Annotated in this window: 48 protein-coding genes and 1 riboswitch (1 of these 49 only partly in view); of the genes, 26 read left to right on the top strand and 22 right to left on the bottom strand. The window is 75.1% G+C overall.

What is annotated here, in order from left to right:
* Positions 1-537, top strand: partial view of a Clp protease N-terminal domain-containing protein gene (locus ABWU78_RS12465; protein WP_253050878.1) — the 3' portion only. Its footprint begins 39 nt before the window's first position; only the last 537 of its 576 coding nucleotides appear in the window; the start codon falls outside the window, past its left edge; it ends in the stop codon at positions 535-537.
* Positions 538-566: 29 nt separating this feature from the next.
* Here ABWU78_RS12465 and ABWU78_RS12460 read toward each other — a convergent pair whose 3' ends face one another.
* Entirely contained in the window at positions 567-1493 is a 927-nt protein-coding gene (locus ABWU78_RS12460) for a DUF5996 family protein (RefSeq protein ID WP_353707848.1), read from the bottom strand.
* A 107-nt stretch (positions 1494-1600) separates the two neighbouring features.
* Here ABWU78_RS12460 and ABWU78_RS12455 point away from each other — a divergent pair, with 107 nt between their 5' ends.
* Positions 1601-2290, top strand: a complete 690-nt coding sequence (locus ABWU78_RS12455) for a DUF6518 family protein (protein ID WP_439158568.1) — start codon at positions 1601-1603, stop codon at positions 2288-2290.
* A gap of 116 nt (positions 2291-2406) precedes the next feature.
* Here the strand turns inward: ABWU78_RS12455 and pcrA are convergent, their stop codons facing one another.
* A complete protein-coding gene (gene pcrA / locus ABWU78_RS12450; protein ID WP_439158567.1) occupies positions 2407-5178 on the bottom strand; it encodes a DNA helicase PcrA in 2772 nt (923 codons plus the stop codon).
* 121 nt (positions 5179-5299) lie between these two features.
* Between pcrA and ABWU78_RS12445 the strand changes: the two genes are divergently transcribed.
* Entirely contained in the window at positions 5300-5680 is a 381-nt protein-coding gene (locus tag ABWU78_RS12445; protein WP_439158566.1) for a VOC family protein, read from the top strand.
* Positions 5681-5692: 12 nt separating this feature from the next.
* On the opposite strand, the gene ABWU78_RS12440 is transcribed toward ABWU78_RS12445, so the two are convergent.
* The 4 genes from ABWU78_RS12440 to ABWU78_RS12425 all read right to left on the bottom strand — a co-directional run bounded on the left by ABWU78_RS12440 (position 5693) and on the right by ABWU78_RS12425 (position 8035).
* A complete protein-coding gene (locus ABWU78_RS12440) occupies positions 5693-6175 on the bottom strand; it encodes a DUF456 domain-containing protein (RefSeq protein ID WP_253050873.1) in 483 nt (160 codons plus the stop codon).
* A 27-nt stretch (positions 6176-6202) separates the two neighbouring features.
* Positions 6203-7009, bottom strand: a complete 807-nt coding sequence (locus tag ABWU78_RS12435; RefSeq protein WP_439158565.1) for an alpha/beta fold hydrolase — start codon at positions 7007-7009, stop codon at positions 6203-6205.
* Positions 7006-7566 carry a PadR family transcriptional regulator gene (locus ABWU78_RS12430; protein WP_439158564.1) on the bottom strand — a complete coding sequence of 187 codons (561 nt, stop codon included), beginning with the start codon at positions 7564-7566 and terminating at the stop codon, positions 7006-7008. The genes ABWU78_RS12435 and ABWU78_RS12430 overlap by 4 nt, the downstream gene beginning before the upstream one ends.
* A gap of 103 nt (positions 7567-7669) precedes the next feature.
* On the bottom strand, positions 7670-8035 hold the full coding sequence (locus tag ABWU78_RS12425) for a hypothetical protein (protein WP_253050870.1): 366 nt from the start codon (positions 8033-8035) through the stop codon (positions 7670-7672).
* A gap of 439 nt (positions 8036-8474) precedes the next feature.
* Between ABWU78_RS12425 and ABWU78_RS12420 the strand changes: the two genes are divergently transcribed.
* From ABWU78_RS12420 to cobA, 5 genes are all read left to right on the top strand, one after another.
* A complete protein-coding gene (locus ABWU78_RS12420) occupies positions 8475-10229 on the top strand; it encodes a nitrite/sulfite reductase (RefSeq protein WP_253050869.1) in 1755 nt (584 codons plus the stop codon).
* Positions 10230-10405: 176 nt separating this feature from the next.
* A complete protein-coding gene (locus tag ABWU78_RS12415; protein ID WP_353709585.1) occupies positions 10406-11119 on the top strand; it encodes a phosphoadenylyl-sulfate reductase in 714 nt (237 codons plus the stop codon).
* Between the two features lie 8 nt (positions 11120-11127).
* On the top strand, positions 11128-12135 hold the full coding sequence (gene cysD, locus ABWU78_RS12410) for a sulfate adenylyltransferase subunit CysD (RefSeq protein WP_353707843.1): 1008 nt from the start codon (positions 11128-11130) through the stop codon (positions 12133-12135).
* Complete coding sequence (locus tag ABWU78_RS12405; protein ID WP_353707842.1) at positions 12135-13523, top strand: sulfate adenylyltransferase subunit 1; 1389 nt, start codon at positions 12135-12137, stop codon at positions 13521-13523. The genes cysD and ABWU78_RS12405 overlap by 1 nt, the downstream gene beginning before the upstream one ends.
* Before the next feature lie 10 nt (positions 13524-13533).
* Entirely contained in the window at positions 13534-14937 is a 1404-nt protein-coding gene (gene cobA / locus ABWU78_RS12400; protein ID WP_353707841.1) for a uroporphyrinogen-III C-methyltransferase, read from the top strand.
* 8 nt (positions 14938-14945) lie between these two features.
* Here the strand turns inward: cobA and ABWU78_RS12395 are convergent, their stop codons facing one another.
* The 3 genes from ABWU78_RS12395 to ABWU78_RS12385 form a co-directional block, all read right to left on the bottom strand.
* Positions 14946-16484 (bottom strand): hypothetical protein, encoded by a 1539-nt coding sequence (locus ABWU78_RS12395; RefSeq protein WP_439158563.1) that lies wholly within the window; start codon positions 16482-16484, stop codon positions 14946-14948.
* Between the two features lie 59 nt (positions 16485-16543).
* Positions 16544-17161, bottom strand: a complete 618-nt coding sequence (locus ABWU78_RS12390; protein WP_253051426.1) for a LuxR C-terminal-related transcriptional regulator — start codon at positions 17159-17161, stop codon at positions 16544-16546.
* Between the two features lie 77 nt (positions 17162-17238).
* Entirely contained in the window at positions 17239-18657 is a 1419-nt protein-coding gene (locus tag ABWU78_RS12385; RefSeq protein ID WP_439158562.1) for a PspC domain-containing protein, read from the bottom strand.
* A 136-nt stretch (positions 18658-18793) separates the two neighbouring features.
* Between ABWU78_RS12385 and ABWU78_RS12380 the strand changes: the two genes are divergently transcribed.
* The gene (locus ABWU78_RS12380; RefSeq protein WP_439158561.1) at positions 18794-20524 is read left to right on the top strand and encodes a PspC domain-containing protein; all 1731 of its coding nucleotides are present in this window, start codon (positions 18794-18796) and stop codon (positions 20522-20524) included.
* On the top strand, positions 20524-21096 hold the full coding sequence (locus ABWU78_RS12375) for a hypothetical protein (RefSeq protein ID WP_439158560.1): 573 nt from the start codon (positions 20524-20526) through the stop codon (positions 21094-21096). The genes ABWU78_RS12380 and ABWU78_RS12375 overlap by 1 nt, the downstream gene beginning before the upstream one ends.
* A 180-nt stretch (positions 21097-21276) precedes the next feature.
* Here ABWU78_RS12375 and ABWU78_RS12370 read toward each other — a convergent pair whose 3' ends face one another.
* Positions 21277-22050 carry a hypothetical protein gene (locus tag ABWU78_RS12370; protein WP_439158559.1) on the bottom strand — a complete coding sequence of 258 codons (774 nt, stop codon included), beginning with the start codon at positions 22048-22050 and terminating at the stop codon, positions 21277-21279.
* A 180-nt stretch (positions 22051-22230) separates the two neighbouring features.
* Here ABWU78_RS12370 and ABWU78_RS12365 point away from each other — a divergent pair, with 180 nt between their 5' ends.
* The gene (locus ABWU78_RS12365; protein ID WP_439158558.1) at positions 22231-23391 is read left to right on the top strand and encodes a glycosyltransferase family 4 protein; all 1161 of its coding nucleotides are present in this window, start codon (positions 22231-22233) and stop codon (positions 23389-23391) included.
* A gap of 4 nt (positions 23392-23395) precedes the next feature.
* On the opposite strand, the gene guaA is transcribed toward ABWU78_RS12365, so the two are convergent.
* The gene (guaA, locus tag ABWU78_RS12360; protein WP_308202267.1) at positions 23396-25009 is read right to left on the bottom strand and encodes a glutamine-hydrolyzing GMP synthase; all 1614 of its coding nucleotides are present in this window, start codon (positions 25007-25009) and stop codon (positions 23396-23398) included.
* A gap of 43 nt (positions 25010-25052) precedes the next feature.
* Positions 25053-25778, bottom strand: coding sequence for a thiamine phosphate synthase (gene thiE, locus ABWU78_RS12355; protein ID WP_439158557.1), 726 nt, complete (start codon positions 25776-25778; stop codon positions 25053-25055).
* A 51-nt stretch (positions 25779-25829) separates the two neighbouring features.
* A riboswitch (TPP riboswitch) is annotated at positions 25830-25909 on the top strand.
* Between the two features lie 4 nt (positions 25910-25913).
* On the opposite strand from thiE, the gene ABWU78_RS12350 reads away from it, so the two are divergent.
* The 3 genes from ABWU78_RS12350 to ABWU78_RS12340 are packed head-to-tail and all read left to right on the top strand — an operon-like array spanning position 25914 to position 28402.
* On the top strand, positions 25914-27311 hold the full coding sequence (locus ABWU78_RS12350) for an FAD-dependent oxidoreductase (protein WP_439158556.1): 1398 nt from the start codon (positions 25914-25916) through the stop codon (positions 27309-27311).
* Between the two features lie 5 nt (positions 27312-27316).
* On the top strand, positions 27317-27550 hold the full coding sequence (gene thiS / locus ABWU78_RS12345; protein ID WP_308202266.1) for a sulfur carrier protein ThiS: 234 nt from the start codon (positions 27317-27319) through the stop codon (positions 27548-27550).
* Positions 27551-27574: 24 nt separating this feature from the next.
* Positions 27575-28402: a thiazole synthase gene (locus ABWU78_RS12340; protein ID WP_439158573.1), complete on the top strand. Its 828-nt coding sequence runs from the start codon at positions 27575-27577 to the stop codon at positions 28400-28402.
* 86 nt (positions 28403-28488) lie between these two features.
* Here ABWU78_RS12340 and ABWU78_RS12335 read toward each other — a convergent pair whose 3' ends face one another.
* Entirely contained in the window at positions 28489-29754 is a 1266-nt protein-coding gene (locus tag ABWU78_RS12335; protein ID WP_439158555.1) for a ThiF family adenylyltransferase, read from the bottom strand.
* On the bottom strand, positions 29751-30191 hold the full coding sequence (locus ABWU78_RS12330) for a DUF3817 domain-containing protein (protein ID WP_253050859.1): 441 nt from the start codon (positions 30189-30191) through the stop codon (positions 29751-29753). The genes ABWU78_RS12335 and ABWU78_RS12330 overlap by 4 nt, the downstream gene beginning before the upstream one ends.
* A 123-nt stretch (positions 30192-30314) precedes the next feature.
* Between ABWU78_RS12330 and ABWU78_RS12325 the strand changes: the two genes are divergently transcribed.
* From ABWU78_RS12325 to ABWU78_RS12315, 3 genes are all read left to right on the top strand, one after another.
* Positions 30315-32111, top strand: coding sequence for an ABC transporter transmembrane domain-containing protein (locus ABWU78_RS12325; RefSeq protein WP_439158554.1), 1797 nt, complete (start codon positions 30315-30317; stop codon positions 32109-32111).
* Positions 32108-33841, top strand: a complete 1734-nt coding sequence (locus ABWU78_RS12320) for an ABC transporter ATP-binding protein (protein ID WP_253050857.1) — start codon at positions 32108-32110, stop codon at positions 33839-33841. Before ABWU78_RS12325 ends, ABWU78_RS12320 begins: the two co-directional genes overlap by 4 nt.
* A gap of 102 nt (positions 33842-33943) precedes the next feature.
* Positions 33944-35062, top strand: coding sequence for a hypothetical protein (locus ABWU78_RS12315; protein ID WP_439158553.1), 1119 nt, complete (start codon positions 33944-33946; stop codon positions 35060-35062).
* Between the two features lie 70 nt (positions 35063-35132).
* Here the strand turns inward: ABWU78_RS12315 and ABWU78_RS12310 are convergent, their stop codons facing one another.
* On the bottom strand, positions 35133-36026 hold the full coding sequence (locus ABWU78_RS12310; protein WP_439158552.1) for an SURF1 family protein: 894 nt from the start codon (positions 36024-36026) through the stop codon (positions 35133-35135).
* A 244-nt stretch (positions 36027-36270) separates the two neighbouring features.
* Between ABWU78_RS12310 and ABWU78_RS12305 the strand changes: the two genes are divergently transcribed.
* From ABWU78_RS12305 to ABWU78_RS12285, 5 genes are all read left to right on the top strand, one after another.
* Positions 36271-38772, top strand: coding sequence for a phosphoketolase family protein (locus tag ABWU78_RS12305; protein WP_439158551.1), 2502 nt, complete (start codon positions 36271-36273; stop codon positions 38770-38772).
* Positions 38769-40982 (top strand): phosphate acetyltransferase, encoded by a 2214-nt coding sequence (gene pta / locus ABWU78_RS12300; RefSeq protein WP_353707828.1) that lies wholly within the window; start codon positions 38769-38771, stop codon positions 40980-40982. The genes ABWU78_RS12305 and pta overlap by 4 nt, the downstream gene beginning before the upstream one ends.
* Positions 40979-42238, top strand: a complete 1260-nt coding sequence (locus ABWU78_RS12295) for an acetate/propionate family kinase (protein WP_439158550.1) — start codon at positions 40979-40981, stop codon at positions 42236-42238. The genes pta and ABWU78_RS12295 overlap by 4 nt, the downstream gene beginning before the upstream one ends.
* A gap of 16 nt (positions 42239-42254) precedes the next feature.
* Positions 42255-43193, top strand: coding sequence for a DUF4031 domain-containing protein (locus ABWU78_RS12290; protein WP_439158549.1), 939 nt, complete (start codon positions 42255-42257; stop codon positions 43191-43193).
* A gap of 125 nt (positions 43194-43318) precedes the next feature.
* Positions 43319-44014, top strand: coding sequence for a SanA/YdcF family protein (locus tag ABWU78_RS12285; protein ID WP_439158548.1), 696 nt, complete (start codon positions 43319-43321; stop codon positions 44012-44014).
* A 47-nt stretch (positions 44015-44061) separates the two neighbouring features.
* Here the strand turns inward: ABWU78_RS12285 and ABWU78_RS12280 are convergent, their stop codons facing one another.
* From ABWU78_RS12280 to ABWU78_RS12265, 4 genes are read right to left on the bottom strand one after another with little or no spacing between them, the layout of a single operon-like run.
* Positions 44062-45705 carry a succinic semialdehyde dehydrogenase gene (locus ABWU78_RS12280; protein WP_439158547.1) on the bottom strand — a complete coding sequence of 548 codons (1644 nt, stop codon included), beginning with the start codon at positions 45703-45705 and terminating at the stop codon, positions 44062-44064.
* Positions 45706-45714: 9 nt separating this feature from the next.
* The gene (locus tag ABWU78_RS12275) at positions 45715-46776 is read right to left on the bottom strand and encodes a GNAT family N-acetyltransferase (RefSeq protein ID WP_439158546.1); all 1062 of its coding nucleotides are present in this window, start codon (positions 46774-46776) and stop codon (positions 45715-45717) included.
* Entirely contained in the window at positions 46773-47387 is a 615-nt protein-coding gene (locus ABWU78_RS12270; protein ID WP_439158545.1) for a GNAT family N-acetyltransferase, read from the bottom strand. The genes ABWU78_RS12275 and ABWU78_RS12270 overlap by 4 nt, the downstream gene beginning before the upstream one ends.
* 8 nt (positions 47388-47395) lie before the next feature.
* On the bottom strand, positions 47396-48520 hold the full coding sequence (locus tag ABWU78_RS12265) for a GuaB3 family IMP dehydrogenase-related protein (protein ID WP_253050846.1): 1125 nt from the start codon (positions 48518-48520) through the stop codon (positions 47396-47398).
* 145 nt (positions 48521-48665) lie between these two features.
* Here ABWU78_RS12265 and ABWU78_RS12260 point away from each other — a divergent pair, with 145 nt between their 5' ends.
* Positions 48666-49367 carry an exonuclease domain-containing protein gene (locus tag ABWU78_RS12260; protein WP_253050845.1) on the top strand — a complete coding sequence of 234 codons (702 nt, stop codon included), beginning with the start codon at positions 48666-48668 and terminating at the stop codon, positions 49365-49367.
* A gap of 161 nt (positions 49368-49528) precedes the next feature.
* A complete protein-coding gene (locus ABWU78_RS12255; protein WP_253050844.1) occupies positions 49529-51064 on the top strand; it encodes a helix-turn-helix domain-containing protein in 1536 nt (511 codons plus the stop codon).
* Positions 51065-51116: 52 nt separating this feature from the next.
* On the opposite strand, the gene ABWU78_RS12250 is transcribed toward ABWU78_RS12255, so the two are convergent.
* A complete protein-coding gene (locus tag ABWU78_RS12250) occupies positions 51117-51755 on the bottom strand; it encodes a Rid family hydrolase (RefSeq protein ID WP_205207131.1) in 639 nt (212 codons plus the stop codon).
* A 357-nt stretch (positions 51756-52112) separates the two neighbouring features.
* On the opposite strand from ABWU78_RS12250, the gene ABWU78_RS12245 reads away from it, so the two are divergent.
* Positions 52113-53726, top strand: a complete 1614-nt coding sequence (locus tag ABWU78_RS12245; protein WP_353707822.1) for a flavin monoamine oxidase family protein — start codon at positions 52113-52115, stop codon at positions 53724-53726.
* 144 nt (positions 53727-53870) lie between these two features.
* Here the strand turns inward: ABWU78_RS12245 and guaB are convergent, their stop codons facing one another.
* Positions 53871-55400: an IMP dehydrogenase gene (guaB, locus tag ABWU78_RS12240; protein WP_253050842.1), complete on the bottom strand. Its 1530-nt coding sequence runs from the start codon at positions 55398-55400 to the stop codon at positions 53871-53873.
* A gap of 82 nt (positions 55401-55482) precedes the next feature.
* Entirely contained in the window at positions 55483-56616 is a 1134-nt protein-coding gene (locus tag ABWU78_RS12235) for a MerR family transcriptional regulator (RefSeq protein WP_253050841.1), read from the bottom strand.
* 267 nt (positions 56617-56883) lie between these two features.
* Between ABWU78_RS12235 and ABWU78_RS12230 the strand changes: the two genes are divergently transcribed.
* A complete protein-coding gene (locus ABWU78_RS12230) occupies positions 56884-57174 on the top strand; it encodes a WhiB family transcriptional regulator (protein ID WP_031316449.1) in 291 nt (96 codons plus the stop codon).
* Positions 57175-57285: the final 111 nt, after the last annotated feature.

The following is a 57285-nucleotide window of genomic DNA, read 5'->3' as shown; positions in this document are numbered from 1 at the left end:
GTCGGCGCCCAGGAGGTCGCCCGCTCCCGCGGCGACGACGCCATCGACGCCGTGCACCTGCTCCTCGCTCTCGCCCGCCAGGACGGTGGCGCGGGCGCGGTCGCCCTCGCCGCGGTCGGCGTCGACGCCGACGACCTCGAACGCCAGGTCGACTCCGCGCGCAGCCACGACCCGCTCGACGGCCAGGCCCTCGCCGCGCTCGGGATCGACCTCGACGAGATCCGCGCACGCACGGACGCGGCCTTCGGGCCGGGAGCACTCGACCGCGCGGGGGACGACGAGCGCCGCCGCGGGCGGCGGAACCGCCGCTCGCACATCCCGTTCACGCCCGAGGCGAAGAAGTCGCTCGAGCTCTCCCTGCGCGAGGCGGTGCACGCGGGCTCCCGCGCCATCGACTCGGGCCACGTGCTCGCCGCGGTCGCGCGTGCGAAGGGCTCGACGGCGCACCGCGCGCTCGTCGACGCGCTCGCCGCGGCGGGGTCCGACGTCGCGGGCCTGCGCGCCGCGCTCGCCGCAGGGCACCGCAAGGCGTCCTGACCCGATACCGCCGACCGGTCCCCGGGCGCTCAGCCCGGTGGGACCGGCCCGGTGAACGCGGCGAGGTCCCACCCGGCCGCCGTCGCCAGCTCGCGGTAGGAGCGCTCGAAGAACGCGAGCAGGACGGCGTCGGGGTCCGCCGCGTCGCGCAGCACCCCGCACGGGAGCACCACCTCGCGCAGGCCGGGGTCCCAGTACCCGGGCGCCAGGTCGAGGTCGGCCACCCCCGGCGGCTGCGGGTACGCGTACGCGTAGACCTGGTCGGCGTGCGTCGTCGGGTCGCCGGGCCAGTAGCCGACCGCGACGTTCTCCGCGTTCTCCGCGAAGCGGTAGATGGGCTCGACGTCGTCCGGCTGGTGGAAGGGCCGCCCGTTGAACAGCGTGAGCCCCAGGTCGAACGCTCCCCAGTAGAAGCGCGGACCGCTCGACTTGCCGTAGAACCCGGACCGGAACCGCTCCATCACCGCCGCGACCCGCTGCACGGTCGCGAGCCAGGTGCGCGTGAGCTCGCCGTCCCACTCCCCGACCGCGGTGTCCTGCTCGAACGGCACCGGGTCGGGGATCTCGCGCGGCGTCGACCACACCCGCACCGGCACGGCGAGGCGGTCGAGGCACGCGAGGGTGCGCGCGTAGAAGTCGGCGACGGACATCGGCCCCAGCCCGACGGTCTCGGTGCGCCCGTCGGACGTGCGGAACGCGACGTGCTCCGCCACCAGGTCGATCTCGACGTCGAGCGCGCGCTCGCCGACCTGCATCACGGGCGTGACGAACCCGCGCGACGTCACGTGGAACGCGACGTTCCACCAGTGGTTGACGAACGGCGTGAGGTCGAGCACGACCTTGCCGACCACCTGCGTGAACAGGTGGAGCGGCCGGCGCGTCGGCTCCCACCGCCGCACGTCGAGGTCGGGCCAGGGGGCGGGCGCAGGGGCGGGGCGGGCGGCCGGCTGGGTCACGGGAGGCTCCTCGGGGCTCGGTCGTCCTGCCACGGTAGGACGCGTCCCGCTGCCGTGCCCGCCGACGGGGTGACGCCTGGCCGGCGCGGACCGCCTAGCGTCGTGGCGTGCCCGAGACGACCTCGCTCCCCGACCGCGCCGACGACCGCCCGTCGGCACCGGACCGACCCGGCCGGGTCACGACGTCGTCCGGTGGCCCGTGGCGGCGCGGTGCGGTCGTGCTCGTCGCGAGCTTCCTGCTGGGCGGCCTGACGTCGTACGCCCAGGGGTTCCTGCCCGACGCCGCGGCGCCCTTCGCGAACTCGGCGAGCGGCTGGACGCTGCTCACCGCGCTGCTGGTCGCCTGGTCGGCGCGCGCCCCGCGCTCCCGGACGTGGCACGCCGCCGTGCTCGGCGCCGCGAGCTTCGTGCTGCTCACCCTGGGCTACGCCGTCGCAGCCGACCTCCGCGGGTACTTCTACGACCCGACGACGTTCGGGGCCGTCGGCGTCGTCGTCGGCCCGTTCGTCGGGGTCGCGGCGGCCTGGCTGTGGCGGACCGGCACCCCCGCCGCCCTCGGCACCGCGGTGCTCGCGGGCATCGGGGTCGGCGAGTCCGTCTACGGGCTCACGACCGTCGTCGAGACGACGGGCGCCACCTACTGGGTCACGATCGGCGTCGTCGCGCTCGTCCTGCTCGGCGGCATGCTCGCGCGCCGGCTCCGCGGCGCACTGCCGGTCGCGACCGCCGTCGGGGGCACCGCCGTCGTGGCAGCAGCGTTCGTCCTCGCCTACCGCGCCCTGGGCACGATCGGCTGACCCGGCGGTCGAGCCCCCGCACCCCGAGAGAGCGGCCCCCGGCTCAGAGCCCGGTGCACGGCACCCGGTACGTCACTACCTCGGTCAGTGGTCGCCGTCTCGGCGCCGAGGCGCTCTCAGAGCTTGGTCACCGGCGAGTAGCGCAGCAGGAGGCGCTTGGTCCCGTCGGCCCCGAAGTCGATCTTCGCGACCGCGTTCGGGCCAGCGCCCTCGAGCGCGACGACGGTCCCCAGCCCGTAGGCGTCGTGGGTCACCTTGTCCCCGACTGCGAGGTTCGGCACGTCCCCGTCGGCCCGCGGCGTCGCCGACCCGAACTTCGCCCCACCGGACGGCGAGCCGAACGCGGCGCGGGCAGGGGCCGACGACGACGGGTCGTGGCGGGTCTGGCGGGAGCGGCCCGAGGAACGAGGGCCGCGGATGGTAGACCCGTCGTCGTCGGCCCCTGACCGCGCCCCCGACCCGAACCCCGACCGCGAACCGGACCACGACCCCGAGCCGCGGCCCCAGACCGACCCGCCCGCGCGCAGCGTCGCCATCGACGACTCGCGCCGCCGCCAGTCCCACAGCTCCTCGGGGATCTCCTCGAGGAACCGGCTGGGCGGGAACTCGTTCGCCATCCCCCACGCCGACCGCACCGCGGATCGCGACACGTAGAGCCGCTCGCGCGCCCGGGTGATGCCCACGTAGGCGAGGCGGCGCTCCTCGGCGAGCTCGGCGTCGTCGTGCAGCGACCGCATGTGCGGGAACGTGCCGTCCTCCATGCCGGTGAGGAACACGACGGGGAACTCGAGGCCCTTGGCGGTGTGCAGGGTCATGAGGGTGACGACCCCGGGGTCCTCCTTCTCCGCGCCCTCGCTCTCGCCGTCGGCCACGTCCTCCGCGGGGATCTGGTCCGCGTCGGCGACGAGCGAGACGCGCTCCAGGAAGTCGGACAGCGTGCCCTCGGGGTCGAGCTCGGTGAACTCGGTCGCGACGGCGTGAAGCTCGGCGAGGTTCTCGACGCGCGTGGCGTCCTGCGGGTCGTCGCTCGCGCGGAGCTCGGCGAGGTACCCGGTGCGGTCGAGGACGGCGCCGAGGATGTCCGACGGCGTCGCGCCGGAGTCGGCGAGCTCGCGCAGCCCGGTCATGAGCTCGACGAACGCACGCAGGGGGTTGAGCGTGCGGTTGGTCAGGCCGGGGATCTCGTCGATGCGGGCGAGGGCCGCGCCGAACGAGATGCGCTCGCGGTCCGCGAGCGCCGCGACCGCCCCCTCGGCGCGCTCGCCGAGCCCGCGCTTGGGCACGTTGAGCACGCGCCGCAGGTTCACGTCGTCGTCGAGGTTGTCGATCGCGCGCAGGTAGGCCACCGCGTCCTTGACCTCGCGCCGCTCGTAGAAGCGCGTGCCGCCGACGACCTTGTACGGCAGGCCGACGCGGATGAGCACCTCCTCGAGCGCGCGGGACTGGGCGTTGGTCCGGTAGAACACCGCGACGTCGCCGGGGCGCACGCCCTCGGAGTCGCCGAGGCGGTCGATCTCCTCCGCGACGAACCGCGCCTCCTCGTGCTCGTTGTCGGCGACGTAGCCGATGACCTTCGCGCCCGCGCCCGAGTCGGTCCACAGCCGCTTCGGCTTGCGGTCGGGGTTGCGCGAGATGACGGCGTTGGCGGCCGAGAGGATGTTCTGGGTCGAGCGGTAGTTCTGCTCGAGCAGGATGGTCCGGGCGTCCGGGTAGTCGGCCTCGAACTCGAGGATGTTGCGGATCGTGGCGCCGCGGAACGCGTAGATCGACTGGTCCGCGTCGCCGACGACGGTGAGCTCGGCGGGGTCGAGCGCGGGGACCTGCGCCTCGCCGGTGCCGCTCGTCGCGGCGTCGGTCGCGGCGGAGTCCTCGCCCACGCCCGCGAGCTCGCGCACGAGCACGTACTGCGCGTGGTTGGTGTCCTGGTACTCGTCGACGAGCACGTGCCGGAACCGGCGGCGGTAGTGCTCCGCGACGGCGGGGAACGCCTGGAGCAGGTTGACCGTGGTCATGATGATGTCGTCGAAGTCGAGCGCGCTCGCCGCGACGAGCCGCGCCTGGTAGCGCGTGTAGACGTCGGCGAGCACCTGGTCGAACTCGGGGACGCTCGCGCCGTGCGGGCCGCCGCGCGCGGCGAGGCCGTCGTCCGTCGCGTGGGCGCCCGAGTCCCGCGCGTACGTCTCGGGGTCGACGAGCTCGTTCTTGAGGTCGGAGATCTTGTTGGCGAGCGAGCGCGCCGGGTACTTCTTGGGATCGAGGTCCAGCTCGCGCGTCACGAGCGTGATGAGCCGCTGCGAGTCCGCGGCGTCGTAGATGGAGAAGCTCGACCGCAGCCCGAGCGTCTTGGCCTCGCGGCGCAGGATGCGCACGCACGCCGAGTGGAACGTGGAGACCCACATGTTGCGCGCGGCCGGCCCCACGAGCGTCTCGACACGCTCGCGCATCTCGGCCGCGGCCTTGTTGGTGAACGTGATCGCGAGGATCTGCCCGGCGTTGGACCGGCGCGTGGCGAGCAGGTAGGCGATGCGGTGCGTGAGCACGCGCGTCTTGCCCGACCCGGCACCCGCGACGATGAGCAGCGGTCCGCCCGCGTGCACGACCGCCTCGCGCTGCTGCGGGTTGAGCCCGTCGAGCAGGGCCTCGGGGTCGAGGTGGGCGTACCGGCCCCGCCGCTCCCCCGCGCCCGACGCCGCCCCGTCGCCTCCCGGCCCCGGGCCTCCCCGGGTGGCGTCCCCGACGGGCGACCCGGCGCCGTCGGGCACGGCCGGGTCGTCGGTCCAGCGCGGGGCGGTCCGCGGGAGGCGGGACTCGCCGCCGTGGTCGACGCGCGGGCCGTCGAACAGCGTGTCGAGGCCGGGCAGCGGGAGGTTCTCGAAGAGCGAAGCCATAGCCCCTCCAGCCTAGGCGCCCCCGCCCACACCCCGTGCCGACCTCGCCGATGAGTCCGGTCCTCCGCGACGGTCTCCCCCGTCACGACCGCAGCACGTGCCGCACCACGAAGGAGACACCATGACGACGACCCACCTCACCGGCGTGCACACCGTCGCGGTCCCGGTCACCGACCAGGACCGCGCGCTGGCGTACTACACCGGGACGCTCGGGTTCGAGGTCCGCATGGACGGCGAGCTCCAGGAGGGGTTCCGCTGGATCGAGGTCGCTCCCCCGGGCGCCGCGACGTCCGTCGCGCTCGTCGCGGCGGGCGACGGCCTCCCCGCGGGGATCGACACCGGTATCCGGCTCACCACGACCGACGCGGCCGGCGACCACGCGACGCTCACCGCCGCCGGGGCGAGCACCGGCGAGCTCCTGGCCTGGGAGGGCGTGCCGCCGATGTTCTCGCTGCGGGACATCGACGGGAACACGCTCTACGTGATGGAGATCCCCGGCTGATCCGACCGCGCCTCAGGTGAGGGCGAGGCCGACGCCCCAGGTCGCCGCCGCGAGGAGGCCGCCCAGGAGCTGGACGAGGATCGTGATGCCGGTCGCCTGCATCGCGGCGACGGTCGCGCGCCACGCGGCGCGGCGGTCGCGGCGGCGCAGGAGCTCCGCGACGAACACCGCGAGCACGAAGCCGATGAAGAGCCCGATCACGGGGATCACGAAGAACCCGACGACGCCCGCGATCCCGCCCCACACGAGGGTCGACCAGGGGACCTCCGCCCGGCGCATGTGGCGGCCCGCGAGGACGTACTGCGACACCTCGGCGGCGACCACGAGCACGGCGGCGACGGCGAAGACCACCCACGCGGCGGTGCCGCCCGTGACGATCGCCCACACGAGGACCGCGCCGAGCACGAGCACGTTCCCGGGCAGGACCTGCACGACGATCCCGACCAGCCCGACCAGGATCGCCAGCCCGACGAGGACCTCTCCACCGACGCTCACGGGGGAAACCCTCGCACGTCGGGCGCGCTACGCACGCCTCGCGAGCGGCACCAGCCGCGGATGCGCGACGCCGTCGAGCACCCAGGACCGGATCATCGCGCCGAACAGGTCCGGGTCCTCCGCGCTCCACTGGTGGTGCATCCCGGGCGCCACGCGCACGACGGCGCCCGGGACGCGGCGCTCGATCGTCGACAGCGCGCTGCGGGCGGGGCGGAGGTCGCGGCCGCCCGCGACGGCGAGCACGCGGGCCCCGGACTCCGCGAGGCCGTCGGGCCAGCGCCCGCCGTAGACGTCGGCGAGCAGCCGCGCCATGGTCTCGCGGCGGATCGCGAGACCCGAGCGCACGAACAGGTCCCGGGACTCCGCGGGGATCCCGGTGGCGACGGCCTGGCCGCGCCAGTACCAGCGCCGGTCCCAGACCCGGAGCTGCGCGCGGCCGAGCGCGCCGGCGAGCCCGGGCACGCCGTCGACCACCGCGCCCGACGACAGGACGGAGCGCACGAGCCCGGGGTGCCGCGCGGCGAGGTGCAGCGCGACGACCCCGCCGAGCGACAGGCCGACGACGTGCACCTCCTGCCCGGCGGGGATCGCGGAGACCGTCGCGGCGACGTCGTCGACGACCGCGTCGAGCGACGCCGGGACCTGGTCCCCGCGGCTGCCGAAGCCGAGCAGGTCGGGCGTCCACACGTCGAGGTCGTCGAGCGCCTCGACCTGCGGCTCCCACATCCAGGACGCCACGGTGCCCCCGTGCAGCAGGACGACGGAGACGGAGCCGGTGCCCGGCGCGCCCGGGCGGCTCGCCGGGTGGTGCACGACGGCGTCCGGGAGGCTCACGGGAGCACCTCACGCTCGGTCTCGTCGAGCCACGCGAGCTCGGTCCGGGCGTGCGCGAGACCGTGGCGCAGCGTCGCGAGCCGGAGGGCGAGGCCGCGCGTGCCGCGGACGCGGTCCGCGTAGGGGCCGCCGTCCGCGAGGACCGCCTCGACCCGCTCCTCCTCGGCGGTGAGCGTCGCGACCGTCTCCTCGGCCAGCGCGCGCCGGGACGCGAGCAGCGCCGCGACGCCCTCGTCGTCGAGCTGGTCGGCGAAGAACAGCCGCCCGAGGAAAGGCTCGCGCGAGTCCTCGTGCGGGAGCGGCGAGGCGAGCCAGTCGCGCAGCGCCGCGCGGCCGGAGTCCGTGATCGTGTGGACCTTGCGGTCCGGGTAGCTCTCCTGGGGCACCACCTCCACCTCGGCGAGCCCGGCGTCCACGATCGCGGCGAGGGTGCGGTAGAGCTGCGAGCGGTCGGCCGCCCAGAAGTGGCGGACCGAGGAGTCGAACGCGCGCTTGAGGTCGTAGCCCGTCATGGGCCGCACCGTGAGGAGCCCGAGCACGAGGTATCGAAGGACCATGCGACTAGTGGACCATGCACCTAGTCCAGCGTCAACACCTCGGGGGACGACGAGAGCCCGCCGACGGACGATCCGTCGACGGGCCCCGGCCGGGTCGCTGCGGTCAGTTCCAGAAGACCGCGACGAGGATGTTGACGAGGGTCAGGCCACCGATGGCGTGCTTGACGCCCGGCGCCACGGCGCCGTCGGCCGCCTTGGCCCCCTGGCGCTTGGCGACGAACGCCAGGACGGCGATGACCAGGGCGATGACCAGCTTGACGCCGATCTTGGCCATGTCGGGGCCACCGTCACCCCAGACGGACGCCTCGCCGATCCCGACCATGGCGATCCCCGCGACGAGCGCGGTGAGCGCGCCGTGGAAGACGCCCTTGTACAGGCCCGGCGAACGCAGGGACGCGAGGTAGCCGCCGAGGACGATGGCCCACCCGATGAAGTGCAGCGCGACGAAGACGTTGTAGAGGAACTCCATGACCCCATCCTATTTGCTGACGCTCCTGTCGTGAAACTTTGCACAAGGTGACCCGTCGCGTCGGCCGCCGCTCGCTCGACAGCCGGCGAGGGGCCGGGTCGCTCGACAAACTGGACCCATCCAGTCTAGTATTTCAGGTTTCCCACCATGCGGACGAGGGGTGTCCACCGCGCTGGACCGCGGCTATCGTTCTGCGCATGACCACGGCAGCCCGCACCCTCCTCGTGACCTCGCGTCACGGGATGCCGGCGTGCGCGCACACGTGTCTCAGCTGTTGTCGCTGAACCGCGCCCGACTCAGCGCGAGCCCGCACGCTCGCCTCTCTCCCCGGAGAAACCCTGAGAACCGGCGCGCGCCGTCGGTCCTCAGCCACTCGCACCCTCGCTGAGCGCTCGCCGTCGCGCGTCCCCGCCCCCGAACGAGGACACGAGGAACCCCGATGACGCAGGCCACGACTGCGCCGGAGACCACCGAGGACGCCGCCGCGCGACCTGGTCGTCCCGCCGGCGAGCGCGCCGCCCGGCCGGCGCGCGCCGCCCGCCCGAACGGGCAGTGGAAGGTGGACGGCACCGAGCCGCTCAACGCCAACGAGGAGCTCAAGCGCGCGGGCAACGGCCTCGACGTGCGCGAGCGCATCGAGACGATCTACGCCCGCGAGGGCTTCGACTCCATCCCCGGCGACGACCTGCACGGCCGCTTCCGGTGGTGGGGCCTCTACACCCAGCGCAAGCCCGGGATCGACGGGGGCAAGACGGCGACGCTCGAGCCGCACGAGCTCGAGGACAGGTACTTCATGCTCCGCGTCCGCTCGGACGGCCAGGAGCTCGACGTCCGCGCGCTGCGCGTCCTCGGCGGCATCTCGCGCGACTTCGCGCGGGGGTCGGCCGACATCACCGACCGGCAGAACATCCAGTACCACTGGATCGAGATCGAGTCCGTCCCCGAGATCTGGGACCGCCTCGCGACCGTCGGCCTCGAGACGACGACGGCCTGCGGCGACACCCCGCGCGGCTTCCTCGGCAGCCCGGTCGCCGGCATCGCGGCGGACGAGATCATCGACCCGACTCCCGTGATCCTCGAGATCAAGCGCCGGTACATCGGCGACCCCGAGCTCGCGAACCTCCCGCGCAAGTTCAAGACCGCGATCACCGGGCACCCCAGCCTCGACGTCGTGCACGAGATCAACGACGTGTCGCTCGTCGGCGTCGTGCACCCCGAGCTCGGCCCCGGCTACGACCTCTGGGTCGGCGGCGCGCTCTCGACGACCCCGCGCCTCGGCGAGCGCCTGGGCGCCTTCGTCACCGAGGAGCAGGCGGCCGACGTGTGGCACGGCGTCGTGCGGATCTTCCGCGACTACGGCTACCGCCGGCTGCGCAACAAGGCGCGCCTGAAGTTCCTCCTCGCCGACTGGGGCACGGAGAAGTTCCGCGAGGTGCTCGAGAGCGAGTACCTGGGGTACCGCCTCGCCGACGGCCCCGCGCCCGCGCCGGCGACCGGTCCGGGCGACCACGTGGGCGTGCACCTCCAGAAGGACGGGGACTACTACGTCGGGGCCGCCCCCGTCGTGGGGCGCGTGGGCGGCAGCACGCTCACGGGTCTCGCGGACCTGGTGGAGAAGGTCGGCGCCCGGTCGGTGCGCCTCACGGCGCACCAGAAGCTGGTCGTCCTGGGGGTCCCGCCCGAGGGCGTGGACGAGCTCGTCGCGGGCCTCGAGCCGCTCGGGCTCACCGCCCGGCCGAGCCCGTTCCGCCGCTCGACCATCGCGTGCACGGGCATCGAGTTCTGCAAGCTCGCGATCGTCGACACCAAGGACACGGCCGCGCGCGTCATCGGCGAGCTCGAGGAGCGCCTCGCGGACGTCCCGTCGCTGGTCGAGCGGCCGCTCGACCTCAACATCAACGGCTGCCCCAACTCGTGCGCGCGCATCCAGACGGCGGACATCGGCCTGAAGGGCCAGATCATCACCGTCGACGGCGAGCAGATGCCCGGGTACCAGGTGCACCTCGGCGGCGGCCTCGTCGGCACGGGGCGCGACGAGGGCGGGCTCGGGCGCACGGTGCGCGGTCTCAAGGTGCCCGCGACGCAGATCGCCGACTACGTCGAGCGCGTCGTGCGCCGCTACGAGGCGGACAAGGACGGCGCCGAGACGTTCGCCGAGTGGGCGCACCGGGCCGACGAGGAGGCGCTCCAGTGAGCGGGGACCAGGACGTGACCACGACGACGGCCGGCACCTCGCCGTCGGGCGCTCCCGACCCACTGGCCGCGCTGCGCGCCGCGGCGCAGGCCAGGGCCGAGCAGCGCGAGAGCGCGAAGGCCGCGCACCACGCGGAGCGCGCGCGGCACGGCCGGCCGAAGCGGTCGCTCGACGAGCTGCGCGAGATCGCGCGGCGCGGCGCGGCGCTGCTGCACGGCGCGGGCACGCCCGGCGTCGAGGGCGCCACGCGCCCCGAGGCGACCGCGGAGGAGGTCATCGCCTGGGCTGCGCGCGAGTTCGGGACGTCCGTCGCGGTGGCGTGCTCCATGGCCGACGCCGTGCTCCCCCACGTCGTGGCGGCGCAGATCCCCTGGGTCGACGTGCTGTTCCTCGACACGGGGTACCACTTCGCCGAGACGGTCGGCACGCGGGACGCCGTCGAGCAGCAGATGGACGTGACGATCGTCGACGTCCGGCCCGAGCTCACGGTCGCCCAGCAGGACGCCGCGCACGGCAAGGACCTGTTCTCGCGCGACCCCGGCCTGTGCTGCCAGATGCGCAAGGTCGAGCCCCTGCACCGCACGCTCGCGGGCTACGAGGTGTGGGTCACGGGGGTGCGCCGTGACGAGGCGCCGACCCGGACGGGCACGCCCCTCGTCACGTTCGACGAGAAGAACGGGCTCGTGAAGATCAACCCGCTCGCGGCCTGGTCGTTCGACGACCTGCTCGCGTACGCCGCGCGGCACCAGGTGATCCTCAACCCCCTGCTGAACGACGGCTACCCGTCGATCGGCTGCCAGCCGTGCACCCGGCGCGTCGCGCCGGGCGAGGACCCGAGGGCCGGCCGCTGGGCGGGGCTCGACAAGACAGAGTGCGGACTCCACGTATGAGGACGGGCATGACGACCATCGACCTGACGACCGACGCACCGGGCTCCCCCGCCGGTGCTCCCGCCGGCGCCCGCGCGGACGCGCCGGTCCCCGGCTCGGCGCTGCCCGGCGGGCGCCGTCTCGCGCAGCTCGACGCGCTCGAGAGCGAGGGCATCCACATCGTCCGCGAGGTGGTGGCCGAGTTCGAGCGCCCCGTGCTGCTGTTCAGCGGCGGCAAGGACTCCGTGGTGATGCTGCACCTCGCGGTCAAGGCGTTCGCGCCCGGCCCCGTGCCGTTCCCGGTGCTGCACGTGGACACGGGCCACAACTTCCCCGAGGTGCTCGCCTACCGCGACGCGACGGCGGCCCGCCTGGGCCTGCGGCTCGAGGTCGCGAGCGTCCAGGACTACCTCGACGACGGCCGCCTGCGCGAGCGCGCGGACGGGACGCGCAACCCCCTGCAGACGCAGCCGCTGCTCGACGCGATCTCGGGGCACAAGTTCGACGCCGTGTTCGGCGGCGGCCGGCGCGACGAGGAGAAGGCGCGCGCCAAGGAGCGCGTGTTCTCGCTGCGCGACGAGTTCGGACAGTGGGACCCGCGCAACCAGCGCCCGGAGCTGTGGAACCTCTACAACGGGCGCCACCGGCCCGGCGAGCACGTCCGCGTGTTCCCGCTGTCGAACTGGACCGAGCTCGACGTGTGGCGCTACATCGCACGCGAGCGCATCGAGCTCCCCGAGCTCTACTACGCACACGAGCGCGAGGTGTTCGACCGCGACGGGATGCTGCTCGCCGTCGGGCCGTACTCGGAGCCCCGCACGGACGCCGAGGCCGCGTCGCGGCGGACCGAGACGGTGCGCTACCGGACCGTCGGCGACATGTCGTGCACCGGCGCCGTGCGGTCGGACGCGACGGGCGTCGAGGACGTCATCGCCGAGGTCGCCGCGACGCGCATCACCGAGCGCGGCGCGACCCGCGCCGACGACCGCCTCTCCGAGGCCGCCATGGAGGACCGCAAGAAGGAGGGGTACTTCTGATGGGCACCCAGACCAGCACCGGCGCCGTCACCGAGGGCACGACCGTCCCGCTCGACGACGCGCGCCGCGGCACGCTGCTGCGCCTCGCGACGGCGGGCTCCGTCGACGACGGCAAGTCCACGCTCGTGGGCCGCCTCCTCTTCGACTCGAAGTCCGTGCTCGCGGACCAGCTCGACGCCGTCGAGCGCGTCTCGCGCGACCGCGGCCTCGAGTCGGCCGACCTCGCGCTCCTCACGGACGGACTGCGCGCCGAGCGCGAGCAGGGCATCACGATCGACGTGGCGTACCGGTACTTCGCGACCGCGCGCCGGTCGTTCATCCTCGCCGACTGCCCCGGGCACGTGCAGTACACGCGCAACACCGTCACGGGAGCGTCGACGGCGGACGTCGTCGTGCTGCTCATCGACGCGCGCAAGGGCCTGCTCGAGCAGACGCGCCGCCACCTCGCGGTCGCGAGCCTCCTGCGCGTGCCGCACGTCGTCGTCGCGGTCAACAAGATCGACCTCGTCGACTACAGCGAGGCCCGGTACGAGGAGCTCGCGGCGGACATCCGCGCGGCCGCGACCTCGCTCGGCGTCGGCGACGTGCACACCATCCCGGTGTCCGCGCTCGTGGGCGACAACGTGGTGGACCGCGCGAGCGCGAACACGCCCTGGTACGACGGCCCGAGCCTGCTCGAGCTGCTCGAGGAGCTCCCGACGGGCGACGACCCGGAGACCGAGGCGTTCCGCTTCCCCGTCCAGGTGGTCATCCGCCCGCAGGCGGCGGCCGACGAGCGCTACCGCGACTACCGCGGGTACGCCGGGCAGGTGGCGTCGGGCGTCGTGACGGTCGGGGACGAGGTCGTCGTGCTGCCGTCCGGTCGCCGCACGACCGTCGTCGGGATCGACACGGCCGACTCGCTCGCGTCCGGCGAGGTGCTCACGGAGGCGTTCGCGCCGCAGTCCGTGACGATCCGCCTCGCCGACGACGTGGACGTCGCGCGCGGCGACCTCATCGCCTCCGCCGCGGAGGCCCCCGAGGTCACGCAGGACGTCGAGGGCACCGTCGCGTGGCTCAGCGACCGCCCGCTCCTGCCCGGCGCGCGCGTGCTGCTCAAGCACACGACCCGCACGGTGCAGGCGGTGGTGCGCGACGTCGTCGGGCGGCTCGACCTCGACACCGCCGAGCTCGACCCGGCCGAGCGCCTCGACCTCAACGACATCGGCCGCGTGACCCTGCGGCTCGCGTCGCCCGTCGCGGCCGAGGAGTACGTCGTGGCCCGCCGCACGGGCGCGTTCCTGCTCGTCGACGCCCAGGACGGCGGCACGCTCGCCGCCGGCATGGTCGGCGACGCGCTCGCCGCCGCCCGGCGTCCGGCGTCCCGGCCCGGCTCGTACGCGATCTAGGCTGGACGCCGTGACCGCACCCGAGCACGAGACGTACCCCCTGGGCCTGCGTCTCGACGGTCGCCGGGCCGTCGTCGTCGGCGGCGGCCCCGTCGCGGCGCGCCGCACGCGGGGGCTCCTCGACGCGGGCGCCGTCGTGACCGTCGTCGCGCCGTTCGTCTGCGAGGACCTCGCGGAGCTGCTCGCGGTGCACGGCCCCGCCGGCGACGCGCACGGGCACGTCGCCCTGCCCGCGGACCACGGTGCGCGGCTGTCGTGGGTGCGGCGCGACTACCTCACCGGGGACCTCGACGGCGCGTGGCTCGTCCACACCGCGACCGGCGACCCGGGCGTGGACTCCCAGGTCGCCGCCGACGCCGAGGCCGACCGGGTCTTCTGCGTCGCCGCGGGCGACGCGGACCTCGCGACCGCGTGGGTGCCCGCCGTGGCACGCACGCGCGTCCCGGGCGGCGCGTCCCGCGGCGCCCCGGCCGCGGAGGTCACGGTGTCCGTCAACGCGGGCCGGGACCCGCGCCGCGCCCAGCGCGTCCGCGACGCCGTCGCGGCGCTGCTCGAGACGGGAGAGCTCCCGCTCCGTGCGGTCCGCCCGGCGGGCACGCGCCCCACGGCCGACGACGACGCCCCCCGCGCCGGGGCCGTCTCGGAGCCGCTCGTGCGGCCGGTGGGGACGGTCGCGCTCGTCGGGGGCGGCCCCGGCGACGCCGGGCTGATCTCGGTGCGGGGACGCCGCCTCCTGGCGGAGGCGGACGTCGTCGTGGTCGACCGGCTCGGGCCGCGCGGCCTGCTCGCCGAGCTCGGCGACGACGTCGAGGTCGTGGACGTCGGCAAGACGCCGGGCCACCACCCGGTGCCGCAGGCGGAGATCAACCGGATCCTCGTGCACCACGCGCTCGTCGGGCGGCGGGTCGTGCGGCTCAAGGGCGGCGACCCCTACGTGTTCGGGCGCGGCGGCGAGGAGGCCGAGGCGTGCCGCGAGCACGGCATCCCGGTCGAGGTCGTCCCGGGCGTGACGAGCGCCGTCTCCGTGCCCGCCGCGGCGGGCATCCCCGTCACGCACCGCGGCCTGTCGCGCGGGTTCACCGTGCTCACCGGGCACGAGGACGTCGGCAAGGTCCCCGCCGCGACCGACCACACGGTCGTCCTGCTCATGGGCGTCTCTCGCCTCGCGGAGACGGCCGCCGCGCTCGTGGCGCAGGGCCGTCCGCCCGAGACGCCGGTCGCGGTCGTGGAGGACGGCTACGGCCCGCGCCAGCGCACGACCGTCGGCACCCTCGCGACCATCGCCGACCGCGCGCGCGAGGCGGGCGTCCGCCCGCCGGCCGTGACCGTCGTCGGCGACGTGGTGACCCTCTCCCCCGCCTGGCCCGCCGACGCCCCCGGCGACGGCCACGGCGCGCGTCGCCGCTCCGGGTAGCCGCTGACTCAGCCTCCCGGTCGCGCCGGGTCGTCGTGCGGGACCAGCACCCGCACGCCCGGGCGGTCGAGCACGGTCGTCGTCGCCTCGTCGAGAGCCCGCCACGTCTCGTCGCTGAACCCGTCGCCGGTCGTCCGCACGAGGACGGCGGACGTCCCCGAGGTCAGGTAGCGCAGCGCCTCGGCCTGCCAGGCGAGGTTCCGACGGCGCGGGACGGCCTCCCCGTCGGCGTCGCGCGCGCCGAGGTCGTAGGTGTACCCCGAGAGGTCCACCGGGAGCTCGCAGCCGCGCTCCAGGTCGCGGCTCAGCACGTCGAGGACGGCCAGCATCCCGGGGGAGTCGGCGCGCACGCAGCCGTCGTCCGGGAGCCGGGCCGCGACCTCGGCCGTCGGGAGGGGCACGAAGCGGGGCGCGGTCAGCACGGCCGCCACCAGGAGGGCTCCCGCCCCGGCGCTCAGGACCGTCCCCGCCACGACCCGGCCCGGGCGCGGCAGGAGCGAGCACGCCGCTGCCAGGACGAGGACCAGGGCGGGCGCCGGGAAGGCGGCGTACTGCGCGTACGCGGACGGCGCGGCCAGCAGCACGCCGACCTGCGCCACGAGCAGCACGACCCAGAGCCGTCCCCGCCGCCCGGCCCAGGCGACGACCGCCGCGACGGTCAGCAGCACCAGCACGGTCCAGACGGCCGCGACCTGGGCCCGGGGCGACACGAGCTCCTCGAGACCTCCCGTCCCCGTGATCCACACGAGCCGCTGCTCGAGGTCTTTCGGCTCCCGCGGCCGGCCGAGCTGGGAGAGCACCACCATGCGGACCATGTCCGGGCCCGCAGCGAGGAGGAACGGCAGCAGCACGGTCGCCAGCGCGACGACGGCGCCCGCGGCGGCGCGGGCGGCGGTGCGCCACCCGGCGACGGCCAGGAGCCAGAGGAGCACGACGGCCAGCGGCACGACGCCCCAGATCTTGACCGTCGCGCCGAGCCCGAGGACGGCGCCGCCCGCCCACGCCCAGAGACGCCCGCTGCCGGTGCCCTCCCGGCGTGCGTCGAGGCCCCGGAGCAGCAGCACGACCCCGCCGAGCAGGCACAGGGAGCCCAGGGGCTCGAGCAGCGTGAGGCGCTCGGCCCACGCCGCGGCGTAGGACACCGCGTACAGGACGCCGCCCACGACCGCGGCCGTCGCGCCCCACCGGCGCGCGACGCGCGTCACGAGCACGGCGTTGGCCGCGCCGACGAGCATGAGGCCGACGCGCGCGGCGACCAGGGCGTGGTCGTCGCTCGTCCATGCGGTGAGCCCCGCGAAGGGCGTCAGGGCGAGCATCGAGCCGGGCGGGTGCAGCAACAGGAAGTCCCGGTAGGGCAGGCGGCCGTGCACGAACGCCACCGCCGCCGAGAAGTACACGCCGTCGTCGTACCCGCGGTACGCACCGACCCCGGCCGAGCCGCCGACGAGGTGCCACCGCACCGCGAACGCCAGCACCGCCACGACGGCGGCCACGATCCACCCCCACCGAGCGGCAGCGGGCTCGCGGCGCGGGGCACGGGCTGCCATGCTCACACCCGCCAGTGTGCGTCAGGCCCGGGGCGGGCGCGCGACACGGGGCGGTGCCGCTAGAGGAGGCGGCGCTGGGCCGCCCAGCGGGTGAGCTCGTGGCGGGAGGACAGCTGGAGCTTGCGCAGGACCGCGGAGACGTGGGTCTCGACCGTCTTGATCGAGATGAACAGCTCGGACGCGACCTCGCGGTAGGTGTACCCGCGCGCGATGAGGCGCATGACCTCCTGCTCGCGCGCGGACAGCCGGTCCAGCTCGTCGTCGCGCACCGCGACGTCGCCCGCCCCCGTGCCGAACGCGTCGAGCACGAAGCCCGCGAGGCGCGGCGAGAACACCGCGTCGCCGCCCGCGACCTGCCCGACGGCGGCCGACAGGTCCGGCCCGGAGATCGCCTTCGTCACGTAGCCGCGCGCACCGGCGCGGATGACCGCGACGACGTCCTCCGCGGCGTCGGACACCGACAGCGCGAGGAACCGCACGTCGCCGAGCACGTCGGCGCAGCGCTGGACGACCTCCGCGCCGCCGCCCCCGCTGCCGCCCGGCAGGTGCACGTCGAGGAGCACGACCGGGGGGCGCAGCTCGTGCACGCGCGCGACGGCGGACTCGACGTCGTCCGCCTCCCCCACCACGGTGACGAGGGCGGGGTCGAGGCTCGCGCGCACTCCCGCCCGGAACATGTGGTGGTCGTCGACGAGCACCACCGGGACGGGGCCGGTCGAGGGGCCGCCGGCGGCCGGCGTGCTGGGGATGGTCGTCACGGGGTCTCCTGGTTCGACGGTGCGCTCGACGGCGGGCGGGCGGGCTCGGGCTCGGCCGTCAGGGCGCGCGGCACGCGCAACCGTACCTCCGTGCCCCATCCCGGCCTGCTGATGATCTCGGCCTTCCCGCCGCGGCGCTGGACCCGGCCGAGGATCGACTCCCGGACGCCGAACCGGTCGGGCGCGACGTCCTCCATGTCGAAGCCGTCGCCGCGGTCGCGCACGAAGACCTCGACGGCCGCGTCGCTGACCTCCAGGTAGACCGAGTAGGGCGGACCGCCGTGCGCGACGGCGTTGACGAGCGCCTCGCGGGTCGCCTGCAGCAGCGCCGCGGTCTCCTGGGTGGGCGTGCAGTCGCCCACCACGACGACGTCGACCACGACCGGCCCGGGGTCAGTCTCGCCGGTCGAGCCGCCGGCCGCCCCGACGGGCGCGCCGATGGGTTCCGCACGACGGCCCACGCGCCCGTCCTCGACCTCCGCGACGAGCCCGCGCAGCTCGGCGGCGAGCGACGTCCCGGGCGAGGGGCGGTCGTCGTACAGCCACTCGCGCAGCTCGCGCTCCTGGGCGCGCGCGAGGCGCGCGACGGTGTCGGCGTCGGACGACCGGGCGCGGATGAGGGCGAGCGTCTGCAGCACCGAGTCGTGCAGGTGCGCCGCGATGTCGGCGCGCTCGGCCTCGCGGGCGCGCGCCGCGCGCTCGTCGCCGAGCTCGCGCACGAGCTTGAGCCACCACGGGGCGAGCACGATCGCGACGCCGGCGAGCACTGCGACCGCCGCGACCGCCGCGCGGACGATCTGGGTGGGCCGCGCGTCCTGCCCCACGAGGAGGACGATGCCCACGAGGACGAGCACGACGCCGCCCGCGATGCGGAGGACCCCGGCGGGCGTGCGCCCGCCGGCCCGGGTGAGCAGCCGGCCGCGCTCGACGGCGTCGAGCTGGCTCCACGCGAGCGCCGCGCCCGCGAGCGCGATGAGGACCGGGATCACCCACGACACCTCGACGTCGACGCCCGTGCGCAGCGCCACGAGCAGCGCGGCACCGCCCAGCAGGACGACGCCGATCGCGACGTCGCGCACGGGCAGGCGGCGCACGCTGCCCTGGAGCCGGGGGGCGAGCCGCGACAGCGACGCCGGGCGCTGCTCGTCCCGTGCCGCGGCCGGGTCGCCGGACGGGACCGTGAGCCACCAGAACACGTAGAGCGCGACGCCCGCGCCGCCCGCAAGCCCGAGGAGCGCCATCACGAGGCGCACCACCCCGACGCTCACGCCCAGGTGGGCCGCGAGCCCGGCGCACACGCCCGCGACCCACCGGCCGCGCTCGGGGCGGCGCAGCGGCAGGCCGCGGGGTCGGGAACCGGGCCCGGCACCGGTGGGTGCACCGGGCCGCGGGCCGGGGCGGGCAGGAGTCGTCACCCCCCGATCGTCACACGTCGCGGGCGCCCGGAGCGTCCCCGGACGGGGAAACCAGGGTCGGTCCGCGGCCGGTTCAGGGTCGGGTCAGGGTGGCACCCGATACCGGCGGGCCGGCTCCCGGGCCAGCATGGTGGCCATGAGCACTCCCGACCTTCCCGGACCCGGCGCCCAGCCCGGGCCCTCCGGCGGCGCCGCCGACGCGTCCGGCGCGCAGCCCGGCACCGTCCCTCCCGGGCCGAGCGGACCCGACCCCGCGTGGGCCGGGCCCGCCGGCCCGTCCGACCCCGGCCAGGGCCCTCCGCAGGGCACCCCCCAGGGCCCTCCGCAGGGCCCTGGCGGGACCCGCCCGAACGGCACCGACGGCTTCTTCGACGCCGTCCGCCGCGTGGGCATCTTCCGCTCGGACGACCGGTGGATCGGCGGCGTCGCGTCCGGCGTCGCCGAGCGGTTCGGGATCGACCCGCTCATCGTGCGCGGGCTCCTCTTCGTGACGTTCTTCCTGTCGGGCGCCGGGCTCGTCCTCTACGGCGCGGCCTGGGCCCTGCTGCCGGAGCGTCGGGACGGGCGCATCCACCTCCAGGAGGCGTTCCGCGGCAACGTGGACGTCGCGCTGCTCGGCGCGGCCGCGTTCGTCGTCGTCGGGTTCTCCTGGGGCGGCGGCTGGTGGTCGTGGTGGGACGCGCTCCACCTCGGGTGGCTGACCGGCCTGTTCTGGGTCGCGGCATTCGTCACCGTGGCGGTCGTCGTGGTCTCCGCGCTCACCCAGCGCGGCCCCCGGGGGCCCCAGGGCGCACCGCCGCAGGCGCCGCCGTGGCCCGGTGGCCCCGGCGCACCCGGCCACGGCCCAGGTGGACCGGGCTACGGTCCGGGCGGGCCGGCCTACGGTCCGGGCGGGCCGGGCTACGGTCTGGGCGCTGCCGGTGGCGACCCCGCGCCGGCCGACGCCCCGTGGGGCTCCCCCGGGACGCCGTCGGGCACCGCGCCGTCGGGTCCGCAGGACCGGACGACATGGTCCGCCGAGGCGAGCCCGTACGCCTCGACCGCGCCCGGCGTCACCGCGCCCCTCCCCCCGTACGCCCCGGGCGCACCGCTCGGCGCGACCGCGGCACCGCAGCGGGCCCACCAGGGACCGCGGAACCCGTCCGCGCAGCAGCCCCCGAGGCCTCCGCGCGCCCCCCAGCCGCCGAAGCCCCCGCGGCCTCGCGGACCCGGCGCGACCACGACGGGGGTCGTGGTCGGGCTGAGCCTCCTGCTCGGTGCGTTCCTGCTCGTCGTCGACCGGCAGGGCGAGCTGCCCTGGCCCGTGTTCCTCACCTGGGCGGGCCTGTCCGGGATCCTCGCGGGCCTGGCGATCGTCGTGAGCGGCCTGCGCGGGCGCACCAGCGGCGGCCTCGGCTGGCTCGCGGTGCTCCTGCTGGTCGTCGCGCTCCCCGCGTCCGCGTGGCGGTCCGCCCCGTTCACGTTCTTCCTCGACGACTCCGTGCGGACCGTCACGGACGGCACGCACCGCGTGACCGACCCGGACGTCGCCGAGGAGGGCTTCGGCGTGACCTTCGGCGACCCGACGATCGACCTCTCCGGGCTGGACCTGTCCGACGCGTCCGGCGCATCCCCCGTGGAGGTCCCGATCCAGCTCGGCGCCGGGGACGCGACCGTCGTCGTGCCCGACGGCGTCCCCGTCCGCGCCCAGGTCCAGGTGCTCGCCGGGAACGCCCGCTGGCACGTCGACGGCGACCGGCAGGAGATCGGCGGCGTCAGTACGCAGCCGGTCACGTTCGACAACGACGAGGTCCAGTCCGGCGACGACCCGCTGCTCGTGCTGCGGGTCGAGGTCGGTGCCGGCCAGATCACGATCGAGGAGGACTGATGAACGACTCCGGACGCCGCGACGACGAGACGCGGCCGCTCGGCGACGAGCTGTTCGACACCCCGCAGGCCGGGTCCCCGGAGGCGGACGCCCACCCGACGGTCCCGCTGACCACCGAGCCTCCGGCCACGGAGCCGCTCGGGTCGCCGCGACCCGCGGTCCACCCCACGGAGCCGCTGCCCACCACGCAGGCACGGGACGGGGAGACCTCCGTCCTGGACGTGGGCGTGCCCGCGCACACGGGTGCTGCTCCGGACGGCCCGACGACGTCCGGCCAGGCCGCCGGTGCCGTGCCACCGGTCGGGCCGTCCGCCTCGGCGACGCCCTCGGCGCCCTCGGCGCCCGCGTCGCCCGTCGCGCCCGCCGGACCCCCGTCGCCCGGACGGCGCGGACCGCGCGTCTCCACGATCGTGTGGGGATTCGTCCTCGTCGCGTTCGGCGTCGTCGTCCTCGCCGCCGCCCTCGGTGCGCGGGTCGACCTCGGGCTGGCCACGATCGTCGTGCTCGCCGCGGCGGGCCTCACGCTCGTGGTCGGGTCGATCGTCTCGGGGGCTCGGCGCCGGCGCGGCTGAGCCCGGACCCGTCGCGCGCGGACCCGGCGACCAGGGACGCACCCGGGCGGGAGACACCGAGGGGCCGTGGCACGTGTGCCACGGCCCCTCGCCGTGTCCGAGCGACGCCGCCCCGCACGCTCTCCCCGGTGCGACCCGGTGGGAACGGGTCCTCGGCGTCCGGACGGACGGCCGGGACGATCAGGGGGTGGGCTCGTCACCCCGGCGCTCGGGCGAGGTGCCCGTGGGTCCGGTCGCGGGCGGCGTCGTGTCCGGTGAGGCGGCGGGCGACGCGCCGGGGGCGGACGGCGTCCCCGTGCCCGGTGCGCCGGTCGGCTCGACCGGGGTCGCGGCCGCGCGGGCCTCGGCGCCGGGCGTCGAGAGCGCGGACGTGCGGCCCGGCGCCTCGACGGGACGAGTCGGCTCCGGACGGACGGGCGGGGCGGTCGGCGCGGGCTCCGCGTGCGCGGGGGCGGCGTGGCGTCCCGCGTCCGACAGGTCGCCCGACGACGTGTACGCCCCCGGCGTCTCGACCGCGACGCTGGGGCCGCCCGCGAGCCGCCGGAGCGCGATCCCGACGAGGATGAACAGGATGCCGAGCCCCATGACGAGCAGGCACACCCCGAACGCGACGACGGACGTGAAGAGCGACGCCCGGAGGAACGACGCCGTCATGACCGTCTGCCGCGTGGGGTCGTCCTGGTCGAGCTCGGCGTACGTCTGGCCGCCGCTCGCCTCGAGCGCGTGCTTGTTGATGACCTCGGCCTGCGCGTACGCGGTGAGCGGCCCGTTGACGTGGCGGCCCGCCAGGAACGACGCGTCGTCCGAGACGGTGATCTCCTCGGCGGACAGCTGGTTCGCCACCACGATCCAGGTGCCGATGCCCGCGAGGAGGAGGACGATGCCGGCGATGATCGACACGAGGCCGATGCCTCGGGCCCCCTTGGCCGGCGTGACGGTGACGGTGCTCGACATGGCGCGTTCTCCCCTTCGTCAGGACCCACCTGCTGCCGCACCGCGGTCCGCGACCCGCGGGCGCGGGTCCGCCGCAGGGCGGTCGAACCACCCATACGGGACCCACGGTAGCGACGACGGCGGTCCCCCGCGCGGCGAACGCGCACCTCAGCGCCGCGCCGGGATGGGAGGATGCCGACCGTGCGCATCACCCACCTGACCGACTGCTACCTCCCCCTGCTCGGCGGGATCGAGACCCAGGTCGCGCGGCTCGCGCAGCAGCAGGCGGCGGTCGGCCACGACGTCGCGGTCGTGTGCACCACGCCGGCGCGCCCCGGCGCGCACGGCGTGTCGACCGAGCGGGACGGCGACGTCACGGTGCACCGGCTCGCGGCGCGCGTGCCGGGCGGCTACCCCGTCCACCCGCGCGCGCCGCACCACGTGGCGCGGATCCTGGGCGCGGACCGGCCCGACGTCGTGCACCTGCACATGGGCGTCCTCACCCCCTCGACGCAGGCGTCGCTGCGCACGGTCGTGCGCGCCGGGCTGCCCGCCGTGCTCACCGTGCACAGCGTGTGGGGCGGGGCCGAGAAGGCGTTCGCCGCGCTCGACCGCGTCACACGCTGGTCGAGCTGGCCCGTCCTGTGGTCGGCGGTGAGCGAGCTGACCGCCGCTCCCCTGCGCCGTATCGTCGGCGACCACGGCGAGGTCGTGGTCCTGCACAACGGCCTCGACCTCGACGCGTGGCGCGTCCCGCGCACCGAGCGCGCCGACCGCATGGAGGGCGCGGCCGTCCACGTCGTCGCCGCGACGCGGTTCGCCCCGCGCAAGCGCGTGCTGCCGTTCCTGGAGGTCGTACGCGACGCCGTCGGGCGCCTCCCCGAGGGGGCGCTCCACGTGACGCTCGCCGGGGACGGACCGGAGCTGGCCGACGCGCGGCGCTTCGTCACGGAGCACGGGCTGGGGTCGGTCGTGTCGCTGCCCGGCCGCCTCGACGCGACCGGGCTCAAGCGCCTCTACGCACGGGCCGACGTGTTCGCCGCGCCCGCCATCGAGGAGGCGTTCGGCATCGCCGCGCTCGAGGGCCAGGCCGCCGGGCTGGCGGTGCTCACCCGCTCGCAGTCGGGCGTCGCGGAGCGCCTCACCGACGGCGTCGACGCGCTCCTCGCGGACGACGACGCCGGGCTCGCCGACGCGCTCGTGCGGCTCGCGACCGAGGACGACCTGCTCGACCGGATCGTCGCGCACAACCGCGACGTGCCGTCGTCGGCGGGCTGGCCGCGCGTCCTCGCCGACATCGAGCGGGCATACGAACGGGCCGCGACGATCGCCGTGGATCGTCGGGCCCGTCCGTCCCGCTAGGGGGTCACTCCCACTCGATGGTGCCCGGGGGCTTGCTCGTCACGTCGAGCACGACGCGGTTGACCTCGGAGACCTCGTTGGTGATGCGCGTCGAGATGACGGACAGCACGTCGTAGGGCAGGCGCGTCCAGTCGGCCGTCATCGCGTCCTCGGACGAGACGGGGCGCAGCACGATCGGGTGGCCGTAGGTGCGGCCGTCGCCCTGGACGCCGACCGAGCGGACGTCGGCGAGCAGCACGACGGGGCACTGCCAGATCTCGTCGTCGAGTCCCGCCTTCGTCAGCTCCTCGCGCGCGATCGCGTCGGCCGCGCGCAGCGTCTCGAGCCGGTCCGCCGTGACCTCGCCGACGATGCGGATGCCGAGGCCGGGACCGGGGAACGGCTGACGGGCGACGATCTCCTCGGGGACGCCGAGCTCGCGGCCGACCGCGCGGACCTCGTCCTTGAACAGCGTCCGCAGCGGCTCGACGAGCGAGAACTGGAGGTCGTCGGGCAGGCCGCCGACGTTGTGGTGGCTCTTGATGTTCGCCGCGCCCTCGCCGCCGCCGGACTCGACGACGTCCGGGTAGAGCGTGCCCTGCACGAGGAACTTCACCTCGGCGCCGTGCTCGCCCGCGTCCTCGACGATCTGGCGCGCGGCGTCCTCGAACACGCGGATGAACTCGCGGCCGATGATCTTGCGCTTGGTCTCCGGGTCGCTGTGCCCGGCGAGCGCGGTGAGGAACCGCTCCTTCTCGTCGCGGATCACGAGGTTGACGCCCGTCGCCGCGACGAAGTCGCGCTCGATCTGCTCGACCTCGCCCGCGCGCATCAGCCCGTGGTCGACGTGCACGCACGTGAGCTGGTCGCCCACCGCGCGCTGCACGAGCGCCGCGGCGACGGCGGAGTCGACGCCGCCCGAGAGCGCGCAGATGACGCGCGCGTCGCCGACCTGGGCGCGGATCGCCGCGACCTGGTCCGCGATGACGTTGCCGGGCGTCCAGTCCGGGGCCAGCCCGGCGCCGTCGTACAGGAAGTGCTCCAGCACGGTCTGGCCGTGCGCGGAGTGCTTGACCTCGGGGTGCCACTGCACGCCGTAGAGGCGACGCTCGCGGTCCTCGAACGCGGCGACCGGCGAGCCCGACGACGTCGCGAGGACCTCGAAGCCCTCGGGCGCGCGGTGCACCGCGTCGCCGTGGCTCATCCACGTGGTCTGGTGCTCCGGCGTGCCGTCGAGCAGGACGCCCGCGGCGCACACCTCGACCTCGGTGCCGCCGTACTCGCGCAGGCCCGTCTGGGCGACCTCGCCGCCGAGCGCCTTGGCCATGGCCTGGAAGCCGTAGCAGATGCCCATGACGGGCACGCCGGCCTCGAACAGCGCCGGGTCGACGAACGGCGCGCCGGTCGCGTACACCGACGACGGCCCGCCGGAGAGGATGATCGCCACCGGGTCCTTCGCGAGCATCTGCTCGACCGTGAAGGTGTGCGGCACGATCTCGGAGTAAACCTTGGCCTCGCGCACGCGGCGCGCGATGAGCTGCGCGTACTGGGCGCCGAAGTCGACGACGAGCACGGGGCGCGGGGTCGCGGCGACCTCGGCGGTGGTGGGGGTGTCGGGAGCGGTGGCGGGTGACGTCACGGCTCCAGGATAGTCGCCGCGCGGCGCGGTCCCGTCCCGCGTCTCAGGCGCCGGTGGGTTCGGCGGCGCGCTCGGCCGCTCGCTCGGCGACCCGCCCGCGCAGCGCCCGGGCGGCGGCCTCCGGGTCTGGCGCCTGCGTGATCGCCCGCACGACGACGACGCGGGTCGCCCCGGCGTCGAGGACCGCGTCCAGCCGCTCCGCGTCGATCCCGCCGATCGCGAACCAGGGCGTCGTGGGCCGGGTCGCGGCGACGTCGCGCAGCAGGTCGAGCCCGACCGCGACGCGCCCCGGCTTCGTCGGCGTCGCCCAGAGGGGGCCTACGCAGAAGTAGTCGACGTCCGGGTCGGCCTCGGCCGCGGCCGCCTGGTCGGCCGAGTGGGTGGACCGGCCGAGCACCGGCGCGGCCCCGAGCAGGGATCGCACCGCGGAGACCGGCAGGTCGCCCTGACCCATGTGGACGACGGGTGCACCGGTGAGCGCCGCCACGTCGGCCCGGTCGTTCACGGCCCACAGGGCGCCGTGCTCCGTCGCGACCCGTGCGACGAGCTCCTGGAGCTCGAGCTCGCGCGCCGCGTCGAGCGTCTTGTCGCGGAGCTGGACGACGTCGACCCCGCCCGCGAGCGCCGCCCGCAGGAAGTCCTCGAGGTCGCCGCGCTCCTCGCGCGCGTCGGAGCACAGGTAGAGGCGTGCGTCGGCGAGCCGGGCCCGCGCGTCGTCCGCAGCCGGCACGGCGCGGTTCGCGGGCGTGGCGAAGGTCTCGGTGCTCACCCGCCGGAGCCTAGCCGCGCCCGCTCCCGCACGCGGGTACTGTGGCCGACAGCACGGGAGCCCCGCACGGGGCTGAGAGGGCGTCGGAGCCGACCGTCGAACCTGATCTGGGTCATGCCAGCGAAGGGAGCGCGCATGCACACCCCTGTCCGTCCCGGGCCCCGCCCGCCGGGAGCCGGCCCTGCCGTGCCCGACGGCGCGCGCGACGTCGTCGTCGTGGGCGGCGGGATCGTGGGGCTCGCCGTGGCGTGGCGCGCCGCGCGCGCCGGTCTGTCGGTCACGGTGCTGGACCCGGCGCCGGGCGACGGCGCGACGCACGCCGCGGCCGGGATGCTCGCCCCCGTCACGGAGGCCGACTTCGGCGAGGACGCGGCACTGCGCCTGCACCTCGCCGCCGCCACGGCGTGGCCGGGGTTCGCCGCCGACCTGCGCGCCGCGACCGGGGCCGACGTCGGTCTGCGGACCGCGGGCACCCTCACGCTCGCCTACGACGCCGACGACCTCGCGCTGCTCCGTCGTGTCCTCGCCCTCCACGCGGAGCACGGCCTCGCCTCGCGCGAGCTCACCGTCGCCGACGCCCGTCGGCGCGAGCCGTATCTCGGCCCGCGGGTCGCGGGCGCCGCCTGGGCGCCGGACGACCACGCGGTCGACCCGCGCGCGGTGCACGCCGCCCTGCTCGGCGGGCTGCGCGGCCTGGTCGGTGGCGGCACCGGAGCGGGCACCGGGCCGGGGACGCTCGCGGGGTCGGGCACCGGATCCGCGGTGGGCGCCGTCGTCGTGCGGGCGTCCGCGACGCGGCTCGCGCTCGGCCGGGCCGGGCGGGTCGTAGGCGTGCACGACGACGCGGGCCGGCTCCACGCGGCGGGTGCGGTCGTCGTCGCGGCGGGCTGGGAGTCCGGGGCGCTCCTCGCGGACGTGCCGGGCGTCGTCGTGCCGACCCGGCCGGTCAAGGGGCAGACGTTGAGGCTCGACGCCGGGCCGGACCTCGCGCTGGAGCACGTGGTGCGCGGGGTCGTGCAGGGGCGACCCGTGTACGTCGTGCCGCGCGACCCGGTCCCGGACGGGCAGGGTCGCGGCGTCGCGGGTCACCGGGAGGTCGTCGTCGGCGCGACCACCGAGGAGAACCCCGACGACCGCCGCGCGACCGCGGGCGGCGTCTTCGCCCTGCTGCGCGACGCGCGCGCCCTGCTGCCCGGGATCGACGAGGCCGCGCTCGTCGACGTGACGCCCCGGGCGCGCCCCGCGACGCCGGACAACCTGCCGCTCGTCGGCCCGACCGCCGTCCCGGGGCTGCACCTCGCGACGGGGCACGGCCGCAACGGCATCCTGCTCGCGCCGCTCACCGCCGACGCGGTGATGGCCGGGCTCACGGGTGCCGCGCTCCCGCCCACCGTCGCGGCCGCCCTCGCCCCTACCCGCACCGACCGCTTCGCCGAACCCGGGGTCGCTCCCCACGGCGGGCCCGACCTGGGGAGCGACCCCGGGTTCGGCACCGTCCGGTCCGCCGCGTTCTCCCTGACGACACCGAGGTGATCTCCGTGACCCGACCTGCTCCGACCGCGCTCGTCAACGGCGAGCCGTACCCGCTCGACGCCCCCGTGCACCTCGAGCAGCTCGTCGCGGCGCTCGTGCCCGCGTACGTCGCCGACGGGACGCCGCAGGGTGTCGCCGTCGCGGTGGACGACGCCGTCGTGCCGCGCGGCTCGTGGGCGACGACCGTCGTCGCGCCGGGTGACCGCATCGAGATCGTGACCGCCGTCCAGGGCGGCTGAGGAGGACCCGTGACCACGACCGACATGTCCCCCGCGCCCGCGCACCGACCGTCGAACGGCGGCGACCCGCTCGTCGTCGCCGGCACGACGATCGGGTCCCGCCTCGTCATGGGCACCGGCGGGGCGGCGAACCTGCTCACGCTCGAGGACGCGCTCGTCGCCTCGGGCACCGCACTGACGACCGTCGCGATGCGCCGCGTCGCCGTGCGCGCCGGTGGCGTGGCCTCCCCCGACGCCGGGATCTGGGCGCTCCTCGCGCGCCTCGGCATCCGGGCGCTGCCCAACACGGCCGGGTGCTTCTCGGTGCGCGAGGCCGTGCTCACCGCGCACCTCGCGCGCGAGGCGTGCGGCACCGAGTGGGTCAAGCTCGAGGTGATCGCCGACGACGTCACGCTCCTGCCCGACCCCGTCGGCCTCGTCGAGGCGGCCGAGCAGCTCGTGCGCGACGGGTTCGTCGTGCTGCCCTACACGAACGACGACCCGATCCTCGCGCGCCGGCTCGAGGACGTCGGGTGCGCCGCCGTCATGCCGCTCGGCGCGCCGATCGGCACCGGCCTCGGCATCCTCAACCCCCGCAACATCGAGGCGATCGCCGCCGCCGCGCGCGTGCCCGTGATCCTCGACGCGGGGATCGGCACGGCGTCCGACGCCGCGCAGGCCATGGAGCTCGGGTGCGCCGGCGTCCTGCTCGCGACCGCCGTCACGCGCGCCGCCGACCCGGTCCGCATGGCGCACGCGATGCGCCTCGCCGTCGAGTCGGGCCGCCTCGCCGCCGGTGCCGGCCGCATTCCCCGCCGCGAGGGCGCCCTCGCGAGCTCGTCCCCCCAGGGCCGCCTCGACCTCGCCCTCTGACGCCGGTCCGCCCGCCAGCGGAACAGGCCGTCCTGGCTCGTCAGCCGACCGGGACCCGCGACGTCCACCTGCTCGGCGGGGGCGGACTAGGTGGCCGGGGTCGTTTCCAGGGCGTCGAGGAGGGCGGGGACGCCGCCGACGACCGAGCGGGCGTCGATCCCGGCGGCGCGCGCGAGGTCGGCGACGCGGGCCGAGCGGCCGCCGACCGCGCACAGGACGAGCACGGGTCGGTCCGTCGGGAGGTCCGCGAGCGCCGCGGCGGGGTCGCCCGTGAGGAACGTGCCGCTCGGCACGAGGGTCGACCCGGGCAGGGGACGCACCCGCGCCTCCCAGTCCTCGCGCACGTCGAGCAGGTACGGGGCCGTGCCGTCGTCGCCCAGCAGGGCCGCCGCGTCGCGCGCGGTGACGTCGCGCTCCCCCGTGACCGGCCGCGCGACCGACGTCGCCGGGGCCAGTCCGCAGAACGCGGCGTAGGCGTCGTCGCCCGGCAGGAGCGCGGTGACGGGGTCGCGGGTCGGGTCGGCGCGCACGGTGAGCTGGCGCCACGAGAGGTCGAGCGCGTCGTAGACGGCGAGGCGGCCGAGCAGCGTCGTGCCGGCGCCGGTGACGAGCTTGATCGCCTCGGTCGCCATGACGGAGCCGACGGTCCCGCACATCGCGCCGAACACGCCGCCGGTCGCGCAGTCGGGCGCGGCGCCGGGCGGCGGCGGGACGGGGAACACGTCGCGGTAGGTGACCCCGCACGCCTCGCCGTCCCCCGGGCCGACGGGAGCCGCGCCGCCCGGGCGCGGGACGTCGTCGGGCAGGGCGAACCGGGGCGCGCCCCAGAAGACGCTGACCTGCCCCTGGAAGCGGTAGATCGAGCCCCAGACCACGGGCAGCCCGAGCACCTCGGCCGCGTCGGAGACGAGGTAGCGCGTGGGGAAGTTGTCGGCGCCGTCGAGCACGACGTCGTAGCCGCGCAGCACGTCGAGCGCGGTGTCCGCGTCGAGGCGGACCGCGTGCTCGACGACGCGCACGTGCGGGTTGACGTCGGCGATGGCGTCGCGCGCGGAGTCGACCTTGCGGCGCCCGACGTCAGGACCGCCGTGGATGACCTGGCGCTGGAGGTTGGAGGTGTCGACGACGTCGTCGTCGACGATGCCGATGGTACCCACGCCCGCGGCGGCCAGGTAGAGCAGGGCGGGGCTGCCGAGGCCGCCCGCGCCGACGACGAGCACGCGCGCGGCGGCGAGACGGCGCTGCCCCTCGGGACCGACGCCGGGCAGCGCGAGGTGGCGCGCGTACCGCTCGAGCTCCGCGGTGGTCAGCTCGGGGCCGGGTGCGACGAGGGGCGCGAGCGGCGTCGTCATGACGCGTACTGCTCCTCCAGGACGGCGAGCTTGGCCTCGGCCTCGGCGTGCACCTTCTTCTCGAGGATGAACGACATGACCGGCACGACGCCCGCGAAGACCATGGTCGCGAGGCGGCCCCAGCCCCACCGCATCTTGGTCCACAGGTCGAGGACCGTCACGAGGTAGACGACGTAGATCCAGCCGTGGGCGAAGGGGATCCACGAGACGTACCGCATGACCCCGTCGACGTCGACGAGCTGGCCGACCCCGTACTTGACGAGCATCTCGACGCACAGGACGAGGAGCATCACACCGGTGATGATCGCGAGGACCCGGTAGCGGGCGAGCGCGCCGCGCGCCTTGCGGATCGCGGTGCGGGCGGCCTCCGTGCTGGGCGTCGCCGCGCCGGCGGGGGCGGGCGTGTCGGTGGGGGTGGCCGGGTCCTGCGTGGTCATGGGAGGGGTCCTCGTTCCGGGCGAGACGGCCGCGGCGGTCCGTGCCGCCGCGGTGGCGTGTGACGCGGTCGCCGCCGTTAATGCGTCGCCGCGTGTCGGACGCCGAACCTAGGGTAGAACACCGTGCGACCCCTCCCCCTCCCCGACCCGGGGACCCCCGACCTGCGCGGACCGACGCGCTACCTGCTCTGGCTGGCCCGTCGTCAGTGGACCGTGCTCACCGTCTCCGTGCTGCTCGGCCTGGCCAACTTCGCGTGCCAGGCGTTCCAGCCGTGCATGCTCGGCCGCGCGCTCGACGAGGGGCTCGCGGAGGGGTTCGGGCCGGAGCTGTGGCGCTGGGCGGGCCTCCTGCTCGCGCTCGGCCTCGGGATCGTCGTCACCGGGGTCACGCAGCACCGGTTCGACATCGCGAACTGGCTGCGCTCCGCGCTCACGACGTCCCAGCTCGTGGGCGACGTCACCGCGCGCTCCGGCGACGCGATCACGGAGGAGCTGCCCACGGGCGAGGTCGTGTCGACCGTGGCGAGCGACGCCATGCGCGTCGGCCAGCTCTTCTCGATGATGGGCCAGTTCCTCGGCGCGCTCGGCGCGTACGTCGTGGTGGCGGTCATCATGCTCTCGACGTCGCTCCAGCTCGGGCTCGTCGTCGTGCTGGGCCTGCCGGTCGTGGCGGCGGTGCTCGCGCTGCTCGTCAAGCCGCTCCAGCAGCGCCAGGCCGCGCAGCGCGAGGCGCAGGGCCGGCTCACGACGCTCGGCGCCGACACCGTCTCCGGCCTGCGGATCCTGCGCGGCATCGGCGGCGAGGGCGTGTTCGTCGGCCGCTACGCGCGCCAGTCGCAGAAGGTGCGCGAGGCGGGGGTCAAGGTCGCGCACACGCAGGCCACGCTCGACGCCCTGCAGGTGCTCCTGCCGGGCCTCCTCGTCGTGCTCGTCGTCTACCTGGGCGCGACGGCGGCCCTGCGCGGCGACATCACGCCCGGGCAGCTCGTCGCGTTCTACGGGTACGCGGCGTTCCTCGGCTGGCCGCTGCAGGTCGCGACGCAGATGCTCAACATCGCGACGCGCGCCCACGTCGCGTCGCGCAAGATCGTGCGCGTCCTCGCGGTCGAGCCCGCCGCAGGCGCGACGCCGGCCACCGCGCCCATGCCGCCCGAGGGCAGCCCCCTCGTCGACGAGACGAGCGGCCTGGTCCTCGAGCCGGGCCGCGTGGTCGCGCTCGTGTCCGCGGACCCCGACGCGTCGGCGGCCGTGGCGACACGCCTGGGCCGGTTCGACGACGCCGCGGAGGCCGCCACGCCCGTGCGGCTCGGCGGGACGCTCCTCGCCGACCTGGACAAGCACGCGCTGCGGCGCCGGGTCGTCGTCGCCGAGGCGACGCCCCAGCTCTTCTCGGGCGCGCTGCGCGACGAGCTCGACCCGCGGGGTGCCGCGACCGAGGCCGACGTGCTCGCCGCCGTCACCGTCGCCGACGCCCACGACGTGCTCGACTCCGTCCCCGACGGCCTCGCGGGCGAGCTGCCCGAGAAGGGTCGCTCGCTGTCGGGCGGGCAGCGCCAGCGCGTCGCGCTCGCGCGCGCCCTGCTCACGGAGCCCGAGGTCCTCGTGCTCGTCGAGCCGACGAGCGCCGTCGACGCCCACACGGAGGCACGGATCGCCGCGCGCCTCGCCGACGCCCGGCGCGGACGCACGACGCTCGTCGTCACCGCCTCGCCGCTCGTGCTCGAGCACGTCGACGAGGTGCTGCTCCTCGAGGGCGGCCGCGTCACCGCGCGCGGCACGCACCGGGACCTCGTCGACCGCGCCCACGCGTCCGGCACCGCGCCGGACGACGACGCGGCCCGCTACCTGCGCGTCGTCGGGCGCTCGCTCGACGAGTCCCCCGTGCTCGCCCACACCGCACCCGAAGGAGGAGAGTCGTGAAGCTCCCCGTCGCCGACGGCCCCGCCGTCCGCGCCGCCGCCGGGCGGCTCTTCGCCCGCCACCGCGGCACGTTCGTGCTCATCGCCGTGCTCCACACCCTCGCCGCCGTCGCCGGGCTCGTCGGGCCCTGGCTGCTCGGCCGGCTCGTCGACGCCGTCACCGAGGGCACGACGTCGTCCTACGTGACGACGGTCGTCGCCGTCGGCGCGGGGGCCGTCGTCGCGCAGGCGGTGCTCCGCCGGTACGCCCAGCGCCTGTCCATGGTGTTCGGCGAGACGGTGTTCGCCGAGCTGCGCGAGGACCTCGTCGAGACGGTGACCTCGCTCCCCCTCTCGACGGTCGAGCGCGCGGGCACGGGCGACCTCGTCGCCCGCACGACCAACGACGTCGACCGCATCCAGCACGCGGTGCGCTTCGGCGTGCCGCAGCTCCTCGTCGCCGTCGTGACGCTCGTGCTCACGGTCGTGGCGTCGGTCGTCGTCGCGCCGCTGGTCGCGATCGCGCTGTTCGTCGGGGTCCCGCTGCTCGTCGTCGTCTCGCGCTGGTACCTCCGGCGCGCGTCGGCGGGCTACCAGCGCGAGGCCGCCGCGTACGCGACGCTCAACGGCACCATCACGGAGAACGTGGAGGGCGCGCGCACGGTCGACGCGCTCTCGCTCACCGAGCGGCGCCAGGCCCGCGTGCGCGCCGACCTCACCGAGGCGTACGAGTCGGAGAAGTACACGCTCGGGCTGCGCACCGTGCTGTTCCCCGGCATCGACCTCGCGATCGCGATCGCGCCCGTCGCGGCGCTCGTGTGGGGCGCGTGGCTGCTCTCGCAGGGCCAGACGACGCTCGGCGCGGTCGCCACGGTGACCACGTACGCGTTCCAGCTCGCGGGGCCGGTGTGGAACCTCATCTTCTGGCTCGACGAGATCCAGGTCGCCGCGGCGTCCTACGCCCGGATCGTCGGCGTCGCGCAGGTCCCCGGCGACCGCACCGCGACGGGCGACGTGCCCGACGGCGACCGGCTCGTCGCGCGCGACGTCGAGTACGCGTACCGCGAGGGCCACCCCGTGCTGCACGGCGTCTCGCTGGACCTCGAGCCGGGCGAGCGGCTCGCCGTCGTCGGTCCGTCCGGCGCGGGCAAGTCGACGCTCGGGCGCATGCTCGCGGGCATCCACCCGCCCACCGCCGGGTCGGTGCGCTCCGGCGGCGTCCGCCTCGTCGACCTGCCGCTGGAGGACCTGCGCCGTCAGGTCGCGCTCGTCACGCAGGAGCACCACGTGTTCGTCGGGACCCTGGCGGACAACCTGCGGCTCGCGAAGGTCGACGCGAGCGACGCCGAGCTCCGCGACGCGCTCGACGCCGTGGACGCGCGCGGCTGGGCGGAGTCCCTGCCCGACGGCCTGGAGACGACCGTCGGGTCGGGCGGGCACGTGCTGACCCCCGCGCAGGCGCAGCAGGTCGCGCTCGCGCGGCTCGTGCTCCTCGACCCGCACACGCTCGTGCTGGACGAGGCGACGTCGCTCCTCGACCCGCGCGCGGCCCGCCACCTCGAACGCTCGCTCGACGCCGTGCTCGCGGGCCGGACCGTCGTCGCGATCGCGCACCGCCTGCACACCGCGCACGACGCCGACCGCGTCGCCGTGGTCGACGACGGCCGCATCAGCGAGATCGGCCCGCACGACGAGCTCGTCGCGGCGGGCGGCGACTACGCCCGTCTCTGGCACTCCTGGCAGCAGGAGTAGCCGCCCGCGAGATCGACCCGGCCGTCTCGAGATCGACCTCCAGAGGGTCGATCTCGGACGCTGGGGTCGATCTCGCGGGTTCGGTTGTCCACAGACCACGGCGTGACGCCCCGCGTCCCGCCCGCGTCGGCCACGCTCGGCACCATGCCGCACGACATCCCGCCGATCGACACCCTGCCCCGGGCCACCCCGGCGCGCGACGCCGCGCCCGTGGAGCCGCCCGCCCGCGACACCCCACCGGGCCGCACGTCGTCGGACGGGCGTGCGGACGTCACCTCTCCCGACGCCGCGCCCCGGCGCCCCGGCGACGACCGCCGGACCGAGCGCCCCGTCCCGCCGACGGCGACCCGCTTCTCGGAGGAGCGGCGCACGGAGCTCGCCCGCCGCACCCGGGACGGGACCCTCGACCGCGTCCGGCGCGGCGTCTACCTCCCGCCGGTCCCTGCCGACGCGAGCCCCGCGCAGCTCCGCCGCGAGCTGGTGCTGCGTCGCGTCAGCGCCGTCGCCGAGCGGCTGTCGAGCGCGTACTGGTTCAGCCACACGAGCGCCGCGCTGCTGCACGGCTGCTGGACCTGGCGGCTGGCCGACGTCGTCCACGTCACCCAGCTCCGCCCGCCCAAGGCGGCGCAGACCCGCGAGCCGGCGCTCCGCCGGCACTGGACCCCGCTCCCGGTCCGTGACCGCACCCTCGTCGCAGGTCTCCCGGTCACGACGCTGGAGCGCACGGTCGTGGACTGCGCCCGCTCCCTGCCGGGAGCGCAGGCTCTGGTCGTCGCCGACTCGGCGCTGCGCGCGGGGGCCGACCCGGCGGTGCTCGGCGCCCTGCTCGCGGAGGCCGCGGGGCGGCGCGGCGTCCGCCGGGCACGCGCCGTCGTCGGGCTCGCGGACGCCCGGTCGGAGTCGCCCGGGGAGTCGGTCGTGCGGTGGGTCGTGCACGACGCCGGGCTGCCGGCTCCCGTGCCCGGGCTCGAGGTCCCGACGTGGCGCGGGAGTCTGTGGGTGGACCTCGGCTGGCCGGAGCACCGGGTCGCGGTGGAGTTCGACGGCGCGGTCAAGTACTCGGGTGGCGGCTTCGGGGACCCGCGGTCGCGCCTGCAGCAGGAGAAGGCGCGGCACGACGCGCTCGTGGAGGCGGGGTGGGTCGTGCTCCGGGTCGTCTGGGCGGACCTGGGCGACCCGACGACGATCGTGCGGCGCGTCGAGCGGGCTCTTCGTCGGTGATGACTCCGCAGAGGTGGAGTCAGGGGTCGAGGCGCGGCGCGAGGTCGACCCGTACGTCCGAGATCGACCCTCAGGAGGTCGACGTCGAGCCGGGCGGGTCGATCTCGGCGGGGTCCGGGAGGCCGGCGATGCCGCCGCCGTCGCCGCGGGTGCGGCGCTTGCCGCCCGCCGCCTCGTCGCGCACCAGGCGGATCCACAGCAGCACGGCGAAGCCGCCGAACACCCACCACTGCAGCGCGTAGAAGAGGTTCTGGAGGTTGAGACCCGTGCCGCCCTCGATCGTCGGGCGCGGGAGCTGCGCCGGGCCGCCCTCGGCCGCCGAGGGCTGCTCGGGGTCGGAGGTGAGGAGCACGAGGTACCCCGAGTACATCGGTCCGCCCCACTCGTTGACGAGCGCCCCGGTCGAGATGGCGTCCGTGAGCCCCGGGGCGGAGCCGCCCTGGCCGGCGGCCTCCGAGGCCTGCAGGTAGCCCGTGAGCCGCACGACGCCGTCCGGCGGGTCGAGCGCGGCACTCTCCTCGGGCGTCTCGACCCAGCCGCGGACCACGGGCAGCACGGGAGCGCCCGAGAGGTCGGCCCACGACGCGCCCTGCGTCCCGTCGTCGGTCACGTGCAGCGGGGTGAGGACGAGGTAGCCGACGCGGCCGTCGAGCGCGCGGCCATCCACGAGGAGCTGGCCGGCGGGGTCGTACTCCCCCTCGACCCAGGCCTGCCGACCGACGAGCTCGCCCGGGAAGGTGGACTGCGGCGGGAGCAGCACCCCGACGCCCTCGGGCCCGGCGGCCTCGAGCTCCGCGGCCTCCTGCTGGGCCGCGAGCTCGGCCCGCTGCTGCGCGCGGTCGAGCTGCCAGACGCCGAGCCGTGCGCACACGGCGGCGGCCAGGAGGAACAGCACGAGCAGGCCGACCACGCGGGGCTGGCGGGCGACCGCCCAGAACGAACGCGGGGCGGTGGGCTCGGGCACGACCCCACGGTAGCCGGGCCTCGCGCGAGAACCCGCATCGCGGGCGACGGACCGGGCGAACCTCACACCGGTGCGGTCGGACGCGGTGGCGTGCGCGACCGGCTCCCGGGACCTAGGACCTTTTCTGCGGTCCTGGACGGACGTCACACCGCCCGGGGCCGTCACGGACCGTGCAGGGCCCCGGTCGATGCGGTTGTATGAAGCCGTAGTCGTTCACGAACCCTTCCCCCTGCAGGAGCGTGAGATGAGCACGACCACCGCCACCGAGTCCACCGCCTGGCGACCCGCCGAGGTCGCCCCCCTCGACGACGACACCCTGCGTCGCGTCGACGCGTGGTGGCGTGCAGCGAACTACCTGTCCGTCGGCCAGATCTACCTGCTCGACAACCCGCTGCTGCGCACGCCGCTGGACCGCGAGGACGTCAAGCCGCGCCTGCTGGGCCACTGGGGCACGACGCCCGGCCTGAACTTCCTCTACGCGCACCTCAACCGCGCGATCGCGCAGCGCCGCCAGTCGACGATCTACGTCGCAGGCCCCGGTCACGGCGGCCCCGGCCTCGTCGCCAACGCCTACCTCGAGGGCACGTACTCGGAGACGTACACGGACATCACGCAGGACACCGAGGGCCTGCGCCGCCTGTTCCGCCAGTTCTCCTTCCCGGGCGGGATCCCGAGCCACGTCGCGCCCGAGACGCCGGGGTCGATCCACGAGGGCGGCGAGCTCGGCTACGCGCTCTCCCACGCGTACGGCGCGGCGTTCGACAACCCGGACCTGCTGGTCGCGGCGGTCGTCGGCGACGGCGAGGCGGAGACGGGCCCGCTCGCGACGAGCTGGCACTCCAACAAGTTCGTCAACGCGCGCAACGACGGCGTCGTGCTGCCGATCCTGCACCTCAACGGGTACAAGATCGCCAACCCGACGGTGCTCGCCCGGATCAGCGACGACGAGCTGCGCGACCTCATGATCGGCTACGGCCACACCCCGTACTTCTTCACGGGCGGGTTCGACGGCGAGGACCACTTCGAGGTGCACCGGCGCTTCGCGCAGCTCCTCGACGAGGTGCTCAACCACATCGCGCAGATCAAGGCCGACGCCGCGGCCGGGAACGACGAGCGACCCGCGTGGCCGATGATCGTGTTCCGCACGCCGAAGGGCTGGACCTGCCCGCCCGTCATCGACGGCAAGAAGACCGAGGACTCGTGGCGCGCGCACCAGGTGCCGCTCGCGAGCGCGCGGGACACCCCGGAGCACCTCGACGTGCTGCGCGGCTGGCTCGAGTCGTACCGCGCGGACGAGCTCTTCGACGAGGGCGGTCGCCTGCGCGACGACATCGCCGCGCTCGCCCCCGAGGGCACGCTGCGCATGAGCGACAACCCGCACGCGAACGGTGGGCTGCTGCTCAAGGACCTGCGCCTGCCGGACTTCCGCGACTACGCGGTCGACGTCTCGGGACCGGGCGGCAACGTCGCCGAGGCGACCCGCGTGCTGGGTCAGTGGCTCACCGACGTGGTGCGGCTCAACCCCGACAACTTCCGGATCTTCGGGCCGGACGAGACCGCGTCGAACCGGCTCCAGGCCGTGTACGAGGTCACGGACAAGCAGTGGAACGCCGACTTCTTCGGGCCCGACGTCGACGAGCACCTCGCGCGTGCCGGCCGGGTCATGGAGATGTTGTCGGAGCACCAGTGCCAGGGCTGGCTCGAGGGCTACCTGCTCACCGGGCGGCACGGCCTGTTCACCAGCTACGAGGCCTTCATCCACATCGTCGACTCGATGTTCAACCAGCACGCGAAGTGGCTCAAGGTCACCAACCACATCCCGTGGCGGCGACCGATCGCGAGCCTCAACTACCTGCTGTCGAGCCACGTGTGGCGCCAGGACCACAACGGCTTCAGCCACCAGGACCCGGGCTTCATCGACCACGTCGTCAACAAGAAGGCCGAGATCGTCCGCGTCTACCTGCCGCCGGACGCCAACACCCTGCTCTCGACCTACGACCACTGCCTGCGCTCCCGCCAGTACGTGAACGTCGTCGTCGCGGGCAAGCAGCCGGCACCGCAGTTCCTGTCCATGGACCAGGCCGTCGCGCACTGCACGCGCGGGCTCGGCATCTGGGAGTGGGCCGGCACCGAGGTCGAGGGCGAGGACCCGGACGTCGTGCTCGGCGCCGCGGGCGACGTCCCGACGCTCGAGGTGCTCGCCGCGGCGGACATCCTGCGCCGCCGGATCCCGGACCTCAAGGTCCGGGTCGTCAACGTCGTGGACCTCATGCGGCTCCAGGACGAGAAGGAGCACCCGCACGGCCTGTCGGACAAGGACTTCGACACGCTCTTCACCGCGGACCGGCCCGTCATCTTCAACTACCACGGCTACCCGTGGCTGATCCACCGCCTCACGTACCGCCGCACCAACCACGCGAACATCCACGTGCGCGGCTACAAGGAGGAGGGCACCACCACCACCCCGTTCGACATGGCCATGCTCAACGACATCGACCGCTACCACCTGGTGATCGACGTCATCGACCGCGTGCCGTCCCTGCGCTCGACCTACGCGGGTCTGCGCCAGGAGATGGTCGACGCGCGGCTGACGGCCCGGCAGTACACCCGCGAGCACGGGGAGGACATCCCCGAGGTGCGCGACTGGGTGTGGCCGGACGTCGGCGAGACGGCGACCGAGCAGGGTGGCCCGCAGTACAACGGCGCGAGCGCCGCCGTGCAGGACACCGGAGGAGACAACGAGTGAGCGACACCGCTCGCAGCATCTACATCACCTCGCCCGAGGGCGAGACGGGCAAGTCCACGATCGCGCTGGGGGTCCTCGACCTGCTGGTCCGCAAGGTCCAGCGGGTGGGGGTCTTCCGCCCGGTCACCCGGGCCGCCGGCCCGGACGTGCAGGACTACGTGCTCGAGCTCCTGCTCGCGCACGACGGCGTGGACGTCACCGCCGAGCAGGCGATCGGCGTCACGTACGAGGACGTCCACGCCGACCCGGAGGCCGCGCTCTCGCAGATCGTGGCCCGGTACCACGAGGTCGCCCGGCAGTGCGACTTCGTCGTGGTGGTCGGGACGGACTACACCGACGTCGCAGGCCCGACCGAGCTGTCGTTCAACGCGCGCGTCGCGGCGAACCTCGGCGCGCCGGTCCTCCTCGTCGTCTCCGGCAAGGACCGCACGCCCGACGCCGTGGGCAACCTCATCGAGGTGAGCGTCGCCGAGCTGCGCTCCCAGCACGCGCAGCCCATCGGCGTCGTCGCGAACCGCGTCCAGCCCGACGACCTCGACGCGGTGCGCGCGCTGCTCGGGGCGCTCGGCCCCGACGGCGAGCCGCTCGCGCGGGCCGCGGGGACGGCGTCGGGCACGACGGCCGAGCCGGCCACGGGCGCGCACCTGCCCGGCTGGGCGGTGCCCGAGGACCCGTTCCTCGACGCGCCGACCGTGCGCGCGCTCATGGAGGCCGTGGGCGGGACGCTCGCGTTCGGGGAGGAGGCGCTCCTGGGCCGCGAGGCGACGGACCTGCTCGTCGGCGCCATGTCGTTCGAGCACCTGCTGGACCGGCTGACCGACGGCGCGGTCGTCATCACGCCCGGCGACCGCGTCGACATCCTCATCGGGCTGCTCGCCGCGCACTCGGCGTCGGGCTTCCCCTCGCTCGCGGGCGTCATCCTCAACGGCGGGTTCTTCCCGCCGGAGTCCACGGCGCGTCTCGTCGCGGACCTCGACCCGAGCCTGCCGATCATCCGCACCGACCTGGGGACGTTCCGCTCGGCGAGCGCCGCCGCGAGCGCCCGCGGCCGCGTCACCAAGGAGTCGCAGCGCAAGGTCGACACGGCGCTCGCGCTGTTCGAGCAGAACATCGACGGCGCGGCGCTCCTCGCCGGCCTCGACGTGCCCCGGCCCGAGGTCGTCACGCCGCTCATGTTCGAGTACGAGCTGCTCTCGCGCGCCCGCGCGGACCGCAAGCACGTCGTGCTCCCCGAGGGCGACGACGACCGCATCCTGCGCGCCGCGTCCACGCTGCTCGGCCGCCAGGTCGCCGAGCTGACGATCCTCGGCGAGGAGCCCAAGGTCCGCGCCCGCGCGGCGGAGCTCGGCCTCGACATCGACGCCGCCCACGTCGTCAGCCCGCACGACCCAGGGCTCGTGGAGCGGTTCGCGGCGGAGTACGCCCGCCTGCGCGCCCACAAGGGCATCCGGCTCGAGGAGGCGCGCGAGCGCGTCCAGGACGTCTCGTACTTCGGCACGATGATGGTCCACCTCGGCCTCGCGGACGGCATGGTCTCGGGCGCCAAGCACACGACGGCGCACACCATCAAGCCGTCGTTCGAGATCATCAAGACGCAGCCGGGCGTGTCCGTCGTGTCGTCGGTGTTCCTCATGTGCCTCCAGGACCGCGTCCTCGTCTACGGGGACTGCGCGGTCATCCCGGACCCGACCGCGGAGCAGCTCGCGGACATCGCGATCTCCTCCGCGGCGACGGCGCAGCAGTTCGGCGTCGACCAGCGCGTCGCGATGCTGTCGTACTCGACCGGTGAGTCGGGGTCGGGTGCCGACGTCGACAAGGTGCGCCGGGGCACGGCCCTCGTCCGCGAGCGCCGCCCCGACCTGTTCGTCGAGGGCCCGATCCAGTACGACGCCGCCGTGGACGCGTCCGTCGCGGCGTCGAAGATGCCGGGCTCGGACGTCGCGGGCCGCGCGACGGTGTTCATCTTCCCGGACCTCAACACGGGCAACAACACCTACAAGGCGGTGCAGCGCTCCGCGGGCGCCGTCGCGGTGGGCCCGGTCCTCCAGGGCCTCAACAAGCCGGTGAACGACCTCTCGCGCGGCGCGCTCGTGCAGGACATCGTCAACACCGTCGCGATCACGGCGATCCAGGCGCAGGGGTCCGCGGCCCCTGCGCCGGCCGCCGACTCCACCCACGACTCCGGCCACTCCCGAGGAGCCACCTCATGACGATCCTGCCCGAGGGCGAGCGCCCCAACCCCTACAGCGCCTACGGGGCGCACGGGTCCGTGCTCGTCATGAACTCGGGGTCGTCCTCGCTCAAGTACCAGCTCGTCAACCCCGTCGGCGGCGAGGCGATCGCCGCAGGCACGATCGAGCGCATCGGCGAGGACACCGGCATCATCAAGCACCGGTTCGCGGGGAACACGACGACGCGCGAGGAGCCCGTCGCGGACCACGGCGTCGCCCTGCGCATCGCGCTGGGCCTGTTCGACGAGGTGGGGCCGACGCTCGCCGACGCGGACGTGTACGCCGTGGGCCACCGCGTGGTGCACGGCGGCGCGGTCTTCTCCGCGCCGGTCCTGGTGGACGACGACGTCGTCCGCCAGATCTCCGAGCTCTCGCCGCTGGCACCGCTGCACAACCCGCCGAACGTCAAGGGCATCGAGGTCGCGCGCGAGCTGCTGCCCGACGTGCCGCACGTCGCGGTGTTCGACACGGCGTTCTTCTCCACGCTGCCCGACGCCGCGGCCACGTACGCGCTGGACCGCGAGGTCGCGCAGGAGCACGGCGTGCGCCGGTACGGGTTCCACGGCACGAGCCACCAGTACGTGTCCGGCAAGGTCGCGCGCGTGCTGGGCCGCCGGATCGAGGGCCTCAACACGATCGTGCTGCACCTCGGCAACGGCGCGTCCGCGTCGGCCGTGCGCGGCGGCGTCGCGGTCGACACGTCGATGGGCATGACCCCGCTCGAGGGCCTCGTCATGGGCACGCGCACGGGCGACATCGACGCGGCCGTCGTGTTCCACCTCGCGCGCAACGCGGGCATGAGCATCGACGAGATCGACGTCCTGTTCAACAAGCGCTCGGGCGTCAAGGGCCTGTCGGGGGTCAACGACTTCCGCGAGCTGCGGCGGCTCATCGACGCCGGCGACGAGGGCGCGCGCCGCGCCTTCGACGTCTACATCCACCGCCTGCGCAAGTACGTCGGCGCCTACACCGCCGTGCTCGGCCGGGTCGACGTCGTCGCCTTCACCGCGGGCGTCGGCGAGAACGACGCGGACGTGCGCGCCGCCGTCGTCGAGGGGCTCGAGCCGCTCGGTCTCGCCGTCGACCCGGAGCGCAACGCCGTGCGCTCCGGCGAGCCGCGCGTCATCTCGCCCGACTGGACGAGCACGCTCGTCATGGTCGTGCCGACGATGGAGGAGCTCGCGATCGCGCGCCAGTCCGTCGAGGTCGTCGAGGCGGCGTCGCGCGCGTCGTAGGTGGCATGCTCGGTCGGTGACCGTTCTCATCGACCCGCCGGCGTGGCCCGCGCACGGGACGCTGTTCAGCCACCTGGTGTCGGACGACTCGTTGGCGGAGCTGCACGCGTTCGCCGCGGGCATCGGCGTGAGCCGGCGGGCGTTCGACCTCGACCACTACGACGTCGCCGCCGAGCGGTACGACGCCGCGGTCGCGGCGGGAGCCGTCCCCGTCGGCGGGCGCGAGCTCGCGCGCCGGCTCGGGGCGTCCGGGCTGCGCGTGCCGGGCCGGGCGCGGCGCGCGGCGAAGGCCGACGCGCTGCTCGCCCGGTGGGACGCGCTCCTGCCCGGGGCCCGCGACGTCGGCGTCGACCTCGTCGAGCGCTGGCACGAGCCGCACCGCGTCTACCACGGGCCGGAGCACCTCGTCCACGCGCTCGACTCGCTCGCGCTCCTGGAGGGGCGACCCCCCGGAGTGCCCGACGGCGCGAGCCCGCCCGGGCGCGAGCCCGTCGGCCCGGCGGCGAGCGACGCCGCGGCGACCCAGCTCGCGCTGTGGTTCCACGACGCCGTGCACGACGGCGTGGCGGGACGCGACGAGGAGCGCTCCGCCGAGCTCGCGCGTAGCCGGCTCGCGGGCCACCTCGACACCGCGGTCGTCGACGAGGTCGTGCGGCTCGTGCTCGTGACGACGGACCACTCCCCCACGGCCGACGACCGGGCGGGTGCGCTCGTGTCCGACGCCGACCTCGCGATCCTCGGCTCCGCGCCGGACCGGTACGCGCGGTACGTCCGGCAGGTCCGCGCCGAGTACGCGCACGTGCCCGACGACGCCTTCCGCACCGGTCGCGCCGCCGTCCTGCGAGGACTGCTCGGTGGCGGCGTCCTGTTCCGCACCCCGCAGGGCGCCCGATGGGAGGACCGAGCCCGCCACAACCTCACCGACGAGCTCACGACCCTCACCACTCCCACCTAACCCTCGCCCCCGGCAACCCGCCGAACAGGTGGTCCTGGCGCGTCCCGGACGGCGGACGGGTCAGGACCACCTGTTCGGGACGCCGTGTCGCCTGGTCGGCGCTGTGGCGGCGCTAGGGTCGGGGCGTGAGCGACGACCCGACCTCCAGCCCGGCCGCGCAGTCCTCGACGTCGACGTCGACGTCGTCCGGGTCGGGGGCCTCCCGTCGGGTCCCGCGCGACCGCCCCCGTCGGTCGCGGCGTCGGCGCGCGACGGTCTGGGTCGCGGCCGGCCTGGCGGTGCTCGTGCTCGCGCCGTTCGCCGTCGTGCAGGGCGTCGGGCGCGCGCACGTCGCCGACCGGGCGGACGCGCCGCCGAGCGACGCGATCGTCGTCCCGGGTGCAGGGCTGCGCCCCGACGGGTCGCCGTCGACGTACCTGCGACGTCGGCTCGACGCGGCCGCGGAGCTCTACGGCCGGGGCGTCGCGCCCGTCGTCCTCGTGAGCGGCGACGCGCACGACGACTACGACGAGCCCGGGTCGATGCGCGCGTGGCTGCTCGACCGGGGCGTCCCGGACGACGCGATCCTGCTGGACCGGGAGGGCTTCGACACGCACGCCACGTGCACGCGCGCGGTGTCGGAGTTCGGCGTCGGCACGGCGGTCGTGGTGACGCAGGGCTACCACCTGCCGCGCACGCTGTTCTCGTGCCGCGTCGCGGGTCTCGACGCGGTCGGGATCGGGGTCAGCGCGGCGAGCGTCGAGCCGTGGAAGGCCGTGCTCTACCGCGTGCGCGAGGTACCCGCGGCGACGAAGGCCGTGCTCGACGCCGTGCGGCGCTGACGACGCGCGCCCGGCACCGTCGGGGGGCAGTGGCAGCCGGAGGACGGTCAGGGCAGGCGCAGGCGACGCATGACGTCGAGCGCGGAGGTGAGCACCCTGCTGGGGAGCTCGCCGCCGATCTCGTAGAGCGTGTCGAGCGTGAGGCCCTGGTTCGCGCCGCGCTGCACGGAGATGGTCTGCGCCTCCGTGAGCGCCTCGATCCCCTCGCGGCCGTGCCGACGGCCGAGGCCGGACGCCTTGAACCCGCCCATCGGGGCGCCGACGGAGCCCCAGGCGGCGGAGTACCCGTCGTTGACGTTGACGGTCCCCGCCTCCACGCGGGCCGCGATCCGGCGGCCTCGCGCCACGTCGCGCGTCCACACGCTCGCGTTGAGCCCGAACTCGGAGTCGTTCATGACCCGCACGGCCTCGTCGTCGCTCGCGACCCGACGCACGGAGACGACGGGACCGAACGTCTCCTCGCGCGCGCACGCCGCGTCGTCGGGCACGTCGTCCAGCACCGTGGGTGCGTAGAACCACGGGCCGATGTCCGCGCGGTGCACGCCGCCCGCGAGGACGCGCGCGCCGCGCGCGATGGCGTCCTCGACGTGCGCGACCACGCGGTCGAGCTGCGCCTGCGACGTGAGCGACCCCATGTCGGCGGAGTAGTCGAGCCCGGCGCCGAGGCGCATCTCGCGGACGAGCGGGACGAACTCGTCGAGGAACGCGTCCGCGACGTCCTCGTGCAGGACGAGCCGCTCGATCGAGACGCAGAGCTGGCCGGAGTTGGAGAAGCACGCGCGCACGGCGCCGCGCGCGGCGGCGCGCACGTCGGCGTCGGCCGCGACGTACAGGGGGTTCTTGCCGCCGAGCTCGAGCGTCGCGCCGATGAGGCGCTCTCCCGCCCGCGCGGCGACCTTGCGGCCGGTGGCCGTCGAGCCGGTGAACGCGATGTGGTCCACGTGGTCGGTCACCGCGGCGCCGACGTCTCCCCCGCCCGCGACGACGAGGAACAGGTCCACGGGCAGGCCCGCCTCCTCGAGCAGCTCCGCGCCCCACAGCGCGGTGAGCGTTGTCTGCGGGTCCGGCTTGAGCACGACGGCGTTGCCCGCCACGAGCGCGGGCACGGCCTCGGCGAACGCGAGCGTCAGCGGGTAGTTCCACGGCGCGACGACGCCGACCACGCCCACGGGGCGACGGTGCACGCGCGTGCCGGTGAGCACGGGCAGCATCCCCGGCGCCCGCCGGTCGGCGAGGTAGCGCGGGCCGCGCCGCGCGTAGTGGCGCGTGAGGATCGCGACGTCGGCGACCTCCTCGAACGCGCTGCGGCGCGACTTGCCGGACTCCATCTGGATGAGGTCGAGGCCGTCGGACTGGCGCGCGAGCACGAGCTCGCCGAACCGCCGCAGCACGGCCGCGCGCTCCCGGACGGGGAGCGCCGCCCACGCCGGCTGCGCGGCCCGCGCCCGCTCGACAGCCCGCGCGACGTCCTCGACGGAGGACACCGGGAACGCGGCGAGCGGCGCGCCCGTGAAGGGCAGGACGGAGCGGTGCATGCCCGCCTCGTTGCTGGTGACGACGCGCTGCGCGAGCGGTGCGACGACGTCGGGCTCGAGCACGTACGTCGCCGCGGGGTTCTCGGGGTCGATCAGGCCGTCCAGCGCGGCGCCCTCGCCGGATCCGCTGCCGGGGGTGCCGGATGAGCTCGTCATGGGGACAGGCTACGTCGTCGGACCGACAGGACCGGTGACGGGCAGCTCCCACGTCGTGAGCACGGGGCGGAAGCCCTGACGCGCCCAGAACGGCGCCGAGAGCGGGTTGAGGACGCCGTGGTGCAGGAGCACGACCGCGTCCTCCCCGGCGCGTTCCCGCACGCGCGCGAGCGCCGCGTCGACGAGCGCACCGCCGACCCCGGCGCCGCGCGCCGCGCCGGTCACGTGCAGGAGCACCAGGTAGGAGACCGGTCCGGCCGTGACCGTCCCGGCGACCGCCCCGGACCGCTCCGGCGGCTCGACCGCGACCACGCCCAGGACGTCCTCGCCTCGCTCCCCGGACGCGCCCCCGCGAGCCTCGGCCCGGGCCGCCGTCGCGACGAGGAACGTCGTGGCCGGGTTCGCCACCGCGCCCGCGACCTGGGTCGCGAGGTGCTCCCGGGCTCCGGGGCGCACCCGGGCCGCGCCCACGAGCTCGTCGTACGCGAGCTCGGCGAGCTGGTGCGCCACGAGCGCCGGGACGTCGTCGGCCGTCGCGTCTCGCACGACCGCACCGGCACGACCCCGCGACGCGGCGGGTGCCGTCCCGCGCCGCGCCGCCAGGTGGACGGTCGGGCGCATCCCGTGCGCGGCGAGCGCCGCGACGGCCTCGACGTCCCGGCTCGGCCACAGCAGGACCATGCCGTGGTCGCGCGGGGCCGGTCCCACCTGGCGCACGCCGTCGCCGTCGGGCGGAGTGCCCGGGTCCCCGGCGACGCGCGCCGCCCAGGCGGCGAGGAGCGCGGCGACCGCGCCCGGGACGTCGGGGCCGGCCGCCCGTGCGCGCAGCCGGTGCTCGCGCAGCGGGCGGAACAGCGCGGTCGGCGAGTCGGCGCCGACGTCGCCGGCCGTGAGGAGACCCGCGGCCCGGGACCCGTCGGGCAGCCGGACCGCGAGCAGCCGCGCGTCGTCCGGCGCGGCGCCCAGGTCGGGGACCGCGACGAGCGGGTCGAGCGCGCGCAGCCGCGCACGGTGCTCGGCCTCGAGCGCGGCCAGGTCGTCGGCGTCCGGCGCCCAGGCCGTCGTCGTCATCGCCCGGCGTCGCGCGCGTCCGCCGCGCCGAGCCGTCGACCGAGGACGACGCACTCCTGGTCGACGTAGCCAAGGCGCTCGTAGAAGCCGCGGACCGCGTCGTTGGTCGAGCGCACCATGAGGCGCACGGCGCGCGCGCCCTGCGCGGCGAGCCACGCCTCCGCCGCGACGACCGTGGCGCGACCCGTGCCGGTGCCCTGCAGGCGCGGGTCCACGGCGACGTAGTACAGCCAGCCGCGGTGCCCGTCGACGCCGGCCATCGCCGACGCGACGACCTCGCCCGCGCGGACGACGCCACCGGGACCGCCGGGGTCGCCGTCGGCGGACGCCCGTCCCGGGAGGTCGCGCGTCGCCCGGCCCACGAGCACCGTGGACGTCTCCCCCAGCCGGGCGTCCGCGAGGTCGCGGTACGGGTCGTTCCACGGCCGGGTGAGGTCGCACGCGCGCCACAGGGCGACGACGTCCTCGACGTCGTCGTCCGCGACGTCCGCGAAGGCGACGTCCGCGTCCTGACCGCGGAGGCCGCCGTCGAGCGACTCCTCACGCGCCCGCCCGGGCACGGCGGCGCCCGCGCGCGTCAGCCGCGGTCCGTCCGGGACGCGCCCCGTCACGGTGCGGCTCAGCGCGGCTGGTACGGCGAGACGACGACCTCGACGCGCTGGAACTCCTTGAGGTCGGAGTACCCGGTCGTGGCCATCGCGCGCCGCAGGGCGCCGACGAGGTTGAGCGTGCCGTCGGCCTGGCGGCCCGGGCCGAAGAGGATCTCCTCGAGCGTGCCGGCGGTGCCGACGCGCACGCGCTCGCCGCGCGGGAGCTGTGCGTGGTGCGCCTCCGAGCCCCAGTGCCAGCCCCGGCCGGGCGCCTCCTCGGCGCGCGCGAGCGCGGCACCGATCATCACGGCGTCCGCACCGCAGGCCACGGCCTTCACCAGGTCGCCCGAGCGGCCGACGCCGCCGTCGGCGATGACGTGGACGTAGCGGCCGCCCGACTCGTCGAGGTAGTCGCGGCGCGCGGCCGCGACGTCCGCGACCGCCGTCGCCATGGGCGCGTGGATCCCGAGCGAGACGCGCGTGGTGTGCGCCGCGCCGCCCCCGAAGCCGACGAGGACGCCCGCGGCGCCCGTGCGCATGAGGTGCAGCGCCGCGGTGTACGTGGACGCGCCGCCGACGACGACCGGGACGTCGAGCTCGTAGATGAACCGCTTGAGGTTGAGCGGCTCCGCGACGCCGGAGACGTGCTCGGCCGAGACGGTCGTGCCACGGATGACGAAGAGGTCGACGCCCGCGTCGACGACGGTCTGGTAGTGCTCCTGGGTACGCTGCGGCGACAGGGCGCCGGCGACCGTGACGCCCGCGGCGCGGATCTCCTTGAGGCGCTGCGTGATGAGGTCCGGCTTGATGGGCTCCGCGTAGATCTCCTGCATGCGCCGCGTCGCCTCGAGCGGCTCGAGCGCCGCGATCTCCTCCAGGAGCGCGGTGGGGTCGTCGTAGCGCGTCCAGAGGCCCTCGAGGTCGAGCACGCCGAGGCCGCCGTGGTTGCCGAGCGCGACGGCCGTGGCCGGGCTCATCACCGAGTCCATGGGCGCCGCGAGGATCGGCAGCTCGAAGTGGTACGCGTCGATCTGCCAGCCGACCGACACCTCCTTCGGGTCGCGCGTGCGCCGGGACGGCACGACCGCGACGTCGTCGAAGGAGAACGCGCGCCGACCGCGCTTGCCACGTCCGATCTCGATCTCGTTGCTCACCGGGCCAGCCTACCGGCGGGCCGTGCCCGTCACCTGCACGACCGCCGTGTGGGTGGGCGCTGGCAGGGTGACGCTCGTCGCCGGGACGTCCGACGGCACCGGACGCGACGCGCGCCGGGACCCGAGCGAGACCCCGAGGTGCACCATGACGACGACGCCCTGGACGGCGGGACCGCTCCTCGGTCTCGACACCGAGACCACGGGCGTCGACGTGGACGTCGACCGGATCGTCACCGCGGCCCTCGTCCTGCGCGAGCCCGGGTCGACGCACGTGCGGACGTGGCTCCTCGACCCCGGCGTCGAGATCCCCGCCGAGGCGACGGCGATCCACGGCGTCACGACGGCGCACGCGGCCGCCCGCGGTGGCGTGCCGGCCGAGGCGCTGGAGGAGATCGCGACGCTCGTCGTCGACGCCCAGCGCGACGGCGTCCCGCTCGTCGCGTACAACGCCGCGTTCGACCTCTCGCTCCTCGACGCGGAGCTCGTCCGGCACGGCCTGCCGACCCTCGCCGCCCGGCTCGGCCGGCCCGTGCGCCCGGTGCTCGACCCGCTCGTGCTCGACCGGGCGTGGGACCCGGCGCGCGAGGGCAAGCGCCGGCTCGTCGACCTCTGCGCGCGCTACGAGGTGCTCGACGTCGGTCCGCTGCACACGGCGGACGCCGACGTCCTCGCCACGCTGGACCTCCTCGACGCCCTCGCGCGCGCCTTCCCGGACCTCGGCGCCCTGGGCCCCGACGCCCTCCACGACCTGCAGGTCGCGGCGCACCGCCGCTGGGTCGACGCGCTCGACCCCGAGCGAGAGCCGCCCTACGTCGGGGCCGGCGCGGACGGTCGCTGGCCCTCGTAGCGGACGAGCGACGACGAGCCGGGCAACGGGGCCACGCGCCCGCGAGCACGTTCGCACCTATCTCACGACACGGATGGAGATCCTGTGACGAACCCGTGATCTCGGCACGACCACGCCGCGTCGGCGCGTGAATATCTCATCCATGAGTTATCGTCGCTCGCATGACAGCGATCGACGACGCCCCCCTCACGCAGGTCGGCACGCTCATCCGCGGCGCCCGCCAGAACCGGGGCCTCACGCAGACCCAGCTCGCCGAGCGGCTCGGCACGAGCCAGAGCGCCGTGCACCGCATCGAGCAGGGCGCCCAGAACCTCAGCCTCGAGATGCTCAACCGCATCAGCCTCGCGCTCGACTCCGAGATCATCAGCCTCGGCGGGCCCAAGCACGCGCACCTGCGCGTCCAGGGCGGCCACACCCTGTCCGGGCGCATCGACGTCAACTCCTCGAAGAACGGCGCGGTCGCGCTCCTGTGCGCGTCGCTGCTCAACCGGGGTCGCACGACCCTGCGCGGCGTCGCCCGCATCGTCGAGGTCGACCGCATCGTCGACGTGCTGCGCTCCATCGGCGTCCGCGCGACCTGGACGACCGGCGGCCGCGACCTCGAGATCGTCGTACCGGACCAGCTCGACCTCGCCGCGATCGACGTCGACGCCGCGCGACGCACCCGCTCGATCATCATGTTCCTCGGCCCGCTGCTCGGGCTCCGGGACGCGTTCGAGCTCCCATACGCGGGTGGCTGCGACCTCGGCACGCGCACCGTGGAGCCCCACATGATCGCGCTGCGGCCGTTCGGCCTCGCGGTCACGGCGACGGGCGGCAACTACCACGCGACGGTCGCGCCGGCGTCGGGCACGGACCTGTCGGTCGTGCTCACCGAGCGCGGCGACACCGTCACCGAGAACGCGCTCATGGCCGCGGCCCGCCGCGACGGCGTGACGACGATCCGCAACGCCAGCCCCAACTACATGGTCCAGGACCTGTGCTTCTACCTCGAGCTGCTCGGCGTCCGGGTGGAGGGCATCGGCACGACGACGCTGCGCGTCCACGGCCGCACCGACATCGACGTGGACGTGGAGTACGCCGTCTCGGAGGACCCGGTCGAGGCGATGAGCCTGCTCACGGCGGGCATCGTCACCGGCTCCGAGATCACGGTCGCGCGCGTCCCGATCGAGTTCATGGAGATCGAGCTCGCGACCCTGTCCGAGATGGGCCTGCGCTACACGCAGAGCACCGAGTACCTGTCCCGCAACGGCCGGACGCGCCTCGTCGACGTCACCGTGCACCCGAGCGAGCTGCACGCCCCGATCGACAAGATCCACCCCATGCCGTTCCCCGGCCTCAACATCGACAACCTGCCGTTCTTCGCGGTCATCGCCGCGAACGCGCAGGGCACGACGCTCATCCACGACTGGGTCTACGAGGGCCGCGCGATCCACCTCACCGACCTCACGCGCCTCGGGGCGGACGTGCGGCTCCTGGACGCCCACCGGCTCCAGGTGACGGGCCCGACGCGCTGGTCGGGCGCCGAGGTGAGCTGCCCGCCGGCGCTGCGCCCCGCCGTCGTGATCCTCCTCGCGATGCTCGCCGCGAAGGGCACCTCGGTCCTGCGCGGGGTGGACATCATCGCGCGCGGCTACGAGGGCCTCACGGAGCGCCTGCGCGAGCTCGGCGCCAACATCGAGACCTTCCGCGACTGAGCCGACGACCACGCGACGGGCCGGCACCCTCGGGGCGCCGGCCCGTCGTGCGTCACTTCGGGTAGACCGCGTCCACCTCGACCTCCACGAGCCAGCCGTTCACGGGAAGGTTCTCGATCTCGAGCGCGAACCGCGACGGCCGCGCGGCGTTGACGACCATCGGCGCGGTCGTGGCGGAGCCGAGCTGGACGTCGATCGGCTTCCCCGTCGCGAGGTTCGTGTTCGCGAAGAACTGCCGGTAGGCGCGGTTCCAGCCGGCGAAGTCCATCTTCTCCTGCCCCGCGGGGTTCTGGAGGAACACGCGCATGGACACGACGTCGTCGTAGGACAGCCCGGCCCGCTCGAGGTTCTCGCCGATCCGCATGAGGACGTTGATCCCCTGCGCCTCGGTGATGGTCACGCCCGCCGGCAGCACCCCTCCGGGGAACACGTCGGTGGGGATGTAGCGCTCCTCGGCGCCGGCCCCCGGCGCCGTGTTCATCGCGGAGGGCCCGAGGCCCGAGGACTTGTACCAGGCGACGTTCTTGCCGAACGCGACGCCGTCGGCGATCGACGGGGTGTCGCCGGTGACGAACGAGAAGGACTCGGTGGGCTTCGGCTCGAAGAGCTTCCCTGCGGCGACGGCGGTCCCGGGCACGGCGACGGCGGCGGTGACGGCGACGGCGACGACGACCTTGGTGCGGTTCTTCATGCAGGCCTCCTGGCGGGGACGGCGGGCGCCACCCTGACGCCCGCTCCGGCGGGCCGCGACGGCCGCCGGAGCGGTGACGCTAGACGCGCACCGTTTCGGGGGCGTGACGGGCGCGTGTCGGCTCGTCGCCCGGCGGTCGGGCGCCGGCAGCGCGCGCCGCACCGCCCCGTGACCAGGCACGACGGCGCCGACACGAGACGTTTACGCGAGCCGCCGCGTGTTGACGGGCGCGAAACGCACCGGACCCACGTTCGCGACGACGCGTGCCTAGCGTCGGCCGCGGTGCTGACGGCGGCACCCGGCATCGTGGGCCGGGCCGTCCGCCCGTCAGGCCGTGGACGAGAGGGCTCCAGCCACATGGTCACTGACGAGAAGACGTCCGGCGTCTCGCGCCGCAGCTTCCTCCAGGCCGTCGGGGTCGGCTCCAGCGCCGGCGTCATGTTCGCGACGATGGGGGCGGTCGGGCTCGCGCCGACGGCCGCCGCGCAGCCACGGAACGAGTCGTGGACGCCGCCGCAGGGCAGCGACTTCAGCCTGACGGGTCGCTCCGCCAAGAAGGTCGTCGTCGTGGGCGCCGGACCCGCGGGTCTCGCCTCGGCGTACGAGCTGCAGAAGGCGGGGTACCGGGTCACGGTGCTCGAGGCGCGCCACCGGCCCGGCGGCCGGACGCTGACGATACGTGGGGGCGACTCCGAGACGGACGTCAACGGCGTCACCCAAAAGGCCCGGTTCTCCGACGGCGTGTACATGAACGCCGGCGCGGGCCGCATCGCGCAGTGGATGGTCACCATGGACTACCTGCGCGAGCTGGGCGTCCCCTACGAGGTGTTCACCAACGCGAACGCCGACGCCTACCTGTACAACGAGCGCTCGGGCGCCACCCCCGGCAACCCGGTCCGGTACCGCACGGCGAAGGCGGACGTGTTCGGCTACACCTCCGAGCTGCTGAGCTACGCGACCGACCAGGGCGCGCTCGACCAGAAGCTCTCGGCCGCGGACAAGGAGAACCTGCGGGCGTTCCTCCGGTCCTGGGGGTCGCTGCAGTCCGACGGCAGCTACCGCGGCGGCGACAACCGCGGGTTCTCGGTCTACCCGTCCGCCTGGAACGAGCACGGCACACCGCTCCCCGGCCCCGGCACGGTCTCGGAGGTGCTCGCGTCGAAGGTGGGCCAGTACTTCCCGTTCGAGATCAACTGGGAGCAGTCGATGCTCATGTTCCAGCCGAAGGGCGGCATGGACACGACCTACGACTACTTCGTGCGGGCCATCGGCAAACAGAACGTCCTGTTCAGCTCGCCGGTCACCGGCGTGCAGAACACCACGAGCGGCGTCACGGTCACCTACACCGCGCCGAACGGCAAGACCCGCCAGGTCGACGCGGACTTCGCGATCGTCGCCGCGCCCGCGGGGCTCATGCGCCGCTGGGACACGAACTGGGGCCCGGACATCGACGCCGCCCTCGGCGAGTTCGCGATCGGCTCGCCGGCGGGCAAGATCGGGCTCGAGTACCGCTCGCGGTTCTGGGAGGACGACCACCGGATCTTCGGCGGCATCACCGAGACCGACATGGACCTCGCCCACGTCTGGTACCCCTCCTACGGGTACGGCGAGCGCCGTGGACTCGTCGTCGGCTACTACAACACCGGGGCCAACGCGCGCGCCTACGCCGACATGACGCCGCGGCAGCGCGAGATGCGCGCCGTCGAGCAGGGCGTGAAGATCCACGGCGAGAAGTACCGGACCGAGCTGGAGAGCTCGTTCTCCATCGCGTGGCACAAGGTGCCCTACATCGAGGGCGCGTGGGCCTACCCGAACACGCAGTCGTCGCGCTTCAAGCAGCTCCAGCAGGGTGCGGGGAACGTGTACTTCGCGGGCGACTGGATGTCCGAGATCTCGGCGTGGCAGCACGGCGCGTTCTGGGCCGCCCGGTACGCCGTGCAGGCCCTGCACACGCGCGTCATGACGTCGTGAGCCCGGCGGCGCACCCACCGGACGGACCCTCCGTCTGACGCGGCCCGCGGACGACGACGTGTCCGCGACGCGACGACGGCCCGGCGCCCGGCACCCGGAGGGGTGCGGGACGCCGGGCCGTCGTCGTGCGGGCGGTGGTCCGCCTCAGAAGCCGGTGTAGTTGGGGGCCTCGACGGTCATCTGGACGTCGTGCGGGTGGCTCTCCTTGAGCGACGCCGACGTGATGCGGATGAAGCGGCCCTTCTCCTGGAGCTCCGGGACGGTCCGCGCGCCGACGTAGAACATCGTCTGGTGCAGGCCGCCGACGAGCTGGTGCGCGACGGTGCCGAGCGAGCCCTTGTACGCGACCTGGCCCTCGATGCCCTCGGGGACGATCATGTCGTCGCTCGTGACCTCGGCCTGGAAGTAGCGGTCCTTCGAGTACGACTTCTTGCCGCGCGAGGACATGGCGCCCATGGAGCCCATGCCCCGGTACGCCTTGTACTGCTTGCCGTTCACGAGGATCGTGTCGCCGGGCGACTCCTCGGTGCCCGCGAGCATCGAGCCGAGCATCACCGACTCCGCGCCCGCGACGATGGCCTTGCCGATCTCGCCCGAGTGGCGCATGCCGCCGTCCGCGATGACGGGCACGCCCGCCGGGCGCGCGGCGAGCGACGCCTCGTAGACCGCCGTGACCTGCGGGACGCCCACGCCGGTGACGATGCGCGTCGTGCAGATGGAGCCCGGGCCGACGCCGACCTTGACCGCGTCCGCGCCCGCGTCGACGAACGCCTGGGCGCCCTCGCGCGTCGCGACGTTGCCGCCGATGACCTGGACGTCGCGCGTCGCCGGGTCGGACTTCAGGCGCGCGACCATCTCGATGAGCATGCGCACGTTGCCGTGCGCGGTGTCCGCGACGAGCACGTCGACGCCCGCGTCGATGAGCGTCGTGGCGCGCTGCCACGCGTCGCCGAAGTAGCCGATCGCGGCGCCGACGAGCAGGCGACCCTGGCCGTCCTTCGACGCGTTCGGGAACTGCTCGGACTTGACGAAGTCCTTGACCGTGATGAGCCCGGTGAGGCGCCCGTCCGCGTCGACGAGCGGCAGGCGCTCGAGCTTGTGCTTGCGCAGGAGCGCGGTCGCCTCCTCGCGGGAGATGCCCGCCGGGCCCGTGATGAGCGGCTGGGGCGTCATGACCTCGTCGACCTTCGTCGTCGCCCACTCGGCGACGGGCGTGAAGCGCAGGTCGCGGTTGGTCACCATGCCGATGAGGCGACGCTCGGCGTCGAGGACCGGGAAGCCGGAGATCCGGTACTCGCCCGCGGTCTTGTCGAGCTCCTCGAGCGTCGCGTCCGGGCCGATGGTCACCGGGTTGTCGATGATCCCCGTCTGCGTGCGCTTCACCAGGTCCACCTGGAGCGCCTGGTCCTCGATGGACAGGTTGCGGTGCAGGACGCCGATGCCGCCCTGGCGCGCCATCGCGATCGCCATGCGCGACTCGGTGACGGTGTCCATGGCCGCCGAGACGAGCGGGACGCGGATCGAGATCTCGCGCGTCAGGCGCGTCGTCGTGTCGATGTCCGACGGCGCCAGGTCCGAGTAGCCGGGCTGCAGCAGGACGTCGTCGTAGGTGAGACCCAGGAAACCGAAGGGGTCGCGGTCGGGAGCGGCGGCGGGGACGGGCGAGGCGGTCACACCAGGATTCTACGCCGCGGGGCCCTCCCGTATTCCCGCGCCGTCCGCGCACCGGCGCCCGCGCGACGCCCCGCCCGACACCTCAGCGGACGACCGCGAGGAGCTCGTGCAGGAGCCCCGGGAAGCTGCGCACGCGGTGCACCGTCGCGGCGAGCGGGAGGTCGCCGGCGGCCTCGTCGCTCGGGAGCCCGACGAAGAACGGCAGGCTCGGGTTCGCCTCGTGCGCGGCGTGGACGATCCCCAGGTCGGGGCGCGCCTGGGTCGTCACCATGGCGACCGCCGAGGGCCGCACCATCGTGACGATCTCGAGCGTGCGGTGGACGTTCGCCGGCCCGGTGACGATGCGGGCCATCGCGCCGTGCGACGCGAGCGACGCGGCGAGGGCGTGCGCGGCGAGGGGCAGCGGCTCGTCCGGCGCCGCGAACACGAGGACGATGCGGCGCATGCGGCTCGGGTGGTTGCGGGGCGGGCCGCCGGCCGCGACGATCGCGTCCTCGCTCGCCTGCGTGTACTCGCGCAGCGCGCCCAGCGTCGCGTTGGCGAGCACGACCTCCGGGACCTCGCCCGGGCCGGCGAGCACGGTGCGCTCGGCGAGCCGCTCGAGCGCCGGCTCGACGAGGTCGGACCACCAGGCCGCGGGGTCGCCGCCCGCGGGGATCCGCAGGAGCCGGTCGCACGTGCGCTGGTCGTAGGCGATCGCGGCGTCGACGACGTCGGACACGCGCGTGGGCCGCGGGGCCTCCCGCACGCCGAGGGCGCGCGGCGCGGTCCCCCGCGCGCCTTCTCCGCCCGGCACCGCGCGCAGGAACGGGCGCGACGGCGCAGCGGGCTCGGGGGCCGCGTCGTCCGCGTCGAGGTCGTCGTCGGCGTCGGTGCCGCCCTCGGCGCCGTGCTCGTCGAACGAGACGGCACCGCGGTGCGCGTCGAGCTCGTCGTCGTCGGCGGCCAGGGCCGCGCGGGCCGCGTCGGCGGGCGCGACGCCGTCGAGCGTGAGGCGTCGCATGACGACCAGGCGGGCGACGTCGTCGTCCGTGTAGCGCCGGTGGGAGCCCGCGCGGTGCTGCGAGGGCCCGAGGCCGTAGCGGCGGTCCCAGGTCCGCAGGGTCGCGGGCGCGACGCCGAGCCGACGCGCGACGGCGGCGACGGCGAGGCCGGGGTTCGTGGACATGCTCGGTCGGGCTCCCTCGGGGTCGGGGGCGGACCGGACGGAGGTCATGGATCGATTCTGCCGACCGCGCCACCGTCCCGCCACCTCGTCCAGGTCACAGTCCTGCACCCTTCGCGCCAGGCTTGTGCGAAGTTTGTTCACCATGCGCGCAAACGCGCCAGCAGGGCCGCATCGCGTCAGCCTAGACGCGAATGCTGCACCGTTCTCGCCGCCTCCACGAGCCGCGTGACGCCTCCGAACGGCCGTGACCTGGCCCTTCACCTTTCTCGCACAGGGGGCTTGAACAACTTCTGAAACGCTTGTAGGTTGTTCGCCATGGCTGAGATCTCAAGGCTTCCCGGGCCCGTCATGGAGCTGTGGGAGTGGCAGTACCAGGGTTCGTGCCGCGACGCGGACGACACGTTGTTCTTCCACCCCGAGGGCGAGCGCGGCTCGACGCGACGGCGTCGCGCGGAGGCCGCGAAGGCGATCTGCCACTCGTGCCCCGTCATGATGCAGTGCCGCGAGCAGTCGCTCCGCGTGCGCGAGCCGTACGGGGTGTGGGGCGGCCTGAGCGAGGACGAGCGGGCGGCGATCCTCGCCGGGGGCGCACGCCGCACCGGCTGAGCACCGGCAGCACGACCAGCAGCAGTACCACCAGCAGACCTGCACGGCACCGGTACGACGTCGTACCGGGAGCACGTGCGCACGACCCGTGGGAACGGTGGGGCGACCGGC

Source organism: Cellulosimicrobium sp. CpK407, from assembly GCF_051844275.1.
Lineage (GTDB): Bacteria > Actinomycetota > Actinomycetes > Actinomycetales > Cellulomonadaceae > Cellulosimicrobium > Cellulosimicrobium cellulans_G.
This window is presented reverse-complemented; position numbering and strand designations above follow the sequence as displayed.

Bases quoted from the DNA above. Each gene is read 5' to 3' on its own strand.
- pcrA (WP_439158567.1), bottom strand. From the start codon at position 5,178: ATGGCTTCGCTCTTCGAGAACCTCCCGCTGCCCGGCCTCGACACGCTG.
- ABWU78_RS12445 (WP_439158566.1), top strand. From the start codon at position 5,300: ATGACGACGACCCACCTCACCGGCGTGCACACCGTCGCGGTCCCGGTC.
- ABWU78_RS12430 (WP_439158564.1), bottom strand. From the start codon at position 7,566: ATGGTCCTTCGATACCTCGTGCTCGGGCTCCTCACGGTGCGGCCCATG.
- ABWU78_RS12425 (WP_253050870.1), bottom strand. From the start codon at position 8,035: ATGGAGTTCCTCTACAACGTCTTCGTCGCGCTGCACTTCATCGGGTGG.
- ABWU78_RS12420 (WP_253050869.1), top strand. From the start codon at position 8,475: ATGACGCAGGCCACGACTGCGCCGGAGACCACCGAGGACGCCGCCGCG.
- cysD (WP_353707843.1), top strand. From the start codon at position 11,128: ATGACGACCATCGACCTGACGACCGACGCACCGGGCTCCCCCGCCGGT.
- ABWU78_RS12405 (WP_353707842.1), top strand. From the start codon at position 12,135: ATGGGCACCCAGACCAGCACCGGCGCCGTCACCGAGGGCACGACCGTC.
- ABWU78_RS12395 (WP_439158563.1), bottom strand. From the start codon at position 16,484: ATGGCAGCCCGTGCCCCGCGCCGCGAGCCCGCTGCCGCTCGGTGGGGG.
- ABWU78_RS12390 (WP_253051426.1), bottom strand. From the start codon at position 17,161: ATGTTCCGGGCGGGAGTGCGCGCGAGCCTCGACCCCGCCCTCGTCACC.
- ABWU78_RS12380 (WP_439158561.1), top strand. From the start codon at position 18,794: ATGAGCACTCCCGACCTTCCCGGACCCGGCGCCCAGCCCGGGCCCTCC.
- ABWU78_RS12375 (WP_439158560.1), top strand. From the start codon at position 20,524: ATGAACGACTCCGGACGCCGCGACGACGAGACGCGGCCGCTCGGCGAC.
- ABWU78_RS12370 (WP_439158559.1), bottom strand. From the start codon at position 22,050: ATGTCGAGCACCGTCACCGTCACGCCGGCCAAGGGGGCCCGAGGCATC.
- ABWU78_RS12350 (WP_439158556.1), top strand. From the start codon at position 25,914: ATGCACACCCCTGTCCGTCCCGGGCCCCGCCCGCCGGGAGCCGGCCCT.
- ABWU78_RS12340 (WP_439158573.1), top strand. From the start codon at position 27,575: ATGTCCCCCGCGCCCGCGCACCGACCGTCGAACGGCGGCGACCCGCTC.
- ABWU78_RS12335 (WP_439158555.1), bottom strand. From the start codon at position 29,754: ATGACGACGCCGCTCGCGCCCCTCGTCGCACCCGGCCCCGAGCTGACC.
- ABWU78_RS12330 (WP_253050859.1), bottom strand. From the start codon at position 30,191: ATGACCACGCAGGACCCGGCCACCCCCACCGACACGCCCGCCCCCGCC.
- ABWU78_RS12305 (WP_439158551.1), top strand. From the start codon at position 36,271: ATGAGCACGACCACCGCCACCGAGTCCACCGCCTGGCGACCCGCCGAG.
- ABWU78_RS12295 (WP_439158550.1), top strand. From the start codon at position 40,979: ATGACGATCCTGCCCGAGGGCGAGCGCCCCAACCCCTACAGCGCCTAC.
- ABWU78_RS12280 (WP_439158547.1), bottom strand. From the start codon at position 45,705: ATGACGAGCTCATCCGGCACCCCCGGCAGCGGATCCGGCGAGGGCGCC.
- ABWU78_RS12275 (WP_439158546.1), bottom strand. From the start codon at position 46,776: ATGACGACGACGGCCTGGGCGCCGGACGCCGACGACCTGGCCGCGCTC.
- ABWU78_RS12260 (WP_253050845.1), top strand. From the start codon at position 48,666: ATGACGACGACGCCCTGGACGGCGGGACCGCTCCTCGGTCTCGACACC.
- ABWU78_RS12255 (WP_253050844.1), top strand. From the start codon at position 49,529: ATGACAGCGATCGACGACGCCCCCCTCACGCAGGTCGGCACGCTCATC.
- ABWU78_RS12250 (WP_205207131.1), bottom strand. From the start codon at position 51,755: ATGAAGAACCGCACCAAGGTCGTCGTCGCCGTCGCCGTCACCGCCGCC.
- ABWU78_RS12245 (WP_353707822.1), top strand. From the start codon at position 52,113: ATGGTCACTGACGAGAAGACGTCCGGCGTCTCGCGCCGCAGCTTCCTC.
- ABWU78_RS12235 (WP_253050841.1), bottom strand. From the start codon at position 56,616: ATGACCTCCGTCCGGTCCGCCCCCGACCCCGAGGGAGCCCGACCGAGC.
- ABWU78_RS12230 (WP_031316449.1), top strand. From the start codon at position 56,884: ATGGCTGAGATCTCAAGGCTTCCCGGGCCCGTCATGGAGCTGTGGGAG.